50 protein-coding genes and 1 tRNA gene (2 of these 51 cut by a window edge) are annotated in these 57,671 nt (G+C 40.1%); 26 read left to right on the top strand and 25 right to left on the bottom strand.

Annotation, left to right across the window (positions count from 1 at the left end; all coding sequences use genetic code 11):
- A protein-coding gene (gene secA / locus QUE03_RS16545; RefSeq protein ID WP_286263062.1) for a preprotein translocase subunit SecA crosses the window boundary here: on the top strand, nt 1–2,458 show its 3' portion. Its footprint begins 245 nt before the window's first position; only the last 2,458 of its 2,703 coding nucleotides appear in the window; its start codon lies off the left edge, out of view; it ends in the stop codon at nt 2,456–2,458.
- Between the two features lie 83 nt (nt 2,459–2,541).
- On the top strand, nt 2,542–2,943 hold the full coding sequence (gene mutT / locus QUE03_RS16540; RefSeq protein ID WP_286263061.1) for an 8-oxo-dGTP diphosphatase MutT: 402 nt from the start codon (nt 2,542–2,544) through the stop codon (nt 2,941–2,943).
- A 52-nt stretch (nt 2,944–2,995) separates the two neighbouring features.
- On the opposite strand, the gene yacG is transcribed toward mutT, so the two are convergent.
- The 9 genes from yacG to QUE03_RS16495 form a co-directional block, all read right to left on the bottom strand.
- A complete protein-coding gene (gene yacG / locus QUE03_RS16535; protein ID WP_286263060.1) occupies nt 2,996–3,232 on the bottom strand; it encodes a DNA gyrase inhibitor YacG in 237 nt (78 codons plus the stop codon).
- Between the two features lie 47 nt (nt 3,233–3,279).
- Nucleotides 3,280–4,020, bottom strand: a complete 741-nt coding sequence (zapD, locus tag QUE03_RS16530; RefSeq protein ID WP_286263059.1) for a cell division protein ZapD — start codon at nt 4,018–4,020, stop codon at nt 3,280–3,282.
- Nucleotides 4,021–4,087: 67 nt separating this feature from the next.
- Nucleotides 4,088–4,696: a dephospho-CoA kinase gene (gene coaE / locus QUE03_RS16525; protein WP_286263058.1), complete on the bottom strand. Its 609-nt coding sequence runs from the start codon at nt 4,694–4,696 to the stop codon at nt 4,088–4,090.
- Nucleotides 4,697–4,734: 38 nt separating this feature from the next.
- Entirely contained in the window at nt 4,735–5,622 is an 888-nt protein-coding gene (locus tag QUE03_RS16520) for a prepilin peptidase (protein ID WP_286263057.1), read from the bottom strand.
- Between the two features lie 107 nt (nt 5,623–5,729).
- Nucleotides 5,730–6,995, bottom strand: coding sequence for a type II secretion system F family protein (locus tag QUE03_RS16515; RefSeq protein WP_286263056.1), 1,266 nt, complete (start codon nt 6,993–6,995; stop codon nt 5,730–5,732).
- Between the two features lie 40 nt (nt 6,996–7,035).
- On the bottom strand, nt 7,036–8,736 hold the full coding sequence (gene pilB / locus QUE03_RS16510) for a type IV-A pilus assembly ATPase PilB (protein WP_286263053.1): 1,701 nt from the start codon (nt 8,734–8,736) through the stop codon (nt 7,036–7,038).
- 120 nt (nt 8,737–8,856) lie between these two features.
- Complete coding sequence (locus QUE03_RS16505; protein ID WP_434020214.1) at nt 8,857–9,285, bottom strand: pilin; 429 nt, start codon at nt 9,283–9,285, stop codon at nt 8,857–8,859.
- Between the two features lie 235 nt (nt 9,286–9,520).
- Nucleotides 9,521–10,417, bottom strand: coding sequence for a carboxylating nicotinate-nucleotide diphosphorylase (gene nadC, locus QUE03_RS16500; protein WP_286263051.1), 897 nt, complete (start codon nt 10,415–10,417; stop codon nt 9,521–9,523).
- Between the two features lie 37 nt (nt 10,418–10,454).
- Entirely contained in the window at nt 10,455–10,973 is a 519-nt protein-coding gene (locus tag QUE03_RS16495; RefSeq protein WP_286263050.1) for a retropepsin-like aspartic protease family protein, read from the bottom strand.
- A gap of 46 nt (nt 10,974–11,019) precedes the next feature.
- Between QUE03_RS16495 and ampD the strand changes: the two genes are divergently transcribed.
- The 9 genes from ampD to QUE03_RS16450 all read left to right on the top strand — a co-directional run bounded on the left by ampD (nt 11,020) and on the right by QUE03_RS16450 (nt 25,690).
- On the top strand, nt 11,020–11,658 hold the full coding sequence (ampD, locus tag QUE03_RS16490) for a 1,6-anhydro-N-acetylmuramyl-L-alanine amidase AmpD (protein ID WP_286263049.1): 639 nt from the start codon (nt 11,020–11,022) through the stop codon (nt 11,656–11,658).
- On the top strand, nt 11,645–12,487 hold the full coding sequence (gene ampE / locus QUE03_RS16485) for a beta-lactamase regulator AmpE (RefSeq protein WP_286263048.1): 843 nt from the start codon (nt 11,645–11,647) through the stop codon (nt 12,485–12,487). Before ampD ends, ampE begins: the two co-directional genes overlap by 14 nt.
- 312 nt (nt 12,488–12,799) lie before the next feature.
- Nucleotides 12,800–13,567, top strand: coding sequence for a pyruvate dehydrogenase complex transcriptional repressor PdhR (gene pdhR, locus QUE03_RS16480; RefSeq protein WP_286263047.1), 768 nt, complete (start codon nt 12,800–12,802; stop codon nt 13,565–13,567).
- Between the two features lie 83 nt (nt 13,568–13,650).
- Nucleotides 13,651–16,326 (top strand): pyruvate dehydrogenase (acetyl-transferring), homodimeric type, encoded by a 2,676-nt coding sequence (gene aceE, locus QUE03_RS16475; RefSeq protein WP_286263046.1) that lies wholly within the window; start codon nt 13,651–13,653, stop codon nt 16,324–16,326.
- A gap of 19 nt (nt 16,327–16,345) precedes the next feature.
- Nucleotides 16,346–18,001, top strand: coding sequence for a dihydrolipoyllysine-residue acetyltransferase (aceF, locus tag QUE03_RS16470; RefSeq protein WP_286263045.1), 1,656 nt, complete (start codon nt 16,346–16,348; stop codon nt 17,999–18,001).
- A 189-nt stretch (nt 18,002–18,190) separates the two neighbouring features.
- Nucleotides 18,191–19,621, top strand: coding sequence for a dihydrolipoyl dehydrogenase (gene lpdA / locus QUE03_RS16465; RefSeq protein ID WP_286263044.1), 1,431 nt, complete (start codon nt 18,191–18,193; stop codon nt 19,619–19,621).
- 414 nt (nt 19,622–20,035) lie between these two features.
- A complete protein-coding gene (locus QUE03_RS16460) occupies nt 20,036–23,299 on the top strand; it encodes a TonB-dependent receptor (protein ID WP_286263043.1) in 3,264 nt (1,087 codons plus the stop codon).
- Between the two features lie 58 nt (nt 23,300–23,357).
- On the top strand, nt 23,358–25,265 hold the full coding sequence (locus QUE03_RS16455) for an alpha/beta hydrolase family protein (protein WP_286263041.1): 1,908 nt from the start codon (nt 23,358–23,360) through the stop codon (nt 25,263–25,265).
- A 101-nt stretch (nt 25,266–25,366) separates the two neighbouring features.
- Nucleotides 25,367–25,690, top strand: a complete 324-nt coding sequence (locus QUE03_RS16450) for a hypothetical protein (protein WP_286263039.1) — start codon at nt 25,367–25,369, stop codon at nt 25,688–25,690.
- Nucleotides 25,691–25,787: 97 nt separating this feature from the next.
- Here the strand turns inward: QUE03_RS16450 and QUE03_RS16445 are convergent, their stop codons facing one another.
- On the bottom strand, nt 25,788–28,592 hold the full coding sequence (locus QUE03_RS16445; RefSeq protein ID WP_286263038.1) for a bifunctional aconitate hydratase 2/2-methylisocitrate dehydratase: 2,805 nt from the start codon (nt 28,590–28,592) through the stop codon (nt 25,788–25,790).
- A 435-nt stretch (nt 28,593–29,027) separates the two neighbouring features.
- On the opposite strand from QUE03_RS16445, the gene acnB reads away from it, so the two are divergent.
- The 3 genes from acnB to QUE03_RS16430 all read left to right on the top strand — a co-directional run bounded on the left by acnB (nt 29,028) and on the right by QUE03_RS16430 (nt 32,805).
- Nucleotides 29,028–31,622 carry a bifunctional aconitate hydratase 2/2-methylisocitrate dehydratase gene (gene acnB / locus QUE03_RS16440; RefSeq protein ID WP_286263037.1) on the top strand — a complete coding sequence of 865 codons (2,595 nt, stop codon included), beginning with the start codon at nt 29,028–29,030 and terminating at the stop codon, nt 31,620–31,622.
- Nucleotides 31,623–31,867: 245 nt separating this feature from the next.
- Nucleotides 31,868–32,476, top strand: coding sequence for a LysE family translocator (locus QUE03_RS16435; protein ID WP_286263036.1), 609 nt, complete (start codon nt 31,868–31,870; stop codon nt 32,474–32,476).
- A gap of 89 nt (nt 32,477–32,565) precedes the next feature.
- Entirely contained in the window at nt 32,566–32,805 is a 240-nt protein-coding gene (locus QUE03_RS16430; protein WP_286263034.1) for a VF530 family protein, read from the top strand.
- Here the strand turns inward: QUE03_RS16430 and QUE03_RS16425 are convergent, their stop codons facing one another.
- The 5 genes from QUE03_RS16425 to QUE03_RS16405 all read right to left on the bottom strand — a co-directional run bounded on the left by QUE03_RS16425 (nt 32,806) and on the right by QUE03_RS16405 (nt 35,685).
- Entirely contained in the window at nt 32,806–33,546 is a 741-nt protein-coding gene (locus QUE03_RS16425) for a hypothetical protein (RefSeq protein ID WP_286263033.1), read from the bottom strand.
- A gap of 176 nt (nt 33,547–33,722) precedes the next feature.
- Nucleotides 33,723–33,926: a hypothetical protein gene (locus tag QUE03_RS16420; protein WP_286263032.1), complete on the bottom strand. Its 204-nt coding sequence runs from the start codon at nt 33,924–33,926 to the stop codon at nt 33,723–33,725.
- 266 nt (nt 33,927–34,192) lie between these two features.
- Nucleotides 34,193–34,269 (bottom strand) — tRNA-Ile (locus QUE03_RS16415).
- 200 nt (nt 34,270–34,469) lie between these two features.
- Nucleotides 34,470–34,907, bottom strand: a complete 438-nt coding sequence (locus tag QUE03_RS16410) for a hypothetical protein (RefSeq protein ID WP_286263030.1) — start codon at nt 34,905–34,907, stop codon at nt 34,470–34,472.
- Nucleotides 34,894–35,685 carry a DUF1194 domain-containing protein gene (locus QUE03_RS16405; RefSeq protein WP_286263029.1) on the bottom strand — a complete coding sequence of 264 codons (792 nt, stop codon included), beginning with the start codon at nt 35,683–35,685 and terminating at the stop codon, nt 34,894–34,896. The genes QUE03_RS16410 and QUE03_RS16405 overlap by 14 nt, the downstream gene beginning before the upstream one ends.
- A 240-nt stretch (nt 35,686–35,925) precedes the next feature.
- On the opposite strand from QUE03_RS16405, the gene QUE03_RS16400 reads away from it, so the two are divergent.
- Nucleotides 35,926–36,756, top strand: a complete 831-nt coding sequence (locus tag QUE03_RS16400) for a hypothetical protein (protein WP_286263028.1) — start codon at nt 35,926–35,928, stop codon at nt 36,754–36,756.
- Between the two features lie 7 nt (nt 36,757–36,763).
- Here the strand turns inward: QUE03_RS16400 and QUE03_RS16395 are convergent, their stop codons facing one another.
- On the bottom strand, nt 36,764–38,242 hold the full coding sequence (locus QUE03_RS16395) for a sensor histidine kinase (RefSeq protein WP_286263027.1): 1,479 nt from the start codon (nt 38,240–38,242) through the stop codon (nt 36,764–36,766).
- Complete coding sequence (locus tag QUE03_RS16390) at nt 38,215–38,757, bottom strand: heme NO-binding domain-containing protein (protein WP_286263026.1); 543 nt, start codon at nt 38,755–38,757, stop codon at nt 38,215–38,217. The genes QUE03_RS16395 and QUE03_RS16390 overlap by 28 nt, the downstream gene beginning before the upstream one ends.
- Before the next feature lie 104 nt (nt 38,758–38,861).
- Between QUE03_RS16390 and QUE03_RS16385 the strand changes: the two genes are divergently transcribed.
- Together QUE03_RS16385 and QUE03_RS16380 are read left to right on the top strand one after the other, a co-directional pair.
- Nucleotides 38,862–40,148 carry an HD domain-containing phosphohydrolase gene (locus QUE03_RS16385; protein WP_286263025.1) on the top strand — a complete coding sequence of 429 codons (1,287 nt, stop codon included), beginning with the start codon at nt 38,862–38,864 and terminating at the stop codon, nt 40,146–40,148.
- 1 nt (nt 40,149) lies between these two features.
- The gene (locus QUE03_RS16380) at nt 40,150–41,520 is read left to right on the top strand and encodes a sigma-54-dependent transcriptional regulator (RefSeq protein ID WP_286263024.1); all 1,371 of its coding nucleotides are present in this window, start codon (nt 40,150–40,152) and stop codon (nt 41,518–41,520) included.
- Between the two features lie 4 nt (nt 41,521–41,524).
- Here the strand turns inward: QUE03_RS16380 and QUE03_RS16375 are convergent, their stop codons facing one another.
- The 5 genes from QUE03_RS16375 to rpsU form a co-directional block, all read right to left on the bottom strand.
- Entirely contained in the window at nt 41,525–42,139 is a 615-nt protein-coding gene (locus QUE03_RS16375; protein WP_286263023.1) for a hypothetical protein, read from the bottom strand.
- A gap of 98 nt (nt 42,140–42,237) precedes the next feature.
- Complete coding sequence (gene rpoD / locus QUE03_RS16370; RefSeq protein WP_286263022.1) at nt 42,238–44,094, bottom strand: RNA polymerase sigma factor RpoD; 1,857 nt, start codon at nt 44,092–44,094, stop codon at nt 42,238–42,240.
- A 130-nt stretch (nt 44,095–44,224) separates the two neighbouring features.
- Nucleotides 44,225–45,982: a DNA primase gene (gene dnaG / locus QUE03_RS16365; protein ID WP_286263021.1), complete on the bottom strand. Its 1,758-nt coding sequence runs from the start codon at nt 45,980–45,982 to the stop codon at nt 44,225–44,227.
- Nucleotides 45,983–46,118: 136 nt separating this feature from the next.
- Complete coding sequence (locus QUE03_RS16360; RefSeq protein ID WP_286263020.1) at nt 46,119–46,565, bottom strand: GatB/YqeY domain-containing protein; 447 nt, start codon at nt 46,563–46,565, stop codon at nt 46,119–46,121.
- Nucleotides 46,566–46,599: 34 nt separating this feature from the next.
- A complete protein-coding gene (rpsU, locus tag QUE03_RS16355; RefSeq protein ID WP_074500846.1) occupies nt 46,600–46,815 on the bottom strand; it encodes a 30S ribosomal protein S21 in 216 nt (71 codons plus the stop codon).
- 226 nt (nt 46,816–47,041) lie between these two features.
- Here rpsU and tsaD point away from each other — a divergent pair, with 226 nt between their 5' ends.
- The gene (gene tsaD, locus QUE03_RS16350; RefSeq protein WP_286263019.1) at nt 47,042–48,070 is read left to right on the top strand and encodes a tRNA (adenosine(37)-N6)-threonylcarbamoyltransferase complex transferase subunit TsaD; all 1,029 of its coding nucleotides are present in this window, start codon (nt 47,042–47,044) and stop codon (nt 48,068–48,070) included.
- Between the two features lie 66 nt (nt 48,071–48,136).
- Here tsaD and plsY read toward each other — a convergent pair whose 3' ends face one another.
- Entirely contained in the window at nt 48,137–48,724 is a 588-nt protein-coding gene (plsY, locus tag QUE03_RS16345; RefSeq protein ID WP_286263018.1) for a glycerol-3-phosphate 1-O-acyltransferase PlsY, read from the bottom strand.
- Nucleotides 48,725–48,858: 134 nt separating this feature from the next.
- Between plsY and folB the strand changes: the two genes are divergently transcribed.
- The 5 genes from folB to QUE03_RS16320 all read left to right on the top strand — a co-directional run bounded on the left by folB (nt 48,859) and on the right by QUE03_RS16320 (nt 52,888).
- Nucleotides 48,859–49,215 carry a dihydroneopterin aldolase gene (folB, locus tag QUE03_RS16340; protein ID WP_286263017.1) on the top strand — a complete coding sequence of 119 codons (357 nt, stop codon included), beginning with the start codon at nt 48,859–48,861 and terminating at the stop codon, nt 49,213–49,215.
- Complete coding sequence (gene folK, locus QUE03_RS16335; protein ID WP_286263016.1) at nt 49,215–49,709, top strand: 2-amino-4-hydroxy-6-hydroxymethyldihydropteridine diphosphokinase; 495 nt, start codon at nt 49,215–49,217, stop codon at nt 49,707–49,709. Before folB ends, folK begins: the two co-directional genes overlap by 1 nt.
- Nucleotide 49,710: 1 nt before the next feature.
- Complete coding sequence (locus QUE03_RS16330) at nt 49,711–50,511, top strand: undecaprenyl-diphosphate phosphatase (RefSeq protein WP_286263015.1); 801 nt, start codon at nt 49,711–49,713, stop codon at nt 50,509–50,511.
- 134 nt (nt 50,512–50,645) lie between these two features.
- A complete protein-coding gene (locus QUE03_RS16325; RefSeq protein WP_286263014.1) occupies nt 50,646–51,794 on the top strand; it encodes an acyl-CoA dehydrogenase family protein in 1,149 nt (382 codons plus the stop codon).
- Nucleotides 51,795–52,039: 245 nt separating this feature from the next.
- Nucleotides 52,040–52,888 carry a tetratricopeptide repeat protein gene (locus QUE03_RS16320; protein ID WP_286263013.1) on the top strand — a complete coding sequence of 283 codons (849 nt, stop codon included), beginning with the start codon at nt 52,040–52,042 and terminating at the stop codon, nt 52,886–52,888.
- 72 nt (nt 52,889–52,960) lie between these two features.
- Here the strand turns inward: QUE03_RS16320 and QUE03_RS16315 are convergent, their stop codons facing one another.
- On the bottom strand, nt 52,961–54,316 hold the full coding sequence (locus tag QUE03_RS16315; RefSeq protein ID WP_434019790.1) for a Do family serine endopeptidase: 1,356 nt from the start codon (nt 54,314–54,316) through the stop codon (nt 52,961–52,963).
- Nucleotides 54,317–54,396: 80 nt separating this feature from the next.
- Complete coding sequence (locus QUE03_RS16310) at nt 54,397–54,855, bottom strand: Z-ring associated ZapG family protein (RefSeq protein WP_286263012.1); 459 nt, start codon at nt 54,853–54,855, stop codon at nt 54,397–54,399.
- 192 nt (nt 54,856–55,047) lie between these two features.
- Here QUE03_RS16310 and zapE point away from each other — a divergent pair, with 192 nt between their 5' ends.
- The 3 genes from zapE to QUE03_RS16295 all read left to right on the top strand — a co-directional run.
- Nucleotides 55,048–56,163, top strand: a complete 1,116-nt coding sequence (gene zapE, locus QUE03_RS16305; protein WP_286263011.1) for a cell division protein ZapE — start codon at nt 55,048–55,050, stop codon at nt 56,161–56,163.
- 274 nt (nt 56,164–56,437) lie between these two features.
- Nucleotides 56,438–57,526: an efflux RND transporter periplasmic adaptor subunit gene (locus QUE03_RS16300; protein WP_286263010.1), complete on the top strand. Its 1,089-nt coding sequence runs from the start codon at nt 56,438–56,440 to the stop codon at nt 57,524–57,526.
- Between the two features lie 19 nt (nt 57,527–57,545).
- Nucleotides 57,546–57,671, top strand: partial view of an efflux RND transporter permease subunit gene (locus QUE03_RS16295; protein WP_286263009.1) — the 5' end (the start) only. Its footprint extends 3,015 nt past the window's final position; only the first 126 of its 3,141 coding nucleotides appear in the window; the start codon lies at nt 57,546–57,548; its stop codon lies off the right edge, out of view.

The following is a 57,671-nucleotide window of genomic DNA, read 5'->3' as shown; positions in this document are numbered from 1 at the left end:
CCACTTTGATGTGCAAATGATCGGTGGCATGGTGTTAAACGACGGTAAAATTGCTGAAATGAGAACTGGTGAGGGTAAAACACTTACCGCAACACTACCTTCCTATTTAAATGCATTATCAGGTAAAGGTGTGCACATTGTTACCGTCAATGACTATCTAGCAAAACGTGATGCTGATTGGTCTCGTCCATTATTTGAATTCTTAGGTTTAACGGTTGGTTGTAACATTCCTGGTTTATCACCAGAAGATAAGCAAGCCGCTTACAGTGCTGATATTACCTATGGCACAAACAATGAATTTGGCTTTGATTATTTGCGCGATAATATGGCTTTCAGACCTGAAGACAAAGCGCAAAAAGAATTGAACTTTGCGGTTGTAGATGAAGTTGACTCGATCTTAATTGATGAGGCGCGTACGCCATTAATTATTTCAGGTCAGGCAGAAGATAGCTCTGAGCTTTATCGACAGATCAATACTATTGTGCCAAACCTAACAGTGCAAAGTGAAGAAGATAAAGATGCCGAGGAAGGTCAATCAGCCGATTTTGTTGAAGGTGATTACACCGTTGATGAAAAAGCAAAACAAATTTATCTAACCGAACGTGGCCAAATTAATGTAGAGCAAATCCTTCAAGAAAAAGGTTTGATCCAAGAGGGTGGTTCATTATTTGGTGCTGGTAATATCGGTTTATTACATCATGTAATGGCAGCACTTCGTGCTCATACCTTGTTCCAAAAAGATGTTGATTACATTGTTAAAGATGACGAAATCGTTATTGTTGACGAGCATACTGGTCGAACAATGGAAGGACGTCGTTGGTCAGAAGGTTTACACCAAGCCGTTGAGGCAAAAGAAGGTGTAAACATTCAAAATGAAAACCAAACATTGGCATCAATTACTTTCCAAAACTACTTCAGGTTATACAATAAATTATCTGGTATGACAGGTACGGCGGATACAGAAGCATTTGAATTTAGTCATATCTATGGCTTGGAAACTGTGCTTATTCCTACGAACCAGCCAATGATCCGTAAAGACATGGCGGATTTGATTTACCTTACAGGTGAAGAAAAGTTTGAAGCTATTTTAGAAGACATTAAAGATTGTGTTGAACGTGGCCAGCCGGTGCTTGTTGGTACTATCAGCATAGAAACGTCTGAATTTTTATCAGATTTTCTTAAAAAAGCTAAAATCAAACATAAAGTATTGAATGCTAAATTCCATGCTCAGGAAGCTGAAATTGTTGCAGACGCTGGTAAAGTTGGCGCGGTAACAATCGCAACAAACATGGCCGGTCGTGGTACTGATATTGTACTAGGTGGTAATTTAGATGCAGCAATAGCAAAATTAAATAATCCATCTGATGAACAGATTGAGAAAATTAAAGCAGAATGGAAAGAACAACACGACAAAGTGCTTGAACTTGGTGGTTTGCATATTGTTGCGACAGAGCGTCATGAATCTCGTCGTATTGATAACCAATTACGTGGTCGTTCAGGTCGTCAAGGTGATGCAGGTTCAACACGATTCTATTTATCGATGGAAGATGGCTTAATGCGTATTTTCGCATCAGAGCGTATTGCTAACATGATGCGTAAACTCGGTATGGAACATGGCGAAGCTATTGAACACCCTTGGGTAACACGCAGCATCGAAAACGCGCAACGTAAAGTTGAAGGTCGTAACTTTGATATTCGTAAACAACTACTTGAGTTTGATGATGTTGCCAACGATCAGCGTAAAGTGATTTACGAACAACGTAACGAATTACTTAACGAAGCGGATATTGGAGAAGTGGTTGGTAATATTCGTCACGATGTTATTGAGAGCATTATTGATCAACATATTCCGCGTCAATCGTTAGAGGAAATGTGGGATATCTCAGGTCTTGAAGATCGATTAAAGGGTGAATTGAATACTGAACTGCCGATAGCTAAATGGCTTGAGGAAGATAAAAAACTTCATGAAGAAACATTACGTGAAAAAATCATTGAGAGCTTTGAAAACGTATATTCAGCTAAAGAAGAAGCTGTTGGTGCTGATGTATTAAGACAGTTCGAAAAAGCGGTAATGTTACAAAGCCTAGATTCACACTGGAAAGAGCATTTAGCGGCTGTCGATCATTTACGTCAAGGTATCCATTTGCGTGGCTATGCGCAAAAAAATCCTAAACAAGAATATAAACGTGAATCATTTGAACTGTTTTCAGAAATGTTGGATAACTTAAAATACGATGTCATTGGTATTTTAAGTAAAGTGCAGATTCAAGCAGAATCTGATGTTGAAGTGGTAGAAGAGCAACACCGTAAAGCCGATGAGCTACCAAAAAATTATCAACATGAAACTGCTACCGACGAAACAGCACCCAAACCACAGCAGCCAAGAGTAGGGCGCAATGAGCCTTGTCCGTGTGGCTCTGGTAAAAAATACAAACAATGTCACGGTAAGCTAAGCTAACATCGTGTCATAGTACACACTGAAATAAGAGTTAAGAATGCCAGTCACTGACTGGCATTTTTATATCAAAAAAAGAGGTTCAAATGAAGCAAGTACATGTTGCTGTTGGCGTGATTTTAAAAGAGCAAAAAGTATTTATTACGAAGCGACATCAAGACGCGCATCAAGGAGGAAAATGGGAGTTTCCTGGTGGTAAGGTAGAAGCAAACGAAACTGTTGCACAGGCGCTTGCTAGAGAGTTACAAGAGGAAGTTTCTATTGAGGTACTTGCCTGTCAGCCCTTTATGTTGGTTGAACATGATTATGGTGATAAATATGTGAAGCTAGAGATATTTATCGTGGATCAGTTCATCGGTGAGCCGAATGCCCAAGAAGGTAATGAACAAAAATGGTGTGACATAACAAACTTGATGAATTATCAATTTCCAAAAGCGAATCAGCCAATTATTGAAAAGCTACACAAGGAATATGAAAGTAGGGCATAAAATCTTGTTAACAAAGGCGTAAACAGGATTAAGAGTTAGAAGACTCTGCTTGTTATTCAGGCTCTACAAAAAACTTATTATGTTGTAAAAATTGTTCTTCCATCGCATCAATCATTTCTTCGGTTAGAGGCTCATGGCTTTGCATCGGCTGAGTGATTTTATGACTTTCATCAGCCCAATCACCTAAGTCGATTAGTTGACATCGTTTTGAACAAAAAGGTCGAAACTCGCTAGATTTATCCCATAAAACTGATTTTTTACACGTAGGGCAAGGAACGTTTAAAGACATAAATTTGATTGTTTAACTTTGAATAGGTAATACGAGAATTATAGCAATCAGCAGCGAGACAATTCAAATTTTGTCGCTTGATTGGCGTACTTTCTCCCTCTGCTATCACAAGGTGACATAAATCGAATAGAGTATCTAAAACGGTTGCCGCTGACTGTCGGGTAATATTGAGCATCTTGTGTTACTTTAATGCGAAGTAATAAGAGTCCTTCACCACTATCTTGAAAAAAGCCCGAGTCGGTTTCTATCTTTTCAAATGCGCTGCGTTGTCTTATAAATTTTAATACTAATTTAATTGCTTGATATACTTGTGATAGTAAAAATAACCAGTGATCGATATCCTTTGTAATCTTATCAATCGGTTGATGAAGCCAGAATTGAAGTTGAGGTAAGTCAAAAGCTGAGCTCCCTCCTTGAATCGCAAATCGTTGTTTTATGCTGGCCAGTAATTTATCGTTTCTAAGCTGAAACCAAGTAGGCTTGGTGGCCTTCAGTTGACAAACCAAGGCGATGACATGTTTTAAATTGTCTTCTAATGCGCCACCATCAATTTCTGGTGATTGTGACCAAACCACCAAATGTTGTTCTAGCTTTTCTAGATCTTTGATTAATTCGCCCCGAACGTCATTACGCTCCATGGTATCAATGATGGCGAATAATGCATTAAAGAAGACTTGGTAGTTATTAGAGATTTGCTCAGGTGAATAACCTTTAACTTGGGCAAATAATTGCTCAAGCTTTAGATAATTGCGGATGCGCTCATTAAGCGGGTGCTCGTATAAAACCAATTTTAATACAATATATTGAAAAATTTAGACTTATACTACGCTTTAGATATAAAAATGGCGAATGATTTTATTTTTGATCACTTTTTTTGGCTAATTCGAGGTATTTTTCGTGCAGTTTGCCTACTTGAATAGAAATATTGTCAGCGCTATTACTTGAATTATCAATCACATCATCGGCGGCGGCTAATCTTTCGCTTCTAGAGATCTGGCTGGCGATTATCTTTTTTACTTCACCTTCATCACTATGATCACGTTTTGCTGTGCGTTCGATTTGTTGAGCTTCATTTATGTCAATTACCAACACTCGGTTAACAAACTGCTCTAGTTTATTTTCTATCAGTAAAGGTGCTACCAGTATACAATATGAACTCTTTGCGGCTTTTAACTGGCTGAGCATTTCTTGCCTGATTAATGGATGAAGTAATTGATTAAGCCACTCTTTGTCTGATGAACTATTAAAAATTATAGTCCTTAGTTGCGCTCTATTGAGCTCGCCATTTGCTAGCAATATAGCTTTACCAAATTGAACAGCTATTTGTTCCAGAGCTTTTGTTCCTGGTTCAACGACTCGTCTTGCAACAATATCAGCATCAATAATATCGATACCATGTGCTTTAAACATGTCTGATACGGTCGTTTTACCGCTACCTATACCGCCAGTGAGTCCTATTATCATTAACTAAAACCTTACCATATTATTCACATACCACTTGTTTACATACCAAGTTGTGAAAGATACCACTGCCATATATTGTTGCCCCAAAGAAGGCAAATCCAGCCAGCAACAGCAATATAAGGGCCAAATGGGATAGCCTGCTCACGCTGGTGGTTTTTGAATAGCATCAGCGAAACACCAACTATCGCACCTACTGCAGAAGACATTAAAATTAATAAAGGTAACAGTTGCCAACCAAACCAAGCACCAAACACCGCGACAAGCTTAAAGTCACCATGTCCCATACCTTCTTTGCCTGTTAGCAGTTTAAATGCCCAAAATACACTGTATAAACTCATATACCCAGCAATTGCACCAATGACAGCTTGCTCTAATGGAACAATGGAGCCATTAATGTTGATCAAAAGCCCTAGCCAAAGTAAAGGCAAAGTAATTTGATCTGGTAATAGCATGTGATCGAAATCGATCATGATAAGACATATCAGCCCATATGATAATAATAACACCCAAATGGTCAGTAAGCTGACGCCAAAGTAATAGGCGACAGACAAACCTACTAATGCCGTAATTGCTTCAATTGCCGGGTACCTTAAAGAGATCTTAGTTTTACACTGACTGCATTTTCCTTTAAGCAAAAGCCAACTCAGGACTGGAATATTTTCGTAAAACTTAATTTGATGACCGCAACTAGGACACGTGGAGTTAGGCTTAGACAGTGACATAGGCTTTAAATCACGGCTTGGCTTATCTGGCACTTCATCGGCAAGAAATTCTCGGCATTCTTGATACCAGCCGTATTCCATCATTTTAGGTAAACGATAAATGACGACATTTAAGAAGCTTCCGACTATGAGTGAGAATATACCCACAGAGAAATAGAAGTAAGCGGGGTAGAGTTCGAAGGTGTTTATAAGATTTTCTAACATGGAACGCCAGTGTAGTTATAGGAGAAAAGTAATTGTCTTAAACAATCAATAATAGTGCAAGCGTCGCACTTAAAAGAAGAGCTTTCAAGTGCGTGTGGCAAATGTTGCTATACAACTTGCCCAATTTGGAAAATAGGTAAGTACATGGCAATGATCAAGCCACCAATCACTACACCTAAAACAGACATAATCATAGGTTCTAATAGACTGGTTAATGAATCTACCGCGTTATCCACTTCTGCTTCATACACGTTAGCCACTTTAGAAAGCATATCATCTACCGCGCCAGATTCTTCGCCAATAGCCACCATTTGAATAACCATATCAGGAAATATCTGCGAGTTACGCATTGCTAAGTTCATTTGCATACCAGAAGATACTTCTGAGCGTATTTCGAGAATAGCCTTTCGATAGACGGCATTACCTGACGCGCCTGCTGCTGATTCTAAAGCATCAATTAATGGTACACCGGCAGCAAAGGTAGTGGATAGAGTGCGGGCATAACGCGCAACCGCGGCTTTATCTAAAATATCACCAACGACAGGAATTTTAAGGATACTTACATCGACTTTGTCTCTAAAGGATTGACTCTTTTGGTGGGTCTTTTTAAACATATAACCAGCGATGAACATCGCTGCTAAGCCTAGGTACCAATAAGCCTGCATAAACTCAGAAATACCTATCACCAGTAATGTAAAAGCCGGTAATTCTGCGCCAAAATTTGCAAAAATTTCCTGAAAGACAGGGACTACGAATATTAATAAAATTGATGTCACTATCGCTGCGATTACTAATACTGATATTGGATAAGTCATGGCCTTTTTTATTTTTGCCTTTAATGCTTCTGCCTTCTCTTTATAGGTCGCGATTCGATCATATATAGTTTCTAATGCGCCGGATTGTTCACCTGAAGCAACTAAATCGCAATATAAGTCATCAAAGTATTTAGGGTGCTCGCGTAAACAGTCTGAAAGGGGTAAACCTGAACTTAGCTTTAAACCTATATCACCTAATAGCTTTTGCATATTGCCATTGTCATGGCCTTTACCAATCATTTCAATTGATTGTACTAATGGTACGCCAGCTCCTAGCATTGTTGCTAACTGTCGGGTCACTGTAGCTATATCTGCTGGTTTAATTGCTTTGTCGCTACCCCCAAGACCAAATAATGGTTTTGGCTTTTTCTTGATCCGGCCCGGTGTTATCCCCTGTTTTCTCAGCTGTGTCTTGAGTTCTAATGCGCTGGCAGCAGAAAGCTCTCCATTAACTTTCTTTCCTTTTCGGTTAACACCTTGCCAGACAAAAACATCATTTGGTTTAGTTTTTACATTCTTACCTTTTCGAGAGCTATTACTTGCGTTTGCTACTGCCATGTTCGCCTTCCAGTTGTACTCGTCTTTAAATGTTAAACGTTTAACCTGCGGTTACGCGATTAATTTCTTCTAGGCTGGTTACGCCGTTCATTGCCTTTAAAATACCAGATTGCCTTAAGTTGTTGTAGCCTTCTTTTTGGCATTGTCGGCTGATATCTAGCGAGTTTCCACCTTCCATAATAATAGATGAAATCTCACTACTGATTTTGATCACTTCATATATACCAACTCGACCTTTATAGCCTCCAGTACATTCATCACAACCAACTGCTTTAAATAGCTTAAATGAGCCAATTTTATCTGCTGGAAAGTCTAACTCAATAAGTTGATCTTCAGGTATATCTTCTTCGGTCTTACATTGATTGCAAAGGCGTCTAGCAAGTCGCTGCGCGATAATAATGCTTACTGAACTTGCGACGTTATATGCGGGAACGCCCATGTTCAATAATCGAGTTAAAGTTTCTGCTGCAGAGTTGGTATGCAGCGTTGATAAAACTAAATGACCTGTTTGTGCAGCCTTGATGGCAATTTCGGCGGTTTCCAAGTCCCTGATTTCACCAACCATGACAATATCCGGATCTTGTCGTAAAAATGACCTAAGCGCGCTAGGAAAGGTTAACCCTGCTCGAGTATTAATTTGAACTTGGTTTATACCTTCTAAATTTATCTCAACGGGGTCTTCCGCTGTTGAAATATTTCGCTCTGCCGTATTAAGAATATTCAGTCCTGTATACAAAGAAACGGTTTTTCCTGAGCCGGTAGGCCCAGTAACCAATATCATTCCTTGTGGTTGAGCCAGTGCTTCGGTATAAATTTTCTTTTGAGCAGGCTCATAACCGAGCATATCAATGCCAAGCATGGCACTGGACGAATCCAATATGCGCATTACGATTTTCTCTCCCCACATAGTAGGTAGGGTAGATACACGAAAATCGATAGATTTCTTTTTAGATAGTGCTAATTTAATACGACCATCTTGAGGGACACGGCGCTCTGCAATATCTAATTTAGACATGACTTTAAGGCGAGCTGCCATTCGAGATGATAAAGCAACAGGAGGCTTGGCAATTTCAGTTAATATGCCGTCGATTCGAAAACGAATTCTAAAACTTTGCTCGTAAGGTTCAAAATGTAAATCGGATGCGCCTTTTTTAATTGCATCGAGCAGTATTTTATTAATATAGACGACGATAGGAGCATCATCGCCTTCGCCTGTGGAGCTATCTTCTTCTCTGTCTTCTTGTACTTCGATGCCCGATAGCTCATCGGCATCTATTTCACTGATATCTAATGCTTCTGATTCACTTTCTAGCACAACATCAATTGTTGCTTGTAAACTTAGCTCGTCAACAACAACAAGCTCTGTGCTAAACCCCGTGTTAAATTGAATATCTTCTAAGGCGTCCATATCGGTGGGATCAGACATGGCGACAAAAAGTACTTTACCTCTTAAATAGAGCGGTAAAGCATTGTGCTTTCTAATTAACTTTTCGTTTCTGATCCCTTCAGGTACCAGTGAAGTATCGAATTGTTTTAAGTCGATTAATGGGTAGCCAAAACTTTTTGAAAGAACAGAGGCAATTTTATGAGCATTGTAGTGCTTATCTTCAACAAGGTGGCGGATAAGGGATTTGTCTTGCTGAATAAAATCAGCACTGATGTTATCAAGCGCTTCTTGTGGAATGATATTTTGCTTAGAAAGCGCAGACAACAAACTCGATTGTTGATGAATTCCTTTCATTTCAGGAAGCCTTTAAGGTGCATCGTTAATTATACTTTTGTTAATCTTAATGTATTAATTTGTCTGTTGAAACAAAAAAGCCTCCAAATGGAGGCTTTTTTAAAAAATTAAATGGCTATATTAACAAAGACCAGCAGTCAAACAAGTACCACCTTCAGCCCAAGTAATACCACCATTTGCGTCAACAGTAGCTGTCAATGTGTAAGTTGCGTTTGTTACGCCACCAGCACTTAAGTCAGAAGTAATTGTAATAACACCATCAGCCATGTCAGCGCCTGTTACATGAGTAGCAGCAAGGGCACCAGGATCATCTTTAACTGGGATTCCTACAGCGCCTGCATCCAAATCTGCTTTAGCTGCACCTTTAGTTTGTGCAGCAATACTTGCTGCATTTTTATAAATGCCAGACGCTAAGATTGCCTCAGAGAACTTTGCACGGTCAGCGTAAGTTTGGTAAGCCGGTAATGCTACCGCTGCCAAAATACCGATGATTGCTACAACAATCATTAATTCAATAAGGGTGAAACCCTTTTGTGCGTTTGTTTTCATATTTTTTACTGTGTTCATAATAATAATTTCCATCTTTATTACGGGGGCTGAGGCTATACTGCGATAAAATTTATAAGATGTAAAACATTGTTTCACTTTTTTTGAGCTTTTTTATCATTTTTATACTGATTTCACGGCATTTCACCTACAAATTCTGCCGCTCCCTTAAATGATTGAAAATCAGCAAGATAAGCTACAGCATTGCATAAACAAATATATGCGCATTTTTCTTTAACTAAGAAAATCGCATCGATAAGTCGATGGCTTGCACATGCTTAGTTAAAGCGCCTGATGAAATGTAATCAACACCGGCCGCTGTATAGGCTTTGAGGGTTTCCATGGTCATATTGCCGGAAACTTCAATTTTAGTGTCTTGATTATTGTTCTTATTATAAGCAATAGTGGTTTGCATCGCTTGTTCAATCATATCGGTGGTGAAGTTATCTAACATAATGATATCAGCACTGGCATTCAGTCCTTGTTGCAACTCATCCATGTTTTCCACTTCCACTTCCACTTTTTTGTCAGCATGATTTGATTTAGCCGCAGCGATTGCATTAGCAATACTTCCGCATGCTGCTATATGGTTTTCTTTGATCAGGAAAGCATCGAATAAACCGACGCGATGGTTGTTGCCACCACCGCAGCTTACTGCGTACTTTTGAGCGGTTCTTAGCCCAGGTAAAGTTTTACGTGTATCAAGCAACTGAGTCTTGCTGTCTTTTAATTCATTGACATAACTTGCCGTTAATGTGGCGGTGCCAGATAACGTTTGTAGAAAATTTAGCCCAGCACGCTCACCTGTTAGTAAAATGCGCGCGTTACCACTTATCTCGCATAATGTAGTATTTTCCTTGGCGAGCTGCCCGTCTTGAACAAACCAAGTGATGTGCGTTTGTTCGCCACTTAATGCATCAAGCTGTTTAAACACTTCATTCACCCAAGCAATTCCACAAACAATGCAATCTTCACGATTAATAATACTGGCAACGGCATTACTTTCAGCAGGGATTAATTCTGCCGTAATATCTAGATTTTGCTCCAGTTTACCGTCGGGAGATATACCTAAGTCTTCTTTTAAAGACCAAGTGACTGTGCTCGAAATATCTTGCTGAAGGCTTGTTAATTGCATTGGGCTTTTCTCATCAAATCATAGAATATTAATGCGGTCATTGTTCAGTTAAAATCAACTGTCGACCTGTTTGTCGGAATTCTACTCTTTTTAGGGCTGACATGCCTAACAGTATTTCGTCACTTTTCATACCAGGGTTAATGTGTGCTGCTACATCGTGCAAAACAATGTCGCCTATTGAGAGTGTATCGATTTTAGTGCGTGTGACATAAACTTGACCATTGGCGGTTTGTACAGGGTAACTGCCAAAACTCTCTAACTTCAATTTGTCTGCCACTTGCAAAGGGATAGAGACTTGTGTGGCGCCAGTATCTAATAAAAAAAGCACATTGCTATTGTTTATGGTGCCATTAGAAACATAGTGGCCATTTTTGTTTTGCTTTAAAATGACTTGGTTTTTTCCTTGGACTGATAAATAGCTTTCAGGCGACTGGTTGGGGTTCCACTGCTTTTCTAGTACATCGTTGAAAACAAATACCAATAAGCAAATAGCAATAATCCAAGCCAACCAAATAAATAATTTTCCAAAGTTATTTGATGAATCGTTTTCTGTCATAGTAGCATTAGCTTAATAGTCGAATAATTTGTATTAATGAAAGTGTATGACGAAACCCACACCTGACTCAAATGAACAATCGAAAGCAAAGGTAACAACATTCAAATTATTAGTGGATTGTACCATCAATAATGGCTGGCTAAGTGATATTGAACACCGCCCCTCACCCCACTTCACCTCACGTGAACCCGCACAGGATGTCTCGCTATTGGTGGTTCATAATATCTCATTACCGCCAGGAAAATTCGGCGGCCCTTATATTACTGATTTGTTCTTAGGCAAGTTAGATCCCAGGCAAGATTCATATTTTGAAGAAATTTATCAATTAAGAGTCTCGGCACATTGCTTGATAAGGCGGAACGGTCAAGTAATTCAATACGTTTCATTTGATGACAAGGCGTGGCATGCAGGAGTTTCTGATTTTAATGGGCGTGAAAAGTGTAATGATTTTTCAATTGGCATTGAGCTAGAAGGAACAGATACTGAACCTTACACCGAAGAGCAATACCAACAACTGGTCTGTTTAGTACAAAAATTGCAAGAATCTTATCCATTAATTGTACATAATCATTTGGTAGGTCATTGTGATATCGCTCCTGGTCGAAAAACAGACCCTGGTGAAGCGTTTAATTGGCCTTATTTTAAAGCACTCTTAAATAAAGGAATCATTGATGGGACTAATTAGCCTATTAATTGCATTGGTTGCAGAAAAAAAACTATCCTCACCTTTTTGGCAGTTTAACAATGCCTTTTCGCACTACATGGCATTCACCAAACAGTTAGACATGCATAATAAAGTGAAAGGGACATTGCTACCGCTTGTTTTAATAGGGGCGCCAGTTGCAATCTGCTTTATTGTGCTGAAATTGATAGATGACAGTCTATTACACTTATTGCTGTCAACGGCTATTCTGATTGTGTGCTTTGGCTGTGTTAAAACTCGCGACGTTTATAAACAATATTTGCACTCGGCCTTTAGAGGCGAAACAACGACGTGTGATTTACATTACCAGCAACTGATCAGTGATAAAAACTTACCAGCGCTAGGTTTTGGTCAAACCTTGATTTGGCTAAATTATCGTTACTACATTGCGATCATGCTATTTTTCGTCGCTTTCGGCGCTGCGGGGGCACTATTTTATCGGCTATTGTGTTGCCTCAATGAGCAACAACAGTTGATGAAGCAAGAAGATGATGATTCACTGGCTATTACTTCAATGTATGAGAAAGTGTTATTTTGGGTCGATTGGCTGCCAGTCCGAGTTGCAACATTTGGTTTTGTGCTTGTTGGGCACTTCTCTAAAGCCTTCCCTACATGGTTAGAAAATGTCGCCGATATAGATAAACGACCACAATGTGTTTTGGTCGATGTTGGCAAGCAAGCTGAAGATATCATGGTTGACGAGTCAGATTGCACGGCAGAGCCTTGTTTATTGGTTCGGCTGGCAAAACGCAATGTCTTGCTTTTACTCGCTACCGTCGCGGTGCTGACATTAACAGGGATTATTTACTAATCAAACTACAAGCATTGTTTTTTGATTGAATGCACAACAGGTGAATGGCTTACTTACAGAAAATTTAACGGCCATTCACATTTCACCACTATTCACCTTAAGCCTTCATCAATCGTAGTATTTTTAGAGCGTGACCTAAATCAATTATTACCTTTGTAATAATTGAAAACTACGCCTTATAGGCTAAATTGATTTACACAGGCACTGTTTACTGATAAATTATTGCCCATGAAATCATTGGTAAGACCAATTTACCAATATTAAAACGAGTGTTTGAATTTGCTATTTATCAACGGGAACCTGAGCTAACCCATGGTCAGTGTTAAAAGTGTAAGAGCTAAGCAACCAAAATTATCTGACGTCATCTTGTCTCAATTGGAAGACATGATCGTGGAAGGAAGCTTAGAAGCTGGGCAAAAATTACCACCGGAGCGTGAATTAGCTGCGAAGTTTGAAGTTTCAAGGCCGTCGCTCAGAGAAGCGATTCAAAAACTTGAAGCAAAAGGGTTAGTGACTAGAAAACAAGGTGGCGGCACATTTGTTTGTGATAATTTGCTGTCAGGACTATCAGACCCGTTATTTGATTTAATGTCAAAAAGTCATGAATCACAATTTGACATATTAGAGTTTCGTTATGGCATTGAAGGAATGTCTGCGTACTATGCTGCCATGCGCGGCACTTCTGAAGATTTTAAAGAAATTCAAGAAAAACACGAAGCTATTGGTCATGCACAAATTGAGAATGATTATCGAGCAGAAGCCAAAGCGGTTTTTGAATTCTATTTGGCTATTTGTAGCGCTTCACACAACGTTATCATGCTTCATTTAGCGCGAAGTATGTCTAGTTTAATGATCGACAGTATCGAACAAAATTTGACGATATTGGCTCAACGCCCTGAAATATTCGCCAAAATTGCGGATTATCGTAAGCATCTATTAGAGTCAATTATAAGCGGTCAGCCACAAAAAGCGTGGGGGGCAAGTCATCGTCACTTGGCGTTTATCGAAGAGGTTTTACTCAACCTAACAGAAGAACAAAGTCGTATGGAACGTTCTATGCGCAGAATGCAAAGAATATAAAGCAGATAGTGAGTTATTTACTATCTTTATTAATACATTAATTTACACAATTTAATAAACATAATCGGAGACTAAGTAAAACTATGTCAGAGCTCCCAAAAAATGATATTGATTCATTAGAAACTCAAGAGTGGTTGGAATCAATGGAAGCAGTTTTGGAAAATGAAGGTCCAGAACGAGCACATTTTATATTAGAAAAATTGATCGACCGTTCTCGTCGTGGTGGTACTCATATTCCATTTGATGCAACGACGGCTTACGTTAATACGATTCCGCCAGGGCAAGAGCCACATATGCCAGCCGATCAAACCATTGAAGCGCGTATTCGTGCGGCAATTCGCTGGAATGCGATGGCGTTGGTTTTACGTGCCTCTAAAAAAGATTTAGAGTTAGGCGGCCATATTGGTAGTTTTGCTTCATCAGCCATGCTTTACGATGTCGGCTTTAACCACTTCTTTAAAGCGGCTTCTGAAAAAGACGGCGGCGATTTCATTTTCGCTCAAGGGCATATTTCTCCTGGGATCTATGGTCGTGCGTTTATCGAAGGTCGTTTGACTGAAGAGCAAATGGATAACTTCCGCCAAGAAGTTGATGGCAATGGCTTATCTTCATATCCGCACCCGCATTTAATGCAAGACTTTTGGCAGTTCCCAACAGTTTCAATGGGTTTAGGTCCACTTCAAGCAATTTATACCGCACGTTTCCTTAAATACTTAACCGATCGTGGTATTAAAGATTGCTCAGGGCAACGTGTATATGCCTTCTTAGGTGATGGTGAAACAGATGAGCCAGAATCACTTGGTGCGATTGGCCTAGCGGCTCGTGAAGGTCTAGACAACTTAACCTTTATTATCAACTGTAACTTGCAGCGTTTAGACGGTCCTGTTCGTGGTAACGGTAAAATTATTCAAGAACTTGAAGGCACGTTCCGCGGCGCTGGTTGGGAAGTGATTAAAGTGATTTGGGGTTCATACTGGGACTCTCTGATTGCCCGTGATACCTCAGGTAAGTTACTACAATTGATGAATGAAACTGTTGATGGTGAATACCAAAACTGTAAAGCCAAGGGGGGTAAATACACTCGCGAGAACTTCTTTAACAAGTACCCTGAAACGGCAGCAATGGTGGCTAACATGTCTGACGAAGACATTTGGCGCTTAAACCGTGGTGGCCATGACCCAGTTAAAGTATATGCTGCTTACGAGAAAGCGAATAACACCAAAGGCCGTCCAACAGTTATTTTGGCTAAAACAGTAAAAGGTTTTGGTTTAGGTCAATCGGGTGAAGCGCAAAATGTAGCGCATAATGTCAAGAAAATGGATATTGAGTCAATCAAGCAATATCGCGATCGTTTCAATATGCCAATTGCTGACGATCAGTTAGAAGATTTACCATTTTATAAGTTCCCAGAAGATAGCGCTGAATACAAATACATGAAGGCCCGTCGTGAAGCGTTGGGTGGTTCATTACCAGCACGTCGTGAACAAGCAGAAGAAGCGCTTGAAATTCCACCGTTAAAAATCTTTGATGCAATTACAAAAGGCTCTGGCGAGCGAGAAGTATCTTCTACAATGACCTTTGTACGCGTCTTAAACAGTTTATTGAAAGATAAAAAGATCGGTAAACGTATTGTGCCAATTATTCCTGATGAAGCACGCACTTTTGGTATGGAAGGTTTATTCCGCCAAGTGGGTATTTATGCTCATGAAGGGCAAAAGTACGTACCACAAGATGCAGACCAGGTAGCCTACTATCGTGAAGATAAAAAAGGCCAGGTGCTTCAAGAAGGTATCAACGAACTTGGTGCGATGGCATCTTGGGTAGCGTCAGGTACATCGTATTCAACGTGCAATGCTACGACTATTCCGTTCTATATCTATTACTCAATGTTTGGCTTCCAACGAGTAGGTGACTTGGCATGGGCTGCGGGTGACAGTCAAGCGCGTGGTTTCTTATTAGGTGCTACCGCCGGACGTACAACTCTTAACGGTGAAGGTCTGCAACATCAAGATGGCCATTCACATGTGCAGGCAGGTTTAATTCCTAACTGTGTTACTTACGATCCAACTTATGGTTATGAAGTTGCGGTAATTGTGCGTGATGGTTTACGTCGTATGTATGAAGAAAATGAGAACATTTTCTACTACTTAACCTTGATGAACGAAAACTATCAACACCCTGCTATCCCTGAAGATAAAGATATTGCTGATCAGATCATCAAAGGGATTTATCAACTAGAACGTGTTGATGCGAAGAAATCAAAAGCAAATGTGCAGTTACTAGGCTCAGGTACGATATTGCTGCAAGTACGCGAAGCCGCGCAAATCCTAGCAAGTGACTACGGCATCTCGAGCGACGTGTACTCAGTAACTTCATTTAATGAGCTGGCACGAGAAGGTCAAGAAGTTGCACGCCAAAACATGTTAAACCCAGAAGCTGAGCAACAAGTTGCATACATTGGCCAAGTGATCACTAGAGATAAAGGCCCTGCAATTGCAGCAACCGATTATGTTAAAAGCTACTCTGATCAAATTCGCGCCTTCATTGACACTGACTACCGCTGTTTAGGTACTGATGGCTTTGGTCGTAGTGACAGTCGAGCGAATTTACGTCGCCACTTCGAAGTGAACGCGTCATACATTGTCGTAGCTTCATTATTTGAGTTAGCAAATCGCGGTGAAATTGAACGTAAAGTTGTTAGTGATGCAATTAAGCGTTTTGATATCGACACCAACAAACTTAACCCGCTATACGCGTAATTAGACTAGGAAAATAAATATGTCAGATATTCAACAAATTCTAGTCCCAGATGTGGGCGGTGATGAAGTAGAGATCATCGAAATTTGTTTTGCTGTTGGCGACTCCTTAGAAGCCGATGAAGGTATTGTCACAGTTGAAACCGACAAGGCGTCAATGGATATTCCAGCGCCTATGGCTGGTGTGTTAACTGCTTTAAACGTTAATGTTGGTGATAAAATCAAAGAAGGTGACCTAATCGGTGAAATGAAAGCTGGCGGGGAAGAAAGTGCCGCTCCTATTCAATCGCCTGTAGAGACACCTGAAGCAACTGAAGTTAATGCAACAGAGCCTGAAGCTCTCGCTGCGCCTATAGCTACAGGAGGCAGTGAAGTAATAGATGTCGCTGTGCCAGATATTGGCGAAGACGGTGAAGTCGACATTATCGAAGTACTTGTTGCCGTGGGCGACGAGATCGCTGAAGAAGATGGCTTGATCACATTAGAGACCGACAAAGCGACTATGGATGTGCCTTCGTCGCATGCCGGCATCGTTAAAGAAGTTCTAGTTTCTGTCGGTGATAAAGTTGGCCAAGGCGCTATTGTCATTAAGCTTGAAACGACAAGCGGTGCCCCAATTGCTGCTGAGCAGCCAGCTCCAGTTGAAGCGCCAAAAGCAACAACTGTCCCAGCGCCAAAGGTGGCAACAGCTGCGCCAAAGGCAGCGCCTGTGCCTCACCATCCTCATGCAGGTGACTTTAAAGCCAAAGGTGCTATTTATGCTTCACCATCAATTCGTCGTATAGCACGTGAATTTGGTGTTGATTTAACGTTAGTTAAAGGTACAGGTGCTAAAGCTCGTATCTTAAAAGAGGATGTTCAATCGTATGTGAAGTATGAATTGTCACGTCCGAAAGCAAATGCCGGTAGTAATGTTGCTGGTGGCGAAGGTGGCTTACAAGTTATTGCAGGGAAGTCGGTAGACTTCTCCAAATTTGGTGAAGTTGAAACGAAGGAGCTAACGCGAATTCAGAAAATTTCTGGGCCATTCTTACATCGTAACTGGGTTACTATTCCACATGTTACGCAATTTGATGAAGCTGATATCACTGATGTTGAAGCATTTCGTAAAGAACAAAATGTGGTTTGTGAAAAAAGAAAGCTTGGCTTTAAAATCACTCCACTTGTGTTCTTGATGAAAGCAGCAGCCGATGCATTACTTGAATTCCCTGTGTTTAACTCTAGTTTGAGTGAAGACGGCGAAAGCTTAGTCATGAAGAAATATGTACATATTGGCGTTGCGGTTGATACACCTAATGGCTTAGTTGTGCCAGTGGTACGTGATGTAGATAAAAAAGGCATTTACGAGTTATCTAAAGAATTGTTAGCAATCAGTGCCAAAGCACGTGAAGGTAAATTAAAAGCAGCTGATATGCAGGGTGGTTGTTTTACGATTTCTAGCTTAGGAGGCATAGGCGGTACTGCATTTACACCGATTGTAAATGCGCCAGAAGTGGCTATATTAGGCGTTTCAAAATCTGAAATGAAACCTAAGTGGAATGGTAAAGAGTTTGAACCTCGCTTAATGTTACCTTTATCAGTGTCATATGATCATCGTGTTATTGACGGCGCTGTAGCTGCGAGATTTACCGTCCACATGTCGTCAGTAATGGCTGATATTCGTAAGTTAGTCCTGTAGAAGGTTAATTCTACTGTCGGTGAACATGAAATCTTTACAGTAAGTTTTTATTTTTACCGACATTTATTGATTAAAAGATGGCGAAGTTTATTGAGTTTAAGTAAACTTCGTGCCAGAAAAATGAACCCAAGTTGTTGTTGTTTTAGCAAAGATTAAAGCAACAACTTTAATATGAGAATTGAGGTTAGCATGAGCAACGAGATTAAAACTCAAGTAGTAGTTTTAGGTGCGGGCCCTGGCGGTTATTCAGCAGCATTCCGCGCGGCAGATTTAGGTTTAGACGTAGTATTAGTTGAAAGCCGTGAAACACTAGGTGGCGTTTGTTTAAACGTCGGTTGTATCCCATCTAAAGCGTTACTTCACGTTGCTAAAGTGATTGATGATGCCGCTGATATGGCTGCTCACGGTGTCACTTTCGGTAAGCCAGAAATTGATTTAGACAAAATTCGTAGCTGGAAAGAAAGTGTCATTGGTCAATTAACTGGTGGTTTAGGCGGTATGTCCAAAGCACGTAAAGTTAAAACTGTTACAGGCTACGGCAAATTCACTTCAGATAAAACTATTGAAGTGGAAGGCGCTGATGGTAAGACAACCATCACTTTTGATAATGCAATCATTGCAGCGGGTTCTTCAGTTATTGATTTACCATTTATCCCTAATGATGACCCACGTGTTATTGATTCAACAGGGGCTTTAGAGCTTAAAGACATTCCAGAAGAAATGTTAGTACTTGGTGGCGGTATCATTGGTTTAGAAATGGGAACGGTATATAAAGCACTAGGTTCAAATGTATCAGTAGTGGAATTTGCTGATCAATTAGTGCCTGCTGCTGATAAAGACATCGTTAAAATTTACAATAACTACAACAAGAAAAAGTTCAACATCATGTTGTCAACGAAAGTTGTTGCAGTAGAAGCTAAAGACGATGGCCTATATGTTACCTTTGAAGGTAAAAATGCACCAGAAGGTCAAGTACGCTACGATAAGATTTTAGTTGCTGTTGGTCGTAAGCCAAACGGTCATTTAGTTGCTGCTGATAAAGCAGGCGTTAACGTTGATGAGCGTGGCTTTATCAATGTGTCGAAGGAATTGCGTACCAATGTACCTCACATCTTCGCTATCGGTGATGTCGTTGGTCAACCTATGCTTGCACACAAAGCGGTTCACGAAGCACATGTTGCAGCCGAAGTTATTTCCGGTAAGAAGCATGAATTTGATCCACGTTGTATCCCTTCAATTGCTTATACTGACCCTGAAATGGCTTGGGTGGGCATCACGGAACGTGAAGCAAAAGAGCAAGGTTTAAATATTGAAGTAGCTAACTTCCCATGGGCTGCTTCTGGACGTGCGATTGCGTCAGCTCGCACCGAAGGTAAAACGAAAATGATTTTTGAAAAAGAATCTGGCCGCGTTCTAGGTGGTGCTATCGTTGGTATTAATGCCGGTGAAATGCTTGGTGAAATCTGTTTAGCGGTTGAAATGGGTGCTGATGCTGAAGATGTTGGTTTAACAATTCATGCTCACCCAACATTAAACGAATCAATTGGTTTGGCTGCGGAAATTTTCGAAGGCTCAATTACTGATTTACCTAATGCGAAAGCGGTTAAAAAGAAAAAGTAGTTTTTAATTACTTTATTAGAAACCAGCGCAGGTCGCTGGTTTTTTAATGCCTATTGTTTCTAAATGTTTCAGTGTACTTCCTCCCTCTATATGCACAACACCTCCTTGTATGTTAAATAATTGTTACATCCATCGTTTTATAGAACATATGTTCTTAATTTAATTTGTTGTAATAAAAAGTTTTATTTAAAAAGTTCTTTTGCGAATCTATTTTTTTACAAAATTGTAACAAATAAGTTGCATTACCCATTGGAATACTAAATAAGCTATGTAACAATCGATGTTGCAAAATTGTTAATGTGTGTAACAAGATAATAATAAACGCATGTTTGTGATCAAATGCTTATCTAAGGACAGAGTCGTTCTTCTACAGGATGTAATAAAAAATAATTATTCTATTTGGGAGAAGTCATAGTGAGTAAGCTCAATATTGTGGCACGAAGTATAAAAACAGCTTTGATGTTTGGCGCTGTTTGTAGTGCTAGCACTTACGCTCAGACATTAGCAGAACAAGAAGCTGCAGTAGCAGTTGAACAAAAAGTCGTAGCAGAGCAATCCAATGCTTCTGATGCGCTATTAGAAGAAGAAGATGAAATAGAGCGCGTTATTGTAACGGGTTCACGCATTAGACGAAGTGAATTCTCTACCGCGTCACCAGTACAAGTTATCAGCGGTGACATATCACGAGAACTTGGTTTATTTGATGCAACAGAAATGTTGCAAAGCACTAACCAAGCCGCTGGTAGTCAAATTGACAACTCTTTCGGTGGATTTGTACTAGATAATGGTCCAGGCTCTGCGACAGTAGGTTTCCGTGGTTTAGGGGCTGATCGTACATTGCTACTTGTTAATGGTAAGCGCATGGCGCCTGCTGGGGTAGGCGGTGCGCCAACATCTCCAGATTTGAACCTAATCCCTGCCGTTATGATTGACCGTGTAGAAAACCTCTATGATGGGGCATCTACGGTTTATGGATCTGATGCGGTAGCTGGTGTTGCTAACGTTATCTTAAGACAAGATGTTGAAGGGTTTGAACTACAAGGCTCTATCAACAACCCCAAAGGTGACGGCGGTGAAGAAACTGTACTTTCGGGCATGTGGGGTAAAACCACGGACAATGGCTTCATTACAGTGGGTGCAGAATACTACGATCGTAAATCACAATCATTAGCGGATAACTCATTTACTAAAGGTTGTGAAGAGAGGATCTTTGAAACTGAAGATGGTGAAATAGTTAAACGCTATGGCGGTATTGGCCCAACTAAAAATGGCGAAGACTCATGTGATATTTTCCCATTAACAAACCGTATGTACATATACAACGGCTTCTGGGGTAGTGTATACAACACACCTGGTTTTACTAATACAGGTATTCCAGGGTGGAGTGAGTCAACGGTACCAGGTCAATATGCAGGTTTACTACCTACATGGATAGAAGCTGATTTTAACGGTGATGGTATTCCAGACGGAGCTATTCCTGATGGCGACGGTGATGGCTTACGAGATTTTGACTTCCAAGATCCACGTTATGCTTTCCAACAATCAGACTACTTCCGTTCAGGTGATTACTTAGGTAAAAACAAGCGTATCTCACTAGTCGCAAACGGTGAATACAATTTCCAAGACGAAGATGATACTAAGGTATATTTTGACGCACTATACGCAGAGCGTAACTCAGACCAATTTTCGCCAGGTGCTCAATTGTTTGAAAACGTCCCAGCGTCAAACCCGTTTAACCCGTGTAACCCGAATGGCATAAATGGTATTGACTGTTTTGGCGTACTAGGATTTGGTGATGCAGGCCCATTACAAGTTCAGCCAATTATCAATATTCATGGCGATCGCGACAGTCACAAGGTTGACGTTTCACAATACCGTTTAGTGACGGGCATTACTGCTGATTTAAGTGGCTTGGCCGACTACGGTTTAGAAAACTGGTATTACGACGTATATGCCTCTTACAGTGCATCTGAAGGAAAGTATGTTACCCGCGGTATCAACGAAAGCCGTCTAGTACATTCATTAAATACAACGGTACAAAATGACGATGGTTCTATCACTTGTGGTGATGGCGCAGACGGTTGTGTGCCAGTTAACTTATTTAATGAAAGCATTTATCAAGTTGGCGGCGGTACGTTATCTACAGAAGAGTACGATTACTTAATGACAAATCGTATTGCTGATACAGAAGTATCGCAATTGGTTATAAACGGTTTTGCAGGTGGTGATTTATACCAGCTACCGTGGAACGGTAATGTGGTCAGTGGTATCTTTGGTGTAGAATTCCGTCGTGATGAAATTGAGACGAAAAATAATGATGTAGCGACTGAAGGTTTGTTGTGGGGTTGGTTCTCAGATAAAGGCGCTAACGGCTCTCGTAACCTAAAGGAATTCTTCACTGAAGTTGAAATGCCACTTATTAGTGGTGAGCCAGGAATTGAAGAATTTACCGTTACTGCATCAGGTCGTATTTCAAAAGAAAGCTATTATGATGCTGCAAGCACATACAGCCTAAAAGCGATTTACCGTCCAGTTGAATGGTTCACATTACGTGGTACTAAAGGTACTTCATATCGTGCGCCTAATTTACGTGAACGTTTCTTAGCAGGTACTACGGGTTTTGTTAACGTGAGCGATCCATGTGTTGTTCCTGATGGCGCACGTGATTCAGATCCTATCGATCCAAGTGCACCTGATAGCTACAACCCAGCTAACGAAAGCCGTTCAGACGCTGAATTAGCTGCATGTTCTGCTGATGGATTAGATCCTACTTCGCTTGGCTTAGGTCAGGACGGTGCTGAGAAGTTTAATTCAACCAACAGTACTGAAGTGGCTTCAGGTGGTTCTTTAGCCTTAGTTGAAGAAACATCATTGGCGAAAACATTTGGTTTCGTATTCGAACAACCATTCTCAGAAGAGTTTGAGTTAACGTTCTCAATCACACGTTTTGATATTGAAGTGACTAACTCTATTGCGGAGCCTAGCGCTGCATATAGTGTCGATCAGTGTTACTCAGCTGATGGTAATGATGCGTTCTGTGCACGAATTGATCGTGACTCAAGTGGTAAAATTGTTGCCGCTGACCAAAGCTTTATCAACGTTGGTTTATTTACCTCAAAAGGTATGGACTACAACCTTTACTTCCAAAAAGACTTCCTAGTTGGCGAGAAAAATCTTGATGTTTCATTAGATCTTCAAGCGACGCGTATGACAGAAGCCGTTGAAGACGTATTGGGTACACGTGACGATAACTCAGGCGAGCCAGATTACCCTGAGTGGAGAGCGTCAGCGCAATTATCAGTAAAATATGATGACTTTAGATTTAACTGGTATACACAGTTCATCGGTGAAGGTAAAGAAGACTGGTTAAGCGATGACGTTGATGGTGCATATGTTGCTGACACCGTAGGTTGCGAAGGCATGTGGAATGATGCAGCTCAAACAGATCCGGTATTGTGTCGTGAAGTTGGATATACAGATGACTACATTTTACACAACGCATCAATCACCTATACAACGGATGATTGGCGTGTAGCTGTAGGTGTTCGCAACGTATTCAATGAAGCGCCACCGAAAGTTGATCCTGACGGTTCATTCTCTAGCGCTAATATTCCATTAGGTGTTGGTTATGACTCTTTTGGTCGCACACCATATATTAACTTTTCAGCGACCTTCTAAGCTGTCTATTTAAATAAGTTCATGGCCTCGAAAGAGGCCATTTTTACAAGGAAATCAGATGAATAAGATACGAGCCAGCTTATCTTTTTTAGTATTATTTGCCGGTTTATTGGGAGTCAATACCGTAAGTGCTTCTACCGATGCGTATAAAGCAACGGTAGAGGCTTTTGCAACCTTGCCTTTGATACGAGGCATGTCAGTTTCACCTGACGGTAAACAGCTCGCCATTGTCAGAGCAAGCACTAAAAATGGTGATTACTTTATTGAAATTCGAGACACCAATAACTTTCAAAAAGCACCAGTAAAGCTTGGCGCAGATAAAATGTTAGTTAGTGGTATTTCATGGCTTAATAACGACAGAATTTTAGTATCGTTTCGTCAAATACTGCGCGATGGTAGCCGCAGCTATTGGGTTAATAAATTTGCAATTACTGATGCTGACGGTAAAGGAAAATGGTTAATTCCTTTTAGAGATATGAAGGATGTAGATTTCAGTTTTATCAGCTTATTACCTGAAAAGAAAAATGAAATACTGGTTGAGGTAGATATCAACGATAATCGCATTCCTGATGTTGTACGTATGAACGTTAAAACCGGTAGAACTAGAACAGTTTTGCGTGGTAATTCAAAGATCTCTGGCAACTTTGTTGCCGATAAAGACGGTGATATACGTGCCGCTTCAGGTTGGAATGCGGGTGATGATGCTATAGATCTTTTTGCCCGTAAAAAAGGTGAAGATAAGTGGCAACTCATTTACCAAAATTCGCCTAAAAATCGAACTAACTACGAGTTCCTTGGTTTTTCAGATGAGAACCCTAATCAGGTTTATGTAAACGCGAACTTAGGTGAAGACAAAACAGGTATCTATCTTTATAACCTAGAAACAAAATCATATTCTGAACGTTTATTTGGCCTAGAAAATGTTGATGCCGGCGGTATTATCACTAATAAATGGGGCAAACTACTTGGCTATAGGTATATCACGAAGCAACCGAAAATGTACCTTTTAGACCAAGATGAACAAGCCATATATGATGCGATTTTACCATCATTTAAAGGGAAATATGTCAGGATAGACAGCCGTTCAGATGATGATCGTATTATCATTGTATTTACACAGTCTGCAAAAGATCCTGGTTCATACTATTTGTTTAGAGACAAGAAAAGCTTAGAAAAAATTGGTGAGCGTAGTCCCCAGCTAACCGCAGATCACCTATCAAAAGTTAAGTATATAACCTATACCACGCGTGACGGTCGAAAAACTAAGGCCTACGTTACTATTCCTAAAGGCAAGCCACCGTTTTCTGCGGTTGTGATGCCTCATGGGGGGCCTTGGGCACGTGATGTAAATATTTATGATGAATGGACACAGCTCTTAGCCAATCAAGGGTATATCGTGATTCAACCTCAGTTTAGAGGCTCTGAAGGCTATGGGCTTGAGCACTGGAAAGCAGGCGATAAAAACTGGGGCTTAACCATGCAAGATGACATGGATGATGCCGCACTCTATTTGGTCGAAAAAGGCTTGGCAGCTAAAGATAAAATGGCGATGTTTGGTTGGAGTTACGGCGGTTATTCTGCCTTCGCTGCGTCAATGCGTGAAAATAACATTTACCAATGTTCAATTGCTGGCGCCGGTGTCAGTGATTTAGATCGAATCAATGCGACCTTAAATGAAAGCATCTACCTAAAAGAATTACAAAAGCCAACAATTGCTGGTGTATCTCCGATTGAACATGTGGATAAAGTCAACATTCCTATCTTGGTGATTCATGGTGACATAGACATCAGGGTACCGATTAAGCACAGTCGAGAGTTTGTTGATTTACTTGAAAAATACAACAAAGATCACAAATATGTTGAGCTAAAAGATGCCGACCATTTTTCCGATACCTTGTTTTATCAGCACAAATCAGAATTCTACTCTGAAATGCTAGCCTATTTAGAAAACAAATGTCAGATGTAGCAAGTGAGATGTTAAATTAACTTATTAAAAACCAGCAATATTTGCTGGTTTTTTTATGTTTTAAATACATAATGAATGAAAATCTAACTTAAGGTGTATTTATGAAAATCATTACTTTCTTTGTCTTGCTGATGTATTTCAATCCTGTTTCTGCCAACACCGTAACGGAGCGAGATTTTGATCATCAAGTGCAGTTTTCGCAAACCCAAATTGATGAAACGAGTTATCTATTAAAGGTGCTAAGGCTTAACGGTGTCAGTTTCGAAACCATGTCTGTATTTGCGTTTCGTAAGTCATTTGAACTTTGCGGCCATTATGGCTTCAATATGGAAGTGATTGGAGGAGTGGAGTTATTTAATGATAAAGCCGCAATGCCCAATAAGATATTTCCAGCACTTGAGGTCAAAGTGCACTGCGCGACATAAATAATCTTTCTTAAATAAAAAAGGCTACTTATTATGATAAGTAGCCTTTTTATTTACTCTCTAAGTCTAATTCAACTCTTTTGCAAAAATAGAGTTCCTAGCTTGGATCAGCAATTTTCACTGCAACAGCTTGTGTTGTCATTGCTTCTTTAGGTGGAGTGAAGCGTGTTAAGTCGATACCTTCAACAGCTGCTTTGTATTCTTCCGTTGTAGGGAAACGACCCAACACGGTAGAAAGCACAACAACAGGTGTTGAGCCAAGCAATGATTCACCTTTTTTCTCTGCCGTATCAGCTACAACACGACCTTGGAAAAGACGAGTTGAGGTAGCAATAACCGTGTCACCCGGTTCTGCTTTTTCTTGGTTACCCATACATAAGTTACAGCCAGGACGCTCCAAGTATAAGATGTTTTCGTACTTTGTACGTGCTTCACCTTTTGGATTGGCGTCGTCGAATACGAACCCTGAGTATTTAGAAAGAATGTCCCAATCGCCTTCAGCTTTTAACTCATCAACAATGTTGTATGTTGGTGGAGCAACAACCAATGGAGCGTTGAATTCAATTGTGCCGTTTTTCTTTTCAAGATTCCGGAACATTTGCGCAATAATTTGCATATCACCTTTGTGCACCATACAAGAACCCACGAAACCTAAATCTACTGAGCGCTCTTTATAGTATGAAACAGGGCGAATAACGTCATGTGTGTAACGCTTAGACACGTCTTCGTTGTTAACATCAGGGTCAGCAATCATTGGTTCAATAATTGTGTCTAAATCCACAACAACTTCAGCGTAGTATTTAGCGTTTTCATCTGGTGCAAGCGCTGGTTGTTCACCTGACTTGATACCAGCAATACGTTCGTCAGCTAATGTGATTAAGCCTTTTAACGTACCCGCTTCGTTTTCCATACCCTTGTCGATCATGATTTGGATACGAGATTTAGCAAGCTCGATAGATTCAATTAAGGTCTCGTCATTTGAGATACAAACAGACGCTTTTGCTTTCATTTCAGCAGACCAGTCAGTGAATGTGAACGCTTGGTCAGCTAATAATGTACCAATGTGTACTTCAATTACGCGACCTTGGAATACGTTTTCACCTTCAAATTGCTTAAGCATTTGCGCTTGCGTTGCGTGTACAACGTCACGGAAGTCCATATGGTCAGCCATTTCACCTTTGAAGGTAACTTTCACTGACTCAGGAATAGGCATTGCAGACTCGCCTGTAGCAAGTGCAATTGCAACTGTACCTGAATCGGCACCAAATGCTACGCCTTTAGACATACGGGTATGCGAGTCACCACCAATGATAATTGCGCGGTCATCAACTGTGATATCGTTTAATACCTTGTGAATAACGTCAGTCATTGAATGATAAACACCTTTTGGATCACGTGCAGTGATAAGACCAAAGGCATTCATAAAGCTCATAAGTTTAGGCGTGTTTGCTTTTGCTTTACTGTCCCAAACAGATGCAGTGTGACAACCTGATTGGAATGCACCGTCAACAATTGGAGAAATTGTTGACGCAGCCATTGCTTCAAGCTCTTGGCAAGTCATAGGGCCAGTCGTGTCTTGAGAGCCAACAATATTTACTTTAACGCGAACGTTAGAGCCAGCGTGTAAAGGTGTATCTGATGCAACACCTACAGCATTACGATTGAAGATTTTCTCTACAGCCGTTAAACCTTGGTTTTCAACAGAGATTTCTTTTGATGCAGCATAAACAACAGGTGCTTCAACACCTAATGTTTCTGCAGCAAACGTTTGTAGTTTCTTACCAAACGTTACAGCATAAGAGCCGCCAGCTTTCATGAATTCTTGTTTTTGCGGTGTGAAAGCAGAAGAAACATCAACTAACTCTTTGTCACCGTTGTAAAGTTTTTTCGCTTTAGTATCAATTGTTAACACAGTGCCTGTTGCGACTGAATAGGCTTCTTCTAAAACCGGGTCGCCGTTTGCGTCCGTTACGGTATTACCGTCTGCGTCTACTTTCTTAACCCAGTTTTTAAGGTCAAGACCGATACCGCCTGTTACATCGACAGTAGTTAAGAAGATAGGCGCGATACCGTTAGTGCCGGCAACTACTGGTGCAATGTTAATAAATGGTACGTAAGGACTTGCTTGCTTACCGGCCCATAGCGCTACGTTATTTACACCAGACATACGTGATGAACCAACTCCCATAGTACCTTTTTCAGCGATAAGCATTACTTTCGCGTTAGGATGCTTAGCTTGAAGTGCAACAATTTCGTCTTGTGCTTCAGGAGTGATCATACACTTACCGTGCAATTCACGGTCAGCACGAGAATGAGACTGATGACCAGGAGAAAGTAAATCAGTTGAAATATCGCCTTCACCAGCGATATAGGTGACTACTTCGATTTTTTCTTCGATGGCTGGAAGTTTTGTGAAGAACTCAGCATTTGCGAAGCTTTCTAAAAGGTCTTTAGCAACGGCATTGCCGGCCTTAAAAGCAGCTTCGATACGAGCCATATCAGCGTCGTATAAGAATACTTGTGTTTTCAATACTTCGGTAGCTGGTGCAGATACTGCAGCATCATCGCTTAGTGCAAGGTCAAGTAGCACTTCAATTGAAGGACCACCTTTCATATGAGAAAGTAATTCAAAGGCAAATTCTGGTGAAATTTCAGCAACAGTGGCTTCGCCAAGAATGACTTCTTTCAAGAATTTTGCTTTTACTCCAGCAGCACTTGTAGTGCCAGGAAGCGTATTATAGATGAAGAAATTCAATGAATCTTCACGGTGTGCATTATCTTGATCTTTAATTTGCTCGATGATTTCCGCTAATAAATCAGCGTTATCAATAGGCTTTGGCGCTAAACCAAGCTCTTCTTTACGGTTTTTAATTTCCGCTAAATAATCTGAATAAAGGCTCATTCGATTCTCACTTTGACTGAAAGATGCTAATAAAGAATATTAGCTGGATAAACTTTTGCGCGTATTTTACCTGATTTTGTGCAGACTACTAATCATTTGGTTTAATAAGCACTATTCATGCAACTTATGAATGGTAGAAGTAAAAGTTATAGTGGTTATACCTGTTGGAACGGAGTGGGTTAATAGTTGGTGAAAAAGCAATTTTTGTTAATCTTTTTGTTCTAATATGTCGTTTAAATCTCTTCTATAATTCTCTATATTTGTCAGAAAAAGCATACATATTTTTAGACTAAGGTATATATAGATTTTCTGTTAAGTAGCTGATTAGATGTTTAGGTACTTTTATTTTTATATAGTCATCCATTATGTCTTGCTTGTGATTATGGCTCATTCTGTTTAATCACAATATTTTCTTTTCTATTTAAGGTGAACGACATGCTTCAAGAATACCGAACACATATAGCAGAACGCGCCGCTGAAGGTCTCGTACCAAAAGCACTAAACGCACAGCAAACAGCAGATTTGATAGAGCTTATTAAAGCACCCACTGCTGGAGAAGAAGAATTCATTTTAGATTTGCTCGTTAACCGTATTCCAGCAGGTGTTGATGAAGCTGCCTACGTAAAAGCGGGTTTTTTGGCTGCTATTGCAAAAGGTGAAGCTAGCTCTCCTATTCTTGATGCAACACGCGCAACAGAACTACTCGGTACGATGTTAGGTGGTTATAACATTCAACCGATGATTGATTTATTAGATGACGACGCATTAGCAACAATTGCCGGCGAAGGTTTATCTAAGACATTGTTAATGTTTGATGCATTTCACGATGTGAAAGAAAAAGCAGAAGCGGGTAATGAGCAAGCTAAAGCTGTCATGCAATCTTGGGCTGATGCTAAATGGTTTACTGACCGCCCAGTTGTTGCCGAAAAAATTACGGTTAAAGTCTTTAAGGTAACCGGTGAAACAAACACCGATGATTTATCACCAGCACCAGATGCTTGGTCACGTCCAGATATTCCATTGCATGCTAAAGCAATGCTTAAAATGGAACGTGAAGGTATAAATCCTGAAGAGCCCGGTGTTATTGGTCCAATTTCGCAAATTGAAGAACAACAAAAAGACGGTATTCCTTTAGCTTATGTCGGCGACGTTGTAGGTACAGGGTCGTCTCGTAAATCAGCGGCTAATTCAGTGCTATGGTACATGGGTGATGACATTCCATTTATCCCTAATAAGCGTAGTGGTGGTATTTGTTTAGGTAATAAAATTGCACCAATCTTCTACAATACGTTAGAAGACTCAGGTGCATTACCGATAGAGTTAGACGTGCAAAAAATGAATATGGGTGATGTTATTGATATCTACCCATATGAAGGCGTTGTTAAACTAGCTGCAACAGGTGAAGTTTTATCAACATTTAAGTTAAACCCCGTAATTTTAGATGAAGTACGTGCTGGTGGTCGTATTCCACTAATCATTGGTCGCGGTTTAACTGATAAGGCGCGTGAAGCATTAAATCTAGATGCCGCGGATTTCTTTGCTAAACCAGAAATTAAAGCTGATTCGGGTAAAGGCTACTCTTTAGCACAAAAAATGGTGGGTAAAGCCTGTGGTGTTGATGGTATTCGTGCTGGTCAATATTGTGAGCCTAAAATGACCACTGTCGGCTCGCAAGATACAACCGGTCCTATGACTCGTGATGAGCTTAAAGATTTAGCCTGTCTAGGTTTTTCAGCTGATTTAACTATGCAGTCATTCTGTCATACTTCAGCCTATCCAAAGCCTGTTGATGTAAATACACATCACACCTTGCCTGATTTTATGATGAACCGCGGTGGTGTATCACTTCGTCCAGGTGATGGTGTTATTCACTCGTGGTTAAACCGTATGTTATTACCTGATACGGTTGGCACAGGTGGTGATTCACATACGCGATTCCCATTAGGTATTTCATTCCCAGCGGGATCAGGTCTAGTGGCGTTTGCTGCCGCGACCGGTACTATGCCGCTTGATATGCCTGAGTCAGTATTGGTTCGCTTTAAAGGTGAGATGCAAAAAGGGATTACATTGCGTGACTTAGTGCATGCAATCCCCTATTACGCGATTAAAGATGGTTTGTTAACGGTGGCTAAGACCGGCAAAGTCAATGAATTCTCTGGTCGTATTTTAGAGATCGAGGGTCTTAAAGGCTTAACGGTTGAGCAGGCGTTTGAATTATCAGATGCGTCGGCTGAACGTTCTGCTGCTGGTTGTACCATCAAGCTTGAAGAAGACGCCGTTAAGGAATACTTAGCGTCGAACATTGTTATGCTTAAGTGGATGATTAGCGAAGGTTACGGTGATGTACGCACGATTGAACGTCGAATTAAGGGCATGGAAGAGTGGTTGGCTAATCCATCATTAATGGAAGCTGACAAAGACGCTGAATACGCTCACGTTATCGAAATCGACTTAGCTGACATCAAAGAGCCAATCGTTTGTTGTCCAAATGATCCAGATGATGCGAAATTATTATCAGACGTTGCTGGAACATCCATCGATGAAGTTTTCATTGGCTCTTGTATGACTAACATTGGTCATTTCCGCGCAGCAGGCAAATTACTTGAAAACTACAATGGTGTACTAGATACGCGGATGTGGGTTGCACCACCAACGAAGATGGATAGAGATCAACTGACCGAAGAAGGCTATTACTTCACATTTGGTAAATCTGGTGTGCGTATAGAAACTCCTGGATGTTCTTTATGTATGGGGAATCAAGCGCGCATTGCTGAAAAATCAACTGCAATTTCAACCTCTACTCGTAACTTCCCTAATCGTTTGGGGACAGGTGCAAATGTTTACTTAGCTTCAGCTGAATTAGCCGCTGTTGGTGCTATTTTAGGTAAGCTTCCAACTGTCGATGAGTACATGGAATATGCTAAGCAGATTGATGCGACAGCTGCCGATACATACCGTTATTTAAACTTCCATAAAATGGAAAGTTACACAAAGAAAGCGGATCAGGTAATTATACAAGAGCTTGTATAGCGCTCAACACCGGTAAGGATTGTAGTTAGGTTTATTCAAAGCTTAGTTACTCAGTTAAATTCATATAAGAAGCCGGATTATATCCGGTTTCCTTATGTATATATCATCACGTCAAGGTTACTAATCTTGCTCTCTAATGCTTGCCATTCAACTGTGTAGGTATTATTTCTTACTTTTTGTATATGTTAGGTTGACATTGTTTAGGTAAAATGAAGCTTACATAAAACACACAAAGCGGATTTGAAATGGAAGTTTTTGCATTGGCACTTTTTGTCTTATCAACATCTGGAACGCCGGGGCCTAATAATATTATGCTATTAAGTTCAGGTGTTAATTTTGGTATCAAACGAAGTCTTCCTCATGTTTTGGGCATCAATCTTGGTTTTCCCGTGATGATTGTAGCGCTTGGCGTTGGACTAGTGTCACTGTTTAACCGGTATCCGAACCTATATTTAGCAATGAAATTTATAGGTATTGGTTATTTGCTGTTTTTAGCTTATAAAATAGCAAAAACTCCGGTCTCTGCTGAAACTAAGGAGCAAGCAAGGCCAATCTCTTTTATACAAGCGGCAGCGTTTCAATGGGTCAATCCAAAAGCATGGATTATGGCTATTAGCGCCATCGTGGCATTTTCGTCGGCAACAGATGCTGCAATGAATGAAGTGTTATTTGTGGCGTTAGCTTATATAGCTTTCGGACTTCCGTGCTCTTTTGTATGGCTTTTTGCGGGGGCAGGACTCAAACGTGCTTTAGATAATCCGATGTTTATCATGTGGTTTAATAGGGTAATGGCTTTGCTGTTAGTATTATCAATTGTTCCGATCATTAATTCAGAGATGTTAATGATGCAGTAATAACATCTCTGAAGAATTTGGTGTTGCTGTTAGCGCAATATTAAGAAAGGCACATGTTATACTAGTGTTTTTTCCACAGAAAATTATTCATGAATAACCAACCTAATAATCCATTACACGGTAAAAAGCTAGAGTCGATATTGAATGAGCTTGTTGAAAAAATTGGCTGGGTTGAGATGGGAAAATGTGTGAAAGTACGCTGTTTTACTCATGATCCAAGTATCAAATCTTCTTTAAAGTTCTTAAGAAAAACCCCTTGGGCAAGAACTGAAGTGGAGCAGCTATATATTAATACGTTTCATGGTTTTGCATGGCCAGAAGATAAATAGTTATTTTTTTCCCAACTTTTTAAGTACGTTTTTCATGTGCTCTTTGAAGTTTGCATCGAATTTTGTCTCGCCACAACGAAAACCTGAAACCGCTTTTACGCCTTCGATGCCAACGTTAGACAAGTCTTGCTCAATCGTACAATTGCCATCATCGCCCTTAATAATGGATAAGTCATCACTGTATTTTGTCGTGTTCTTTTCTTTTTCCTCTATGATGGTTAGTGCTTTTACTGAATGGGGAACAGGATAGGGTTCGCCATCAAGTACCGATGGACTTCGCCGTCTGAACTGTTCAAACGTTTCAGCCTCGGCTATATCATCATTAATACTACTCTTAAGCTGGGATAATTGCTGTAGCGCCTTTTGACCAATACCTTTCGACGTCAGCACTTGTTTACCTTGTAAATTTGGAGGTGGCCTGATGGCGTCAAGAGGGTCTGCTGGTTGTTGAGCCAAAGAGGCGTCCTGAGGCAGCAGAGATTTTTTGGGTGGCTTATTCTCTGGTGGTTGTTGCTCTATCAGTACTTCTTTATCAATAGTCTTTGACGGCTTAAGTTCATTTTTCAGATTCGCTGGATCTGGCTCCTTTATTTTAGGACGTTGATAAAGAAAACTTTGAATTGGTTTGGGTTTTGTTTGTGGGTTGTGCGGCGAATTATCTATAGTATTGCCGATCAGAAAAATCAATAACACATGAATGACTATCGAAAAGAGAACTGCAGTGATACGTCCTTGAAACACTTTTTAACCTTCCTAATTGTTGGCAATTAGTAGAGTCAATAATAAGTAAATAGTTCAGAATTATATTAGAAATATATTGTGTTTTAGATGGGCTCAAATGAAAGCAATACGTAAAGTGATATAGATCGTTTTAGGTATTGCGCATTAATTATAGAAAAGTAATCAGTAAAAGTGAATTAGCGTTTACTGTAATATGCCTGCTCTTCTTTATTGTAGGTGTTTTTGATTATTTCAATTTTATTGACCATAGCTAAATATTGTTTTTCGTTTAATAGGGCTTTAGCCGTTCGTTTACGAATAATATTAGTGCGCTTTAGATCTAGTTTTTGGTGGTCAGTCAGTTTTGACTTAGCTTGAAACAATTTAAATAAATACATCATACAGCCCTAAACAATTTAACCAGAAAATGGGAAATATTACTAAAATCATAATATTTTAGAGTCTTCATCATAATTAATGAAAATCTTTGATTCTGTATAGAAATGTAAAATAGCGGTAGTGATTTGTATTTTGCGATTTAAGCTTTTATGAAAATTTACTGGGAGAAATCAAAAATATTGAATTTCAACAATATAGAGCGAAGAACATAACGTTGATATATTCAGGTTAAAGAAACAAAGAAGGTTAATTTTTTGAACTGGAAAAATGGTGGCCCCTCCCTGACTTGAACAGGGGACCTGCCGATTATGAGTCGGATGCTCTAACCAACTGAGCTAAGGGGCCATCAAAATTGCTTGTAAAGCTTTGGTTAAGGCCTTACGAATAAGCGGGTGGCAGTATAAGCATTTTTTATTTTGTTGTCACCAGTGAAAAGGTAAAAAATTACTAACTTCAATTTGATAGCTGGATTATTGAGCATTTTGGTTGTTCAGAAGTGGTTTTAAGAGGAACGAGACTTCCTTGTCTCATCTACGAGGAGCTATTCATAAGCGGCTTAAGTGCGTATTAGTGACTAATTCGTAGCTAATGGTTTGGTGAAGTTTGTTATCTATATAAACTTCCATTTTATAGTTGCCAGGTATATCACTTAGGTCAGTTCTAAGTAATATAGCGCCCCGTTTTTGAATTAACATTGGTTTACCCATGAGCTTTATATCATCTATCTCATTTTCACTGTGTGGAAAAACGTGAACTGAATTCAGCGAAAACTGTTGATCTTCAGGGCTGGTGACCACTAAACCATACAAAGAAGATTTACCTTTATAATCTATAGGGATAGTACTGGTTTTCTCAAACCCTATTGGCTCACCATTGTCGTTGTGGATGATGACACCAAAATCTAATTTATAGTCAAGTGTCGATGCGACAATTGGAAATTGAACAAGCGATAAAGTAATAGCTAAAAATTCATGCAGTTTCATGTTGGCTTCTCCTAGTCGTTTTAGTACTGACACCTAACATAATCAGTGCCGTTAGATAGAGTAAATGAGTCGTTGGGGCAGGAATTGATACAACTCCTGCTGGAACTGTACCTTCAATTTCAGCGACTATTTTATTTTCGATAGCTAACTGAAATTCATCAAAACCTGCGGGGGCTAATAAGAAAGCGGAATCACCACCGATAACATCGTTATAATACTGGTCAATAACATTTTGATCATCAGTGATGACAATACCGTTAATCGTATCTATATGGTTGAGGGCCGCTGTCGCAGCCGAACTAGGGGAACTCCCGGAGTTATTAGTTCCATCGCCAGATATATCAATAACCTGACTTACACCATCGAAATCGTTTGAATCAAAAAGCGGGTAGCTATATTCGATAGCTGACCCTATCGCTGTCCAGCCAGAAAATGGCCTAGCGATATTAGCAATTGCGATAGAAAAGTCATCTGAAGCAGCCGCTGAATCTATTAAGGTCCAATCAATCATTATTTCTTGATTATTAGCCCCTGACCACATGATCATTTGCACGGCTATTTGCCCTATGTTGCCTTCTATAATCGCGTTTTGAACGCGGTCACTAGCAAAGGCATTACTATAGCCAAGCAACTGAGTGTCGTATTCAGAACCATCAATGCTGCCTGATATATCAATTAGCAATTGCAGCTCAACATCAACAGGCGTTAATGCCGCCGCTTCTAACGTTGTGCAAATCACTAGAGTTTTACATGTGTTTATTATGAACTGCTTCATCATAAAGCCCTCTTGTGCTTGCATTAATCACAGGCATTATCCTTGCCATAAAAATATTCCTTAAAAATCAACAAGATGAATTTATGCATTTTATGGTTGTTGCAATACGCCTTGAAAAACAGACGATGAGCGTTGCAAATTGCAACTTGATTTAAACTGTTTTCTCTATCTCTTTGAAATTTAATTAATTAATTTTTGGTTTGTCTTTTGCTTCATTAGTAATGAACGAATGAGGAGAACTTTATGAGCTATTACTACCGTAGAGAAAAGTACACGCGTTCTAGACATTCCACAAAATACGCATGGCTTAAATGGGGGCTCGCATTGACTTTGTTAGCTTGTTGTTCAGCTTTCTCAGTACATCAGCTAATCAAAGCAGACAAATTGTCTGGTGTTAACAAGCAAAAATCGGCAATGATCAAGCAATATGAAGAAGAGCTATCTATTTTACGTACCTTAAATCCTTACCATGTCGGTAGTAATGAAATATTAGCTAAGGCGGTTGAAAACATTGATTTATTTCCTGGTTGGATAACAAGAGTTTACCCCGTACCAGACGGGAATAAAATTGACTTGTCGGCAAGTGATTTAGGTTCGTTTGTCTTAAATGAAACTCGCTTTTCCTTGTTGAGCCATCGTCGTTACGGGATTGCCCAGCCAAGCGTTAGTATGTACCGGCTGAATGGCTTGTTTCCTAGTCGTACAAACGGCCGTTTACAGGTAGGAGTTGAATTTTTTCTGACTAGTAATAGCGAAGCTTTGATGGAAGAAAAAATGAGCCAAATAGCGTCTTGTTATGCACGTATCGACATTAATCAAAAGCGTGTGATAGATAAGAGGCTGCATTTGGTCACCAAATATAGCCACGAACAAGTCATTATTGGTGAGGTCGAGCTAAATAAAGGGCTGTTCCCGATAAGTGCCATGATATATTGTGACGAAAAATCTGACTTTAACGGTGAAGAAGTCGAAGTGTCTATCTCATTCAGAAATTCAGGGCAGTACAATTTAAGTACGAGCCGAAATTCTATATTTCACATTTATAAGCCTCAAAACTCCATCGCAAAACTATAGTCAAAAGTTACACAATCGCTGGGAAGCGTATTGTAAATGTGCTTCCCTCATTTGGAGTCGAATCTACTTCTATAATTGCGCTGTGTTTTTCCAATATAGCGTACGATACAGACAGCCCTAGACCTGTCCCTTCATGTTCATCTTTAGTGGTATAAAACGGTTCAAATAGATGTTTTAAGGCCCGTTCATCCATACCACAGCCTGTATCATTGACTGTAACTTTGATGTACTCGCCGTTAAGCTCACTCGATATGGACAGCTTTCCTTGAGCGGTATCTTTCATGGATTGAGCGGCATTGACAAACAAGTTGATGAACACCTGTTGCAGCTCACCCGTATTGCCTTTTACTTCGGGAAGCTTTTCATCCAATTGACTCTCAACGATGTAATTATATTTAAGCTGATTCCAAACAATATTTAACGAACTGCTGATCACTTCATTAATATCAGTAGGGTGATACTCTTGATTTCCTTTCCGGCTAAATGTTTTTAAACTAGATACAATATCTGAGATGCGCTCAATACCATTAATACAGCTATCTATAAGAGATATTATGTCTTTTCTGGCGTAAGCGATGTCTTTTGTAGATAAAAGATCGTTTTGTGGTGTTTGCTCTATAGAAACAAAAACATGTTCAAATGATTGTGCGTATTCTTTAAGTACTTGGATATTACTGCCAATAAACCCTAACGGATTGTTAATTTCGTGTGCTACACCTGCCGATAACTGACCCAATGATGCCATCTTTTCACTATGAACCAATTGGCTTTGTGTGGATTTTAATTCTTCAACGGTTTTTTCAAGTTTTCGGTAGTTATACGAGAGCTCTAATTCTGTTAATTTCCGTTTTACCGCTAAGGAGAACTGCTGGCTAGCTGTGTTTAATGTTTGCTTAAAGTTATCGCTGTAACAGTAGTGATCGAGATCTAATACTATGTAATTAGTTTGAACTTTGGAGAGCGGGATACTTACTACTAGCAGTGTTTCATTTTCAAATAACTGTGCGCCATTACATATCGTATCTACCTCGATTCTATGCCAACAATCTTCCTTAGGAGATTTAGCTATGATTGAGGTTAACGTATCTTTAAGGGATTCTTGTGCCGGGAGCAGCTTAAACGTTTTTTCAGTTGTATCAAATTGACTTACCGAGTATTCATCACCTTTGCTTTTTATAAAATTGAACGTATTGCAGGCCGATAACATTCGTGTAATTTGTGAAACGAAATGTATTAGCATTTCGTTTAGGCCGCGCACTGAAAACAATTCATCTGTAATTGACGCCAGAAATTTCAATTGAATTTGACGGCTATTAGCTTGTTCAAATGCAGAAAAGAAAGCTCTGTTTTTCTCAAAGTTTTCTTGTATATTTGCGCTTAATTTCTGCTCTAATGCTTGTTTGGCATTTTTCTCTCTTTTTAAAGCTTGTTCTAGTAATGCTACTTGTTCCTTTAATTCTATAACTGTTGGATTCGTATCAGACAATGCTGGTCTCCTTTGCACATGCATTGAGTTTGGGAAATTTGAACTTTCTGTTTAAAGTGATCAGCTGCGCCTAAAATCAGGCCTTCGGCGAAATAGCACATTTTCCTTCGTGAAACATATCGCATGATCAGCACTGACTCATTAGGTTGGTCATAGAGTAAAGTAGGTGTGTACGCTAACGGGTCTGACTTTTGAACTTCAATATGTATTACCGCATCAACAGCCCGCAGAAAATCAAACAACTCGTCGACACCTTCAACATGGGTGTGTGCGATGGACATCAAAGTAGGGAAAAAGTATCGGCCAAAGTTTCTAACGAGCTCTTCTTTTGTAACTCTCGTTAACAAGACCAGTTCATCTACCAGAGCGTTAAATTCGCTGTCTTCGTAGAGTTCAGTATCCAAATACTCAGCATTAGAGCCAAGTTCACATTTATTCACTGCTTTAAGCCAAGTGGTTAAATCGTATTCTTGCTCTATATAACTCGCAAAACCCAAAAATATCGCACCTTTCATAGATCTCTACTTACTCAAGGAAAAGTTCACTGAATTATGAATATAATGCTAGCATTAAAGTAAGCAAGTCATTCATCTTTATTACATTTTATAGCGGGAAACGAATGTTACCATCAGTATTAATCCTAGATGATGAGATAGAAATACTCAATGCATTAGAGCGATTACTGCACCGAGAATATCGCGTCGTTACATTTACAGACCCAATAGAGGCCATCGATTATTATCAGCAGTCTCCTACGCATATCGTTATCTCTGATATACGTATGCCCAAGATGAATGGCGGAGAGTTTCTAAAATCAATTGTGGCAATTAACAGTAATAGTAAACGAGTGGCGCTTACTGGCTATGCTGATTTGGAACTAGCTAAACAAGTACTGAATGAAGGCAAAGTGTCATTTTATTTAAATAAGCCTTGGGATAATAAAGATTTAGTATCTAAGATTGACTCCCTAGTCGGCGAATTGAAAGCTGAGAATAAAAAAAACAAGATCATTAAAAAGCTTAGGGCATCTAATAAAGAACTTTTGTTGGATCATCATTCTGAAACGCTTCTAAAAGAGTTCATTAGCGATAAGCATGATGATGCCGTTGGGCAAATTAAGCGCTTAAAACGCATCAATAATGATCTTGTATCAATGAATGTAAACTTAATAGCTGTTTCTACAAATGAAGCACCTGGACATAGTTTAAGAATTGCGCAACAAGCAAAAATAATTGCGAGAATGTGCGGATTGTCAGATATCGATTGTATCCATGTTTATTTAGCAGGCCTTTTTCATCGAATAGGACTAGCCAGCTTAACAGAAGAGCTACGAAACAAGGCTTTGTATGAGCTTTCACCACAAGAGCGCCGTGACTACGACGCGTTTTCGGTGTTAAGCGCAGAGATCATGTCATCGACTGATTATTTAGCCGGAAGTTTAGATCTAGTTAAATATTTAAATGAAAACAGTAATGGCTCTGGTGTACCCGAGAAACTGACAAAGCAAAATATTCCTTTGGGTTCAAGAATACTTAGAGTCACCGTTTTATTCGATTTAATGATTAACGGTGAATTCACTGGGCTCAGAATTGCGCCAAGTGAAGCGTTTGTTAAATTGGAGCAAATGAGTGACGAAATCGATATAAGTGTCCTTGAGCAACTAAAAGTACTGGTGGGCAAAGCACAAGATACTGAAGTATTCGAATATCCTAAGCTGGTCAATGGTTTGGAAGCAGGGATGCTCGTTGCTCAAGACATAGAGGACTTAGAGCATCATAAATATTTGTCTGAAGGCACCGTGCTAAAAGAGACCCATATTATGCGTCTGAACAATATTCAGAGACAACTTGATTATCCCCTTGTTGTTTTCATTAAATCGATGCTTGAATCGTCAGGAGGGGCTTAGTTTGAATAAATCATCTGCGTTGCCATTATTAGTTATTGTTGATGACGAACCTGAGATACTAGTAGCGATTAAGCGCTGTTTGATGAGGTTAGATATACAAATTGAATCTTTTACATCGCCTCGGTTAGCTAAAGAGTTTCTCGCGCAAAATGAACCCGATATTATTTTGTCCGACCAGCGGATGCCGGATATCTCAGGCATTGAATTGTTGACCTTTTCGCAATCGCTTTGGCCAAATACAAAAAGAATCATGCTAAGCGCTTATCAAGATTTCGGCGATATTTCCGCAGGTTTTAATGGCAAAATCATTGAACATTTTATCGCAAAGCCTTGGAACAATGTAGAACTGCAAACACTTATTCATGACAACATAAGCCAGACCCAGGCAACCAACAGCTCCATTCGTCTAAGAAATGCCATAGTGGGTGAATCTAAAGCGATGATGAGCTTAATGGATAATGTTGGTAAGGCCGCTGGGGCTAACGTTCCTGTGTTTATTCATGGTGAAACGGGTACAGGTAAGGAGCTTATTGCACGGGCTTGTCATGAGCTGGGTTGTCGAAGAAACGGTGCGTTTATCGCGGTTAATTGTGCGAATTTTTCTGAAGCTCTGATCGAATCTCAGCTGTTTGGCCATAAAAAAGGCGCTTTTACAGGAGCCGTTAACGATCAAGAAGGAATTTTCTCAAAAGGTGAAGGCGGTACGATATTTTTAGACGAAATTACGACATTACCGCTAAGTTTGCAAAGTAAGTTGCTACGCGTTATCCAAGAAAGAACCTATTCAATGTTAGGCTCTCTTGAAGAAATTGCCTTTGATGCTCAAGTGGTAAGCGCTTCATCAACCAGTTTGGCATACGCAGTAACATCAGGGGAGTTTAGGGAAGATTTGTTCTATCGTCTTAATGTCATTCCTTTGCATATTCCACCTGTTAGGGAGCGCGATTCAGATGTACTGTTGCTCGCGGAGCATTTTTTACTAAAATTTAATAGTGAACAGAATAAAAATATAACATCTTTTGATGAAAGTGCTAAAGAGCTCTTAATATCTCATCAATGGCCTGGCAATGTGCGTCAATTAGAAAACTTGATTCATAGTGCGTGTATTATGAATGACGGAAAAAGTCTTTCATCAAAAATGCTTGAGGATTTAATCACTGATGCGAAGGTACCTATGGAGAATATTGAATCTACTGCAAACACAGCACATACAGTAGCTGGTGATGCAGAGGTAATGCCATTACATCAAGTTGAAAAAGAAAATATTGAACGCGCTATTGCTAAATGTGAAGGCAATGTTAATAAAGCCGCTGCGTTACTCGAAGTTAACCCTTCGACACTATATCGGAAAATTAAGAGTTGGACTGATTAGATGATTAGAACTTAAATGTTAAGCCTGCTGATAACTCACTTTGAACCCACACTTCACTTTCAACATAAATAGCACAGTTTTGACTATCACAAAAAATTTCACTATCGGCGTCTAACAGTGTGGCATACACTCGGCCTCCAATATATAAACGAACTGATTCGGTAAGGGCGACCCTTGTATTCAATCCTAAGCTACCAGAGAATTTCGTTTCGCTTTTAAGACCATTATTTTCAGGCGATAGATGAGTAATGCCGATCCCGCCAGATAGATAAAATGGCAGATTATTGTCAGAAAGTTGGATATTTCCGCCTAAATGAATGTAAGTGATACCGATGTCAGATGGATTAAATACATTATTTGTTAGTTCAGATGAAAAGGCACTGTCGTAATGGCTGACTAATAATTCACCTTGACGACTTTGATCGTAAGCCCAAGAAGTTAGCAATCCATAGCTATTGCCGTCTTCCAATTCTATTGTACTATTGCTTTGTTCATCGTCAAACTCACCTCCAAATCGATAGCCAAACAAGGGCGTCAACTCTAACTCTATGGATTCCTGTGCGACAAGTTGTGTACTGAATAATGTGAAAACTATAAATAAAGCAGTAAGACAGCGCATGATCATTCCTTTAATGTGCAAAACAGAAGTATTTAATTAATGGTAAAAAAAATCCAGCGATTAAGCTGGATTTTACAAATTAATACAAAGCGGGCTGTTTATTCGCCGTCTAAGAAACTCTTAAGTTGCTCAGAGCGCGAAGGGTGGCGTAACTTGCGTAACGCTTTTGCTTCGATTTGACGAATACGCTCACGTGTTACGTCAAACTGCTTACCTACTTCTTCTAATGTATGGTCGGTATTCATGTCGATACCAAAACGCATACGCAAAACTTTAGCTTCACGCGCTGTTAAGCCAGCTAATACTTCGTGAGTTGCATGTTTTAAGTTTTCAGAAGTTGCAGAATCAACTGGTAATTCGCCGCTACCGTCTTCAATAAAGTCACCTAAGTGTGAATCTTCATCGTCACCGATAGGCGTTTCCATTGAAATTGGCTCTTTCGCAATTTTTAATACTTTACGAATTTTGTCTTCAGGCATTATCATGCGCTCTGCCAATTCTTCAGGAGTCGGCTCGCGACCCATTTCTTGAAGCATTTGACGAGAAATACGATTTAACTTATTGATCGTTTCAATCATGTGAACAGGGATACGAATAGTACGTGCCTGATCGGCGATTGAACGCGTGATTGCTTGTCGAATCCACCAGGTAGCATAAGTAGAGAACTTATAACCACGACGGTATTCAAACTTATCAACCGCTTTCATCAATCCGATATTACCTTCTTGGATAAGATCCAAAAATTGTAAACCACGGTTGGTATATTTCTTAGCGATAGAAATTACAAGGCGTAAGTTAGCTTCAACCATTTCTTTTTTGGCACGGCGAGCTTTCGCTTCACCGATTGACATACGACGGTTAATGTCTTTAATGCCATGCACGTTCAAGAAGGTTTCTTCTTCCAGCTGCTTTAACTTAAGTACGCAACGTTCAACGTCTAGTTCAATATCACTTAATCGTGCTGAATAAGGTTCGCCCGCAGCTTTTTGTTCATTAAACCAGTCTAAACATGTTTCATTGCCTGGAAACACTTTGATAAACGTCGTTTTAGGCATGCCTGCACCAACAACACAGTGCTTCATGATCAAACGTTCTTGGACGCGAAGTCTGTCCATGACGCTGCGCATGTTTTTAACAAGGCGATCGAATACTTTTGGAATTAAACGAAACTCTTTAAATACCTCGGCTATGCCGTCGATAGCTTCTTGCGCATCTTTATGGCCACGACCTTTTGCATCAATTATCTTGTTTGCATTTTCGTATGCCGCACGTAACGCATCGAATTTCTCTTTAGCTTGTTCTGGACAAGGGCCAGTATCTATTTCTTCCTCGTCTTCGTCATCATCAGAATCTTCATTTTTCAAGTCTGCATCTTCGTCAGCAAGCTCTTCTTCAGAAAGCTCTGAGCCGATATGAGTTGCAGCAGCAGCTACGTCCTCATCTTCCGCGTCAGGATCTAAAAATCCAACGATGATATCGCTTAAGCGAATTTCTTCTGCGACAAAGTTATCCCATTGATCAAGCAAAAAATTAATCGCAGGTGGGTATTCAGACACAGAGCGCTGAACTTCCTTAATACCTTCTTCGATACGCTTGGCGATAACAATTTCGCCCTTGCGTGTCAGTAACTCTACCGTCCCCATTTCACGCATATACATACGAACGGGATCGGTTGTACGACCAATTTCACTTTCAACGGTTGCAAGTGCTTGTGCTGCAGCTTCAGCTGCATCTTCATCAGTGTTTGCCTCGCTCATCATCAATGTGTCAGCATCAGGTGCATTTTCAAATACCTGAATACCCATGTCATTGATCATGCGAATGATATCTTCTACCTGATCTGAGTCGATAATATCCTGAGGAAGGTGATCGTTAACTTCTGCAAAAGTTAAATAACCTTGTTCTTTACCTTTGGTAATTAACTCTTTAAGTCTAGATTGTGGGGCTTGATCCATTGACGAGTGTCCACCTATTTATGGCTATCAAAATTTGAACATTAAGCGGCGAATTGTAGCAAAATGATGATGAAATTACCAGCATTTAGATCGCCTGTTCTATTGATAAATTTAAAAAATACAGAAAGAGTTAAGCGTTGAGTAATGTTTGCAACTCGTGCTTTTCTTGAGCGCTCATTTGACCGCTCCTCGCTTTCTGTAATAATAATTCTGTTCTTTGTTCTACAAATGTATTGAATAGTTTTTCAATACTGTCTAAAAATACATCTTCAGCATTCTCAGGTTCAACATGATGTTGCCAGCACAGTATTTTGGCTAGCTGTTTACCTTGCTCTGTATCTCTATAATATTCTAGCAACTGAGCACTGTTCATGTTGTGATTTTGCTTACACAACTGTAATAAATTGTTGAGCAATGACACACCAGGTAAATCAACGTGCGATAAGGCGTTGATATCTGACAGGCTGTTAGCTAGATTGGGGTCACTTAGCAATAATGCAATAGCTAATCGTGCTGGAGTTATTTTATTTGTCTTATTTTTTTGAATCGATGTCGTTGAAGCATTGATATTTCTAGCCAATTTAGTGGCTAATTGCTCGCCACCAGTACCAAAATTATTGGCTAACTCATTAATGATGGAGTCTTTCAATATACTGTCTGGCAGCTTATTGATATAGGGTTGAAAAGAATCTACTAACCCAGCTCTACCTTCTAAGCTGTTCATGTCGGTTTGCGACATTAATTGTTCAAACAAAAATTTAGATAAGGGCTGAGCTCGATCTAGAATCTGCTCAAATGCGGCTTGTCCTTTTTGGCGGATCAATGAATCGGGATCTTCACCATCAGGAACAAATACAAATTTCAGCGATATGCCATCACGCATCAGTGGCAAGGCATTATCCATGGCTCGCCAAGCGGCTTCACGGCCCGCGCGATCACCATCATAACAACAGATGACTTCATTGACCGTTCTGAAAAGCGTTTGAATTTGCTCTGTCGTGGTTGATGTGCCAAGTGAGGCAACTGCATAATCAACACCATGTTGTGCTAATGCAACCACGTCCATATAACCTTCAACGACGACGATGCGTTTTAGGTTCTTATTCGCTTGCTTTGCTTCATACAACCCATAGAGTTCTTGGCCTTTATGGTAAATACGTGTCTCAGGTGAGTTGAGGTATTTTGGCGTGCCGTCCTCAAGAACTCGGCCACCAAAACCAATGACATGTCCACGTTTATCTCGAATAGGAAACATGATCCTGCCACGAAATCTATCATAAGGCCGGCCCTTGTCGCCTTCAATCGCCATTCCTAAATCAACCAATTGCTTGGATAACATTTGATTTTTGGCGAAGGTGTTCATCATGCCGTCCCAGCTGTCACTGATGTAACCCATACCGAAGCGCTTCGCTATTTCGCCCGTTAAGCCGCGACCTTTTAGATAATCAATGGCTGTTTGCTTGTCGTCAGCAACTTTAAGTTGCTGCTGAAAAAACTGTGCAATTTGCTCCATGATTTTGTAGTCATCTTGCTTTTGCTGTTGGGCTTGCACATATTGTTTTTGCTGGGCAGGGGTTTGCTTATTTTCTTCTTTTGGTACGTCCATTCCTTGCATTGAGGCAAGTTCTTCAATGGCATCGACAAAGTCGAGGCGATCAAACTCCATCATAAAAGAAATCGCATTACCGTGTTCGCCACAGCCGAAGCAGTGATAGAACTGTTTATCAGGACTGACACTAAATGAGGGGGATTTTTCAGTATGGAAGGGGCAGCACGCCTGATAATTTTTTCCCGCTTTTTTTAGCGGTACTCGGCCATTAATTACGTCGACAATATTGGTGCGGGCCAATAAATCATCTATAAATTGTCGGGGAATTAAACCAGCCATTTATTCTCTACTTAACTTCTTAGCGGCGATTATTTTTACATAAAATATCAGATAAAAATAGACATAAAAAAACCGCATTGCATTGTGCATTGCGGTTTTTTTAACAATCAGTTGTCTCACTACATTGAATGTACAACTAAGCGTTTAATGCTGCTCTAACTTTTCCACTAACTGCGCCTAAGTCAGCTTTACCTTGCATGAGAGGTTTTAACACACCCATCACTTTACCCATGTCGGCCATTGAACTGGCTCCAACTTGAGTAATGGTATCGTTGATTAACGTGCTGACTTCGTCGTCGGTAAGAGGCGTTGGTAGAAAGGCTTCTAATGCGGTAACTTCTTCAGCTTCTTTAGCTGCAAGTTCATCGCGTCCACCTTCTAAAAACATGGCAATTGAATCTTTGCGTTGTTTAACCATTTTGGTTATTACGCCAATAATACTGGCATCATCGAGCTCAGTTTTATTGTCAATTTCTGTTTGCTTCACAGCTGAAATAGCCATACGAATAGCACCTAGTCGTACCTTATCTTTGGCACGCATAGCGACTTTCATTTCATCTTTAAGTTGAATAAGCAAACTCATGCTACAGTCTCAAGCAATTACTAATAAAGTGTTATTAGTACATGCGAACGCGACGTGCGTTCTCACGAGAAAGTTTTTTAGCTGCACGTTTTACCGCTGCTGCTTTTTTACGCTTACGTTCCCAAGTTGGTTTTTCATATGATTCGCGACGACGAACTTCTGAAAGGATACCTGCTTTTTCACATGAACGTTTGAAACGACGTAATGCTACGTCAAATGGTTCGTTTTCTCTTACTTTAATTACTGGCATGTTGCCTCTTACCTTAGTGTATCTATATAAATCGGCGAATATTTTAAGTAAATTTACCTAACATTCACCCGCTCTATCTCAAAAATGGGTGCCGAATTGTATTCCGAACCTCTGCCTTTGTAAAGGCTAATTCGTCATTTAGTCTCTATAAAGTCAGTCAAGCCGCTAGTTAATTTCAATTAATCTAGGTAAAATCGCGCCATCTTAATATTTTACTAAAAAAATTATGCGCATTTTAGGTATTGAAACGTCTTGTGATGAAACGGGTATAGCCATTTATGATGATGAGCAAGGCATTATGTCACATCGCTTGTATAGTCAAATCGCGGTTCATGCCGACTACGGTGGTGTTGTACCAGAGCTTGCCTCGCGCGATCATGTACGTAAAACAATCCCTTTAATAAAAGAAGTACTGGCAGAAGCAAACCTAACACCACAAGATTTAGACGGTGTCGCATACACTGCTGGTCCAGGATTGGTCGGTGCGTTACTTGTTGGTTGTTCAATTGGTAGAAGCCTTGCCTATGGCTGGAATCTACCAGCTGTACCTGTGCATCATATGGAAGGCCATCTGCTTGCACCCATGTTAGAAGATGATGTGCCTGATTTCCCTTTTGTTGCCTTATTAGTTTCGGGCGGTCATACCATGTTGGTACGAGTCGATGGTATTGGTCAATATGAATTGCTAGGTGAATCAGTTGATGATGCCGCTGGGGAAGCTTTTGACAAAACAGCAAAATTGCTCGGGCTTGATTACCCAGGTGGCCCTGTACTGGCAAAAATGGCTGAATCAGGTGTTCAAGGGCGGTTTAAGTTTCCGCGACCGATGACCGATAGACCCGGATTAGATTTTAGTTTTAGCGGTTTAAAAACGGCAACCGCTACGGCTATTCGTAAAGAAGTTGAACAAAATGGTGCCATGGATGAACAAACCCATGCTGATATCGCGTATGCCTTCCAAGAAGCAGTGGTTGATACTTTGGCGATTAAATGCCGCAGAGCATTGAAGCAGTGTGAGTTAAAACGATTAGTCATTGCCGGTGGCGTCAGTGCAAACACAGAGTTAAGAGCTAAACTTGCACAAATCACACAAAAATTAGGTGGCAAGGTTTACTATCCTCGTCCTGAGTTTTGTACGGATAATGGTGCGATGATTGCTTATGCAGGTCTGCAACGACTTAAATCTGGTGGAGACGCTGATTTAACCTTCAAGGCAACACCACGCTGGCCTTTAGATACTTTAGCGCCTTGCTAAGCTGAGTAAACTGTCAATCTATACTTGCACAATGAGTGATTTGACTTGAACCTAAATAGTCCTGACTTAGTTTCGATTTAATTTAGGTTCAGTCCCTTTGACCAATCGAATGATGTTTTCCTTATGCCTGAATATGATCAATATTGATAACATAATCACAGGATATACGTATGTCGGTTTTAGCAACCACACATAGAGTGGAGCGAAAGAAACAGTGACGATGGCCGCCAGGCTTGAGTAACGGGTAGATTTTGCAATAATTATCCAAGTTAACAGCAATAATATTCCTAAATCGATGCCTATTGGCAGAAGCACACCAAAAGCCGTGGCGACGGCTTTGCCCCCTTTAAATTGAAAAAATATCGGATACATGTGCCCTAAGCAGGCCGCAACCGCTACAAAGCCTAAAAATATAGGCTCTATTCCTAGGAAATATCCTCCCCACACTGGAAATGTCCCTTTAAATACATCCAATAAAAGAACAGTAGCAGCTGTTGTTTTATTACTGATCCTTAAGACATTAGTTGCCCCTGGGTTATGAGAGCCTGTAGTTCTTGGATCAGGAAGCCCAAGCATTCGACAGATTAAAATAGCACTAGATATTGAACCTATTAAATAGGCACCTATTGTCATTGCGAATGTTAATAACATCATGTCGTTACAGGCAAGTCATTAATCAAAAGTGGTTGATGTCTTCATTCTATCTCTTAGTTCACTGGTTTTTCTAGACCTTGAAAGGTAAACTCGCCAATTATTTTAATAAAAACGACTTAATTGAAGGTGTAAACGTGGATAAAGTCTTTATCAAAGGGCTCAGCATTCAAACAACTATTGGTTTTTTTGAGTGGGAGAAGCATATTAAACAGACTTTGGTCATTGATTTAACATTAGGTTGGGATATTAAACCTGCCGCAGTGAATGATGAACTTGCGAAAACGCTCGATTATTCGTCAATTTCAGTAGAAATTGAAAAGTTTGCTAATAACAACCCTGTCGACCTGTTAGAAACCTTAGCGGAACGTATGGCCGAGTTTCTCATGGCAAAATACTCAATTCCGTGGCTTGCTTTAAAAATAGGAAAGCCCGGAGCTGTGTATAATGCCCAAACTGTAGGCGTAGAAATTGAAAGAGGCAAACAGCTGTAATGGCGCAAATATACATATCATTGGGCTCTAATGTTGAGAAAGAGCGCTATGTTGATTTGGGGTTGTCCGCATTAAGTGAAACCTTCGGCTGTTTGGAAGTTTCGTCTTTATACGCTTGTGAAGCGGTTGGTTTTGACGGGCCAGAATTTTACAATTTAGTTGTTGGTGCTAAAACCGAGCTAAGCATTGAACAGCTAGCAAGAAAATTAAAAGATATTGAGTATGCCCATGGACGATGCCCAGACGCTAAAAAATTCAGCCCAAGAACATTAGATTTAGATTTGTTGCTTTTTGATGATCTTATTGCACAATCACCTACTCAAGTGCCGCGTCCAGATATTCTAAATAGTGCTTTTGTGCTTTGGCCATTAACAGAAATAGCCGGCGGCTTAATTCACCCCGAAGTCAATCAAAGTTATCAACAACTTTGGTCAGCATTTGATAAATCAAAGCAAAAAATTTCACAACTTCCACTAGCATGGCAGCCCAAATAATATGGATACTTTAGAAATATTTTTCTTGGCATTAATCCAAGGTCTAACTGAATTTTTACCAATATCGAGCTCTGCACATCTGATCCTTCCGTCACAATTATTTGGTTGGAATGACCAAGGACTTACTTTTGATGTCGCAGTACATGTTGGCTCCTTATTGGCGGTAGTACTTTATTTTAGAAAAGAAGTCGGCGAAATGTTCGTTGCTTGGGTAGGGACATTCAAAGGACGAAAAGATGATTTCAACGGCACATTAGCGTGGTGGATTTTATTTGCTACTATTCCAGCAGGGCTATTTGGCCTTTTTGGTAAAGACTTTATCGAAGACTATTCCCGTTCAATTTTAGTTATCGCAGCAACCACATTATTATTTGGCTTTTTGTTAGGCTTTGCTGACATCAAAGCAAAGCAAAATGTATCAATTGAAAAGTTAGGTTTTAAAGGGGCTATGTTCATCGGTCTTGCGCAAGCTATCGCAATTATTCCAGGAACTTCACGTTCGGGTATTACCATGACGATGGGGTTAATGTTAGGGCTGAGCCGAGATAATGCCGCACGTTTTTCATTTTTACTGTCGATTCCTGCGATTGCGATGGCGGGCAGCTATTTGACGTTAAAGGCTATTTTAGCTGCCGAAGAGACCAATTGGCAGGCGATGGGCATAGGTAGTGTATTATCATTTGTTAGTGCTTACGCGTGTATCCATGTATTTCTTATCCTGATCAATAAAGTCGGTATGATGCCATTTGTAATCTATCGTTTGGTGTTAGGTATTGCTTTGCTGGCGTTTGCTTTTGGCTAACAGATAATTGTATAGAAATATCTACATAAAACAGCGCACTTTAGGTGCGTTTTTTTATGCTGAATAAAAAATATAAGTTCACTTTAAGGTAAACTAGAAAGCATATATCGACTAAACAACAGGCAACTAACATAATGAACCTTGCACTAAATGAAGAACAATTAATGATTCAGGATATGGCGCGTAAATTTGCTGATGCTGAACTGGCGCCTGTCGCAGCAGAATTAGATAAAACCAATGACCAGCAGTTGTTTCAGGCTAACTTAAAAAAGTTGGCGGATTTAGGCTTTATGGGTCTCAATGTTAAAAGTGAATACGGTGGCGTTGAAGCAGGCTCTGTTGCATTTAGCTTAGCGATCACAGAATTGGCCAGAGCATGTGCTTCAACTGCCGTGACGACCTCTGTGACTAATATGGTGGCTGAAGTGATTCAGGCAGTGGGTAACGAAGAGCAGAAACAAAAGTATTTACCTAAACTGTGCAGTGGTGAATACCTTGCTGGTGGTTTTTGTTTAACGGAAGCCTCTGCTGGCTCAGACCCTGCTGGTATGAGAACTACTGCTGTTAAAGATGGAGACGATTACATTCTCAATGGCAGCAAAATTTTTATCACCAGCGGCACCTTTGCTGGCGTATTTGTCGTTTGGGCCGTTACCGATCCTGAAGCAAAAAAAGGAAAAGGCATTTCTTGTTTCTTAGTGGAGGCAGGAACGCCGGGAATGACCATTGGTAAAAGTGAAGAAAAAATGGGGCAAAAAGCTTCCCCAACCAATGAAGTTCATTTTGAGAATTGCCGTATTCCTTCAACTTCATTAATGGGCAAAGAAAACAAAGGTTTTGCGGTTGCTGTCGGTGAACTCGCTGGTGGTCGTATCGGTATTGGCTCATTGGCTTTAGGTATAGGGTTCGCAGCGATGGATTACGCACGTCAGTATCTCACCGAGCGTAAACAGTTTGGTCAACCATTATCGAGTTTTCAAGGGTTACAATGGAAATTGGCAGAGCGCTACACTGATTTAGAAGCAGCAAAATTGCTGTTAATGCAGGCGGCAGACTTAAAAGAGAAAGGTTTATCTTTTAGTAAAGAAGCATCAATGGCAAAGCTATTTGCTTCAGAAAAAGCCAATAAAGCCTGTTACGATGCTCAGCAAATGCTGGGAGGCTCAGGCTATATCAAAGAATACCCGCTCGAACGGTTCGCACGAGATGTACGTATTACCTCTATTTATGAAGGAACAAGCGAAATTCAGAAAATAGTGATTTCTCGGGAGCTTCTAAAATAGTTTTGAGGCATGGATATCAGCTTGTTTTTAGAAAGTGGCTAATGCCACTTTTTTATTATTTAATTAATTATCACGTCTTAGACGGCGTAACTAAATAGCAGAGTTCTTTATTTCAATGTTATCATTTTATGTTGCTTTTTCATGCTGTAAGGGAAGCAAAAGAGTAATATATTTCTGACTAAACCTTGTAACTATTCATCAATACCCCAAAATGAGTAATAAGTCATATTCAAAGAGATAAAGTCGTGAACGCTAATAATGTTGCCATCACCCCAGAAAACTTCCAACAAGTGATTTTGGAAGATTCTAAAATGAAGCTTGTTTTCGTGGATTTTTGGGCAGAACAAGTGCCTGAAAGTGTGGAGCTAAGAGATAAATTAGCCACCCAACTAGCATCTGCAGGCGAGCAAGTCATTTATGCTACGGTTGATTGCCAAGCACAACAACAAATAGCGATGCAATTTGGTATTCAAGGCTTGCCGACAGCGATTGTTGTTAAAGACGGTCAACCTATTGATGGTGTTTCAGGGCCATTGCCTGATGAAGCCATCACTGAATTTTTAGAGAAGCATTTACCTAAGCCACAAGATGAACTCTTGATTAAAGCAAAACAAGCGATTGCTGAGAACGAACCCAATTTAGCCTATACCTTAGCTAAACAAACATACGATTTAGACCCAGAGCGTGCAGACATCAAGCTAACTCTTGCAGAAGCAAGTTTAATGGTCGGCAAAATAGATGATGCAAAAGCTTTGTTAGATACCGTCATGATGATCGATCAAGACAGCTACTATCATGCGTTAATTGCTAAATTAGAGTTAGCGATAGAAGCGGCTGACTCTCCTGAAATAAAAGCGCTAGAGAAGGCATTTGCACAACAACCTGACAATGTGGAGCTTATTCATCAATTGGCGGCTCAATATAATCAAAATAACCGTCAAGAAGAAGCCCTGACATTACTTTTCAGACGAGTACAATCAGTGCGAGATGATGAGGAAAGCAAAAAACTCCTGCTAGATGTACTTAAGGCTTTACCCGAAGGTGACGCCTTAGCGACTAAGTATAGAAGAAAGTTATATACATTGATGTATTAGAAAATGACAGAAATAAAAAAGGCCGCTAAGCGGCCTTTTTGTTAGGGGAAATGAATAGCCGATAATCGAATGTTATCTAATCATCAAGTATAGTGCTCGGTCTCCACGCATAATGTTCAATGCGAAAACCCCTTTATGATCTTTTAAGAAACTACGTAATTCACCAATGTTGGCTGTTCGCGTTCGATTAATGCCAGTAATAATATCCCCAGCTCTAATACCCACAGCGTGCGCAGGAGAACCCTGTGTTACCTCTGAAATATCAATGCCTTTGTTGTCTGCGTTATTATCAAGCTCAGCACCTTCAAGCATAGGGTGAATACTAGATGCTTCAACGTTGGCGGTTTCAGCCTGTTTAAGCTTTACGGTAAATACTTCTTCATCACCGTCACGAACTATCGTTAACTTGACTTTCTTACCTGCGCCGATTGAGCCAATTTTTCCGCGTAATTCACTGAATGATTTAACGTTCTTGCCGTTCACCTTAATGATAACATCGCCCGCTTTAATACCGGCTTCTGCGGCGGCAGAGTCAGGTGACACTTGCTCAACAAATCCGCCTTGGGTCGTTTCAAGTTCCATTGCCTTGGCAATTTCACCATTAACGCTACGACCAGCTACACCTAATACACCACGGCGAACTTCACCAAATTCAATGATCTGTTTAACCAAATTACTCATCATGTTGCTTGGAATAGCAAAGCCAATACCGACATTACCGCCGTTTGGACCTAAAATTGCCGTGTTGATACCAATCAACTCGCCACGCAAGTTCACTAATGCTCCGCCTGAGTTACCACTGTTAATCGCTGCATCGGTCTGAATAAAGTCTTCAAAGTTTTCAATGTTGAGGCCACTACGTCCAAGTGCGCTGACAATACCAGAAGTCACAGTTTGGCCTAAACCGAATGGACTACCAATGGCTACGGCAAAATCCCCCACACGTAGACCATCAGAATCTGAAACCACAATGGCGGTTAAATCATCTGCATCCACTTGTAACAGTGCAATATCGCTGGCGGCATCAGTACCTATTTTCTTGGCTTCTACCTGACGACCATCTTTTAACGTCACGAGTATTTCGTCTGCTTCTTCAACCACGTGATTATTCGTCACAATGTAACCTTCGTTAGCATCAATGATGACACCTGAGCCCAAGCCCCGAAATGGCCGCTCTTGTGGTTGATTTCTTTGACGAGGATTGCCAAAAAAGAATCTGAATTGCTCTGGTACTTGTTGTTTTACTTCATGAGTGCCTTTGACTGAAATGCTCACAACGGCAGGCGTTGTGCGTTCGAGCATAGGGGCTAGGCTTGGCATAGCTTGACCATCTACGTATGCAGGAACTGCTGCAAGAGCGGGGGCACTCGATAGTGCTAATGAACTGGAAATTAAGGCTGCGCTAATCACTAACGACAATTTTCTCATAATAAAATTAACTCCTGGACTATTAAATTATGTTTAGCTTAATAACAGACTTTATATAAGGTCATTAGTTCATAATTCAATTATTCGTCATTTGTAACACTTTGTTTCTTATCAGCAAATAAGCCACTTGGGTTACCTGAATAATCTAGAGGTGCTTCAGTTACTGGCTCTTGTTCAGCTTTGTCCGTTCTTTTCTCATGACGTAAATTTACCGTCTGCGCTAGTTGCTCTTGAGTCTCTTTTGAGAAAAACGGCATAACAGTCGCTTCAGTGGGCGTCGCCTGTTGCAATAATTGTGTGCTTTGTTCCATTTGTTTCATTGCAACCTGACAAGTTTCATTCATTTTTTCAAGTAACTGGCTAGAATTGTCTAAATGCTCTGCAACGTCTAATTTATACTGGGCTAATGCTGATTCACTTTGGCTTACTTGTTCGTTAAGCTTTTTATTCTCTTGTGAAGATTTTGATAAAAAACGACTTGCACCAAACCCGATAGCACCACCGACAAGTAAAAGAACAATACTCATAACTACGCTCATAATGAGAAACCCTCGTTGTATTCAATGAAAAAATTAGTGAAAATACACTCAATAACTCGTTTATACCAAAATTATTGAGCAATTAAATCTTGTTTGTTTGATATATTAATATAGCGCGTATGTCGCGGCATATATAGCAATATGCTTGCAAATTCTTTTTTTTCAAGCGCTAATACCGGAAATTACAACTAAATGATTAACCTTTCACCACTCGAAAAATATCAGCATGACTTAACCCGCGATGATTTCCAATATGATGCAGCGCAAGAAAATGCTGTAAAGCATCTACAACGCTTATACGAAGACTTGCAAAGCAAGCCCTTGCCTGTAACGGGATTTAAAAAAGTACTAAATCGTTGGAAGAAGGTCGTTGCTAAACAAGAAAAAAAGACGCCACAAGGTATTTATTTTTGGGGTGGGGTTGGACGCGGTAAAACCTACCTAGTCGATACCTTTTTTGAGTGCTTACCTTTTCCAAACAAAACGCGAGTACATTTTCATCGTTTTATGCACCGTGTTCATGAGGAAATGAAAGGGTTAGTGGGACAATCTGATCCTTTAAAGGTTATTGCAAAACGCTTTGCTGATGAAACCTGTATTATTTGTTTTGACGAGTTTTTCGTCTCAGATATTACCGATGCAATGATATTAGGAACATTGTTCGAAGAACTGTTTGCTCATAATGTCACTTTAGTGGCGACATCTAATATTATTCCCGATGAACTGTATCGAAACGGCCTACAACGGGCTCGCTTTATTCCAGCGATAAAATTAATCAACGAGCATTGTGTTGTCGTTAATGTCGACAGTGGTGTTGATTATAGGTTAAGAACACTAGAGCAAGCAGAGATTTATCATGCACCGCTAGATCAACAAGCGAAAGAGAATTTAGACACCTACTTCAAACAGTTGTCTGTTGAAGAAGGCAAACTATGTCGGGTTATTGAAATTAATAATCGCGAATTAACCACGGTACAAGAGTCAGATGGTGTCGTGCATTTTGAATTCAGTGAACTGTGCGAAAGTGCAAGAAGCCAAGGTGATTATATGGAATTGAGCCGATTCTATCATACGGTCCTTTTAGCTAACGTTACACAAATGAATGTGGATTGTGATGATGCCGCAAGACGCTTTATTGCCTTAGTCGATGAGTTTTATGAACGCAATGTTAAGCTGATTATTTCAGCTGCTGTCGCCATGGATAATTTGTATACGCATGGTAGTTTGGAGTTTGAGTTCAAACGATGCTTAAGTCGACTACAAGAAATGCAGTCTCATGATTATTTGGCGAGTGAGCATTTACCTTAGTTTGACTTAACTGATGGAATGAGTGAAAGCCGCCCAAGCGTTTTGTTTGAGCGGCTTTTCTTCATTCAGCCTAAAGCCATCATTAACATCAGATTTACACTTTCTGTAACAAAATCAGGTTGAAGGCATTCGTTAGTAATATCACTTAAATTTCAGTTGGTTAATCAAAATTTTTGTTAATGAGGTAGCGCCAAGAGGATTTTTGGAACTAACTGTTTTTGTAATATATTTTTATAACTTGTAAACTTTACCCCTGTCTTTTTGGAGTATAAAAATGTCCGTTTTTAATCGTCAATGGCTTGCGCAACGCCCATACGTAATTGCTATTACTATTACCTTGTTACTCGTGCTTTGGATGGCATCTGGCTTGATGAAAGAAGAAAAAGTACCTTCATTGAATGATACTACTGAGTTGCCTGTACCTAAAGTGAAGGTGGAAACATTGGTCGCTGAATTGATGACTAATACGATTGAGCTTTACGGTCGAACTGAGCCGGATAGAATCACGACATTAAAAGCAGAAGTGGCTGGTAAAATTGAGCAAGTATTCGCTAAACGTGGTGCACAGGTGAAAAAAGGGCAAGTTATTGCAAAAATTGCATTAAATGATTTGGAGTATCAACTCGCACGTGCCAAAGCGTTGTTGAAACAGCGTGAGCTAGAATTTGACGGCACCCAGCGACTAAACAAAGACGGTTATCAAGGGAAAGTACAGCTTTCACAAGCGCAAGCGGCGTTAGAATCCGTAAAAGCAGACATCAAACGACTAGAAATAAATATTGCAAATACCGTTATTGTTGCACCTTTCGATGGTGTGCTTAACACCCGTTACGTAGAGCAGGGCGACTATGTAAAAGACGGTGACAACATTGCCATGATTGCCGATCTTGACCCACTCGTTGTTAGAGCCCATGTCACCGAACAGCAAATTAATAAAGTTGCTGTGGGGCAAGCCGCAACAATTAATCTACTCGATGGTCACGCTGAGCAAGGTAATATTCGATATATTGCCAGTGTTGCTGATGACGAAACCAATACCTTTAAAATTGAAGTGGCGATCAATAATCAAGACTATCACTTGAAAGCGGGGATCAGCAGTGAAGTTGATATTGCCTTAGCTCAAGTTAGTGCTATTAAAGTATCTCCAGCGTTATTGTCGCTTGATGAAGTTGGCAATGTAGGGATTAAATCTGTAGTTGACGAGCACGTACGCTTTACGGGTATTAATATTGTGCGAAGTGAAAGCGATGGTATTTGGTTAAGTGGTTTAGGTGAAGAAGCTGAAATCATTACTCTTGGTCAAGGGTTTGTTCGTGCTGGTGATAAAGTGCAAGCGGTCAAATCCGCTGAGCAACAGCAATAACTACTGAGTAGGAAATAAAATGTTAACCTTAATTGATGCAGCGCTAACAAGAACCCGTTCAGTATTATTACTCTTTGTTTTGTTGCTGTTTTCTGGGGCAATGACATACTTAAATATTGCTAAAGAATCTAATCCAGATATTACC

The organism is Thalassotalea atypica, from assembly GCF_030295975.1.
Classification (GTDB): Bacteria; Pseudomonadota; Gammaproteobacteria; order Enterobacterales; family Alteromonadaceae; genus Thalassotalea_F; species Thalassotalea_F atypica.
The sequence above is the reverse complement of the archived record's forward strand: the minus strand, read 5'-3'. Positions and strand labels throughout refer to the sequence as shown.

Bases quoted from the DNA above. Each gene is read 5' to 3' on its own strand.
- QUE03_RS16515 (WP_286263056.1), bottom strand. From the start codon at position 6,995: ATGGCAGTAGCAAACGCAAGTAATAGCTCTCGAAAAGGTAAGAATGTA.
- QUE03_RS16300 (WP_286263010.1), top strand. From the start codon at position 56,438: ATGTCCGTTTTTAATCGTCAATGGCTTGCGCAACGCCCATACGTAATT.
- tsaD (WP_286263019.1), top strand. From the start codon at position 47,042: ATGCGCATTTTAGGTATTGAAACGTCTTGTGATGAAACGGGTATAGCC.
- QUE03_RS16325 (WP_286263014.1), top strand. From the start codon at position 50,646: ATGAACCTTGCACTAAATGAAGAACAATTAATGATTCAGGATATGGCG.
- aceF (WP_286263045.1), top strand. From the start codon at position 16,346: ATGTCAGATATTCAACAAATTCTAGTCCCAGATGTGGGCGGTGATGAA.
- QUE03_RS16435 (WP_286263036.1), top strand. From the start codon at position 31,868: ATGGAAGTTTTTGCATTGGCACTTTTTGTCTTATCAACATCTGGAACG.
- nadC (WP_286263051.1), bottom strand. From the start codon at position 10,417: ATGCAATTAACAAGCCTTCAGCAAGATATTTCGAGCACAGTCACTTGG.
- zapE (WP_286263011.1), top strand. From the start codon at position 55,048: ATGATTAACCTTTCACCACTCGAAAAATATCAGCATGACTTAACCCGC.
- acnB (WP_286263037.1), top strand. From the start codon at position 29,028: ATGCTTCAAGAATACCGAACACATATAGCAGAACGCGCCGCTGAAGGT.
- ampD (WP_286263049.1), top strand. From the start codon at position 11,020: ATGACGAAACCCACACCTGACTCAAATGAACAATCGAAAGCAAAGGTA.
- coaE (WP_286263058.1), bottom strand. From the start codon at position 4,696: ATGATAATAGGACTCACTGGCGGTATAGGTAGCGGTAAAACGACCGTA.
- mutT (WP_286263061.1), top strand. From the start codon at position 2,542: ATGAAGCAAGTACATGTTGCTGTTGGCGTGATTTTAAAAGAGCAAAAA.
- QUE03_RS16520 (WP_286263057.1), bottom strand. From the start codon at position 5,622: ATGTTAGAAAATCTTATAAACACCTTCGAACTCTACCCCGCTTACTTC.
- QUE03_RS16330 (WP_286263015.1), top strand. From the start codon at position 49,711: ATGGATACTTTAGAAATATTTTTCTTGGCATTAATCCAAGGTCTAACT.
- QUE03_RS16410 (WP_286263030.1), bottom strand. From the start codon at position 34,907: ATGAAACTGCATGAATTTTTAGCTATTACTTTATCGCTTGTTCAATTT.
- QUE03_RS16315 (WP_434019790.1), bottom strand. From the start codon at position 54,316: ATGAGAAAATTGTCGTTAGTGATTAGCGCAGCCTTAATTTCCAGTTCA.
- QUE03_RS16385 (WP_286263025.1), top strand. From the start codon at position 38,862: ATGTTACCATCAGTATTAATCCTAGATGATGAGATAGAAATACTCAAT.
- QUE03_RS16420 (WP_286263032.1), bottom strand. From the start codon at position 33,926: ATGATGTATTTATTTAAATTGTTTCAAGCTAAGTCAAAACTGACTGAC.
- QUE03_RS16390 (WP_286263026.1), bottom strand. From the start codon at position 38,757: ATGAAAGGTGCGATATTTTTGGGTTTTGCGAGTTATATAGAGCAAGAA.
- aceE (WP_286263046.1), top strand. From the start codon at position 13,651: ATGTCAGAGCTCCCAAAAAATGATATTGATTCATTAGAAACTCAAGAG.
- ampE (WP_286263048.1), top strand. From the start codon at position 11,645: ATGGGACTAATTAGCCTATTAATTGCATTGGTTGCAGAAAAAAAACTA.
- lpdA (WP_286263044.1), top strand. From the start codon at position 18,191: ATGAGCAACGAGATTAAAACTCAAGTAGTAGTTTTAGGTGCGGGCCCT.
- plsY (WP_286263018.1), bottom strand. From the start codon at position 48,724: ATGATGTTATTAACATTCGCAATGACAATAGGTGCCTATTTAATAGGT.
- QUE03_RS16375 (WP_286263023.1), bottom strand. From the start codon at position 42,139: ATGCGCTGTCTTACTGCTTTATTTATAGTTTTCACATTATTCAGTACA.
- QUE03_RS16360 (WP_286263020.1), bottom strand. From the start codon at position 46,565: ATGAGTTTGCTTATTCAACTTAAAGATGAAATGAAAGTCGCTATGCGT.
- QUE03_RS16505 (WP_434020214.1), bottom strand. From the start codon at position 9,285: ATGAAAACAAACGCACAAAAGGGTTTCACCCTTATTGAATTAATGATT.
- dnaG (WP_286263021.1), bottom strand. From the start codon at position 45,982: ATGGCTGGTTTAATTCCCCGACAATTTATAGATGATTTATTGGCCCGC.
- QUE03_RS16400 (WP_286263028.1), top strand. From the start codon at position 35,926: ATGAGCTATTACTACCGTAGAGAAAAGTACACGCGTTCTAGACATTCC.
- yacG (WP_286263060.1), bottom strand. From the start codon at position 3,232: ATGTCTTTAAACGTTCCTTGCCCTACGTGTAAAAAATCAGTTTTATGG.
- pilB (WP_286263053.1), bottom strand. From the start codon at position 8,736: ATGAAAGGAATTCATCAACAATCGAGTTTGTTGTCTGCGCTTTCTAAG.
- QUE03_RS16455 (WP_286263041.1), top strand. From the start codon at position 23,358: ATGAATAAGATACGAGCCAGCTTATCTTTTTTAGTATTATTTGCCGGT.
- QUE03_RS16310 (WP_286263012.1), bottom strand. From the start codon at position 54,855: ATGAGCGTAGTTATGAGTATTGTTCTTTTACTTGTCGGTGGTGCTATC.
- folK (WP_286263016.1), top strand. From the start codon at position 49,215: ATGGCGCAAATATACATATCATTGGGCTCTAATGTTGAGAAAGAGCGC.
- QUE03_RS16495 (WP_286263050.1), bottom strand. From the start codon at position 10,973: ATGACAGAAAACGATTCATCAAATAACTTTGGAAAATTATTTATTTGG.
- QUE03_RS16405 (WP_286263029.1), bottom strand. From the start codon at position 35,685: ATGATGAAGCAGTTCATAATAAACACATGTAAAACTCTAGTGATTTGC.
- QUE03_RS16445 (WP_286263038.1), bottom strand. From the start codon at position 28,592: ATGAGCCTTTATTCAGATTATTTAGCGGAAATTAAAAACCGTAAAGAA.
- rpoD (WP_286263022.1), bottom strand. From the start codon at position 44,094: ATGGATCAAGCCCCACAATCTAGACTTAAAGAGTTAATTACCAAAGGT.
- QUE03_RS16450 (WP_286263039.1), top strand. From the start codon at position 25,367: ATGAAAATCATTACTTTCTTTGTCTTGCTGATGTATTTCAATCCTGTT.
- rpsU (WP_074500846.1), bottom strand. From the start codon at position 46,815: ATGCCAGTAATTAAAGTAAGAGAAAACGAACCATTTGACGTAGCATTA.
- pdhR (WP_286263047.1), top strand. From the start codon at position 12,800: ATGGTCAGTGTTAAAAGTGTAAGAGCTAAGCAACCAAAATTATCTGAC.
- QUE03_RS16430 (WP_286263034.1), top strand. From the start codon at position 32,566: ATGAATAACCAACCTAATAATCCATTACACGGTAAAAAGCTAGAGTCG.